The sequence below is a fragment of the Klebsiella sp. RC2 genome (assembly GCF_014192815.1).
In the GTDB taxonomy this organism is placed as follows: Bacteria; Pseudomonadota; Gammaproteobacteria; order Enterobacterales; family Enterobacteriaceae; genus Klebsiella; species Klebsiella variicola.
This window is the reverse complement of sequence record NZ_JACHYL010000006.1, coordinates 288357-343902: the sequence shown is the minus strand read 5'-3', so window position 1 is coordinate 343902 and position 55546 is coordinate 288357. Positions and strand designations below refer to the sequence as shown.

The following is a 55546-nucleotide window of genomic DNA, read 5'->3' as shown; positions in this document are numbered from 1 at the left end:
CTGGGGCGCTGGATAGCAGCGGAATATTATCCGGATGTTAAGACAGAAGAGCTGTCGGATGAGCAGAAGTCGACGATAAGCGCGCTGAGTACGCTGGCGGCGGGACTGATGGGTGGGCTTAGCGGAGGCAGCAGCGCGGATGCGGTGGCGGGGGCGCAGGCCGGGAAGAACGCGGTGGAGAATAACTTACTGAGCGGCAGTGAAGATGCGCAGGCGGCATGGTTGCGCCAGCACGGCATCGATATGGTGAGTTGTTCCGATAACCCAGGCGGGTCGGCATGTCAGAAAGCGATAAATGAGCGTAATGCGGTAGGACTTGCGCTGGCATCGGGTAGTGTGGCCCTGTTACCAGGTGGTGCTCAGGCAATGTGGGGACTGGGAGCAAGTGCAAATGCCGGTATCAGTTATCTGGCAGATGGCACGATAGATCCGGCAAATGCGACTATTGCTGGCTGGGTAAACGTGCTCAGTATGGGGAATGGTCTGGCAGGTACGGTAGGCTGGAATGCCGCAGGTGGTGCGCTGGGCAACTGGATAGATGACAAAGATCCACTGTCTGGTGCGCTTATCAATGGTGCCGGTTCGGGTATTGGCTATGGCATTGGTAAAGGACTCTCATGGGGTGTTAATGCCGGGGCAAACTGGTGGAAAGGAGGCTGGGATCCGAAGTTTAACGCTGAATTGAGGCAGTTTACTGAAATTAAGGGGGATTTTGGTATTTCGAAGGAAATGACTCCGAGCCGCGTTCCTGGGGCTTTTGGTGATTTTGGTGGTTCATTCTTCTCGGAAATAACAGGTAAAGGTATAGAGAAGCGCGCGGATTCTATGGGGGAGAGAAAAAATGATTAATGTTCTCTTTTTTATCTTCTCTGTGGTGGCGGGGATTCTCATGGCCGAACTGGCTTATGTGTCCTTACTTATTGTTGATTATGTCATACAGGGTAGCTTCAGTTTTTCTTCCTCTGAAGCTCTGCATAATCTGAAAGTAGGTTTTGGTGGTGGCTGCATTATTGGTGCAGGGATCGTTTTATGTCGTCTTTTTAAGATTAAAGGATTTTAGTGGAGAATAATGCGCTGAGTCTGCAACCGTTTCTGGTCTTTCCAATTATGCTACGAGTGATAAAAATGGGGAGGAAGAGAAATGATGAAAGTACCAACATGGCAATTAGTATTGTTATTTTTTTATTCCTGTACAGCTGTTCCCGCCACTATGTTCATGCTGAGTCTGGTATTTCAGTGGATCCTTGTACCTGGATTTGATGTTGATTTCTTTGGCTATGAACAAGTGTATGTTGCTCTCAAAATGGCAGTTATAGGTTTTTTTGTCGGGATATGTCTATGGCTTTCCTATTACTTGTCTTATAGAAAGCGAATGTTAAATAAGTAAGCTGTTGTTGAGAATAACCTGATGGGTGGGAACGAATGGGGCCAGGGTGAGAAAGCCAGAGAGCATGGCGCAGATGTTCTCTCATGCGCAGATAACCCGTCTGGTGAAGCCTGCCAGCGAGGAATTGCTGAGAATAAAGCTTATGCAGGTGCGTTGGCTTCAGCGGGGCTAATCTATCTGCCGGGAGGAATGCAGATTACTGGCGCGATAGGCGGAACGGCAAATGCAGGTATTCAGTATGCGATTAATGGAACGGTTAATCCAACTGATGTATTAATCGCGACTTATGTTGGAGCATTTACTGCAAATACGGGAGTCTGGGGAACTGTGGGCTGGAATGCGGCAGGTGGTGCAACATCCAGCTATCTGAACGGTGATGATCCATTTAAAGGTGGCGTAATAAGTGGTGCCGCTTCGGGTATCGGTTATGGAATAGGTAAAGTTGCCAAAATTTCATTAGATAAATGGGTTAATCCTGCATGGAAAAATTACGAGTGGGTTAATTTGGGGATGGGAATAAGTAAGCGATTACCTTTGGATCCTCGTCCTGCCGTGATAGGGAATATTATTGCTTCTGGTTCAACTGAGAGCATTGGCCAAGGCAGTTCTAAAGCGGCCAGAACTCTAAGAGAAGGGGATAAATGATGCGTAGCCTCCTCAATTTGATTGCTACAATATTTCTTGTTATAGCGGTGACTACCATTGGGATTTTTATTGTTCGTAGTCTATTCAGTATTATTGAAATGAGAGATGTTAATATCCCACTCTTTGATATATTGAAGGTTAGCGTTAAGGCAGGTACAGCAGGAGGATTAGTTGGGGGGGTAGGAATATATTTTATCCATTATTTTTCTAAAAAAATCTGGACTAATAGTACCAGTTTAAACGTTCTCGGTTCTCGTGCTGGGAGCGTTTTATCAGTTCTTATAAAGAATAAATTTTTCGGAGCGAGTGCAGGGACAAATCTCTGAGTAATTGGCTATTGGATGGGTAAATATCTTATCAAAACCCCGTAAAATAAAGCTCTCAATCCTATATGGAAGAACTATGAGTGGATTGATATGGGGATGGGGGTAAGTAAACCAATGCAGTTGAGCTCATTACCCGGTATATCTGGTAACAGTGGTGCAGCGTTAGCTACTGAGATGGGAAGTCAGGGCGGCTCTAAACTCATTGATATATTGAACGAGGATTAATGTGAATATATACAATGAATTAAAAGTTTTTTCCATGATCGTAGGCCTCCACACATTGGTTATCTCTTTGTGTGCACTAGTTTTACAGTTTGTATTTATAGCCTATGTTTTTTTCTTGACAGGGACATGGGATGTTAATTTTATGCGAGCGCTATTATTTATTAAAGCTGGTGCCTTCGGTGGGTTTATTGCAGGTTTTGGTGTTTGGTTAATGTATTACTTTATTCCCAAGTTTAGGTAATACAGATCACTCTTCCCCAAAATTCTCCTGCGTATTTGCTCTGAGGTATGAAGATTAGCAGTTCAGACATAGCATAAGCGAGCCCGGCCATCGCGGCGGGATCGTTTTATCAGACCTTATCCACAGCCCGTTCCTGAAGGAACCCTCGTCATCTGCGATATGGCGAGTCAGCAGCAGGACGTGACGGGGTTAAGCCGGGATGCGGCGCATGCGAACCAGACGCTGAGTCCGATATTTGATCAGGAGAAAGAGCAAAACCGTCTGGCGACGGCGCAGAAGACAGGTGAAATCGGGCGCCAGGTGAGTGATGTGCTGGTGACGCAGGGCAAGCTGAACGCGCAGGCGGCGCAGAGCGACCCGGCGGCACGGGCAGCGGCGCGGGCGAAGCTGGTAGCGGGAGGGAATGGCAGTCCGAGCGAGGAGCAAATCAGCGCGCAGGTGAGCCGGACGGCGACGGCGGACTACGATACGGGCGGAAAGTACCAGAAGGTGGCGCAGGCGGTAACGGCGGCGATGCAGGGTCTGGCGGGGGGCAACCTGGCGCAGGCGGCGAGTGGCGCAGTGAGTCCGTATGTGGCGGAAATCATTCACAGCCAGACGACGGACAGCGCGACGGGTAAGGTGAATGTGGAAGCCAATGCGATGGCACACGCGGTGTGGGGAGCGATAGCGGCGGCATCGGGAAATAACAGCGCGCTGGCGGGAGCGGCAGGCGCAGTGAGTGGCGAGCTGCTGGGGCGCTGGATAGTCCGATATTTGATAAGGAGAAAGAGCAGAACCGGCTGGCGACAGCGCAGAAGACAGGTGAAATCGGGCGCCAGGTGAGTGATGTGCTGGTGACGCAGGGCAAGCTGAACGCGCAGGCGGCGCAGAGCGACCCGGCGGCGCGGGCAGCGGCGCGGGCGAAGCTGGTAGCGGGAGGGAATGGCAGTCCGAGCGAGGAGCAAATCAGCGCGCAGGTGAGCCGGACGGCGACGGCGGACTACGATACGGGCGGAAAGTACCAGAAGGTGGCGCAGGCGGTAACGGCGGCGATGCAGGGTCTGGCGGGGGGCAACCTGGCGCAGGCGGCGAGTGGCGCAGTGAGTCCGTATGTGGCGGAAATCATTCACAGGCAGACGCCAGACTGCGATACAGACTGTAAAGGAAAACTTGCTGAAGATGTGGCAGAAGGGAATGCAGTAGTATCAGCCCATCTGGCAGATACTGTTGGGTTAGGCATATTGCCTAAGGGGGCTTTGGTAACAGCTGCCATCAGTGGCGGAGCCAATACTGCAATACAATATGCCACGACTAGTGAAGTGAATTACATAGATGCGTTGATAGCGACTTGGGTTGGAGCAGCAACCTCAAAAACTGGTTGGTTAGGAACTGTGGGATGGAATGCGGCAGGTGGTGCAATATCCAGCTATCTGAAAGGGGATAATCCTTTTACAGGTGGCTTAAGTAATGGTTTGGCCTCTGGAGTGGGTTATGGTGCAGGAAAACTCATTGAGCTGCCTATGGATAAAATTTACAACCCGATGAAGCCATGGAAAGACTGGATCTGGACAGATGTCGGGATGGGAATATCCAAACCGCTGCCGATTAATCCAGTACCTGGTATTGCTGGTAATGCCTCGGGTAGTGCGGTGACAGAGATCCTCAATGATCAAGCGGGTAAAACAGGTGTGAAATTCCAAAAAGGGAACCAAAAATGAATAGAAAATCTTGGTTCTTTATTTTTTTCTATCTATTTTTTGCTTGCAATGTAGCAATGATCGTATTGTTTTTAATTATATACGTGCTCATTAGAGGTTACCTCTTATTGGTTTACCACATCCCATTTGAGCTGATTTGGAGTGATACATGGAAGTATACAAAAGCTGCATGTTTCACAGGGGCGTTGATAGCTACTGGTTGTTGGTGGATTTATTACCAGGGCTACAAGAAAAATCGTAATAGGTAGCGGGAGGGAATCCCCATCCGAGCGAGGAGCAAATCAGCGCGCAGGTGAGCCGGACGGCGACGACGGACTACGATACGGGCGGAAAGTACCAGAAGGCGGCGCTGACACAGTTTGCCCAGCAGGAACGCTAACGCGAATCTATGTAGCCCCTCCCCGTTATCCGGGGAGAGGCAGGCGAGGCCATTACACCGCCACTTCCATTTCCATCATCACCGGGTGGAAACGGCGTTTAAAGTAAATCAGGCCGTGCCCTTGCGGGCTCAGGGTAATATTGCGGATCTCCACCAGATACACCAGGTGGGTGCCGATGGTTTGCACCTGGCTAATTTCGCCTTCGAGGCTGGCCAGCGAGCCCTTCAGCACCGGCTGCCCGAGCGCGCCCTGCTGCCAGCCGCTGAGGGCGAACCGCTCTTCCATCGTCACCCCGGTCATCCCGGCGAAATGACGGGCCATGATTTCCTGTTCGTGGTTCAGCACGTTGATGCACAACTTGCCGTTACCCTGAAACACCGGGTTCATCGCACTGTTGGCGTTGATACACACCATCACCGATGGCGGCGTATCCGTCACCGAGCAAACCGCCGTGGCGGTAATGCCGCAGCGGCCGGCTTCACCTGCGGTGGTGACAACGTTCACCGCCGCCGACAGGCTAGCCATGGCATCGCGAAAACGCAGGCGTTGTTCATCTAATTGCATTATGACCTCCCGCTGTGAATTACTTCAGCAGCTTATCCAACATGTTGATATCAGCGTTATTGTGCAGATGCGGCACCGTCCAGCCGTTCTGGTCGTACTCGGACAGGCAGCGGTCGACCATCGCCATCATCTTGTCCATATTGCCGGAGCTTTGCGCCTGGCGCAGACACTGCAGGCGGATTTCATCCTGGCTACCGGAGTAGTTGATCTCATACAGTTCATGACGGCCGCCGAATTCGCTGCCGATCGCGTCCCACATCAGTTTGAGGATCTTGATACGTTCAACGTGATCCATACCGTTGGAGCCGCGCACGTACTTCGCCAGATACTGGTCGATCTGCGGGTTGTTCAGATCGCGGGCGCTGGACGGCAGATAAATCAGGCCGCTGGTGACGTTGCGCTCGATGATGTTCTTGATCTTGGCGTAGGCCATCGGGGCCATCACGCGATAGGTCTGCAGCGCGGCGTGATCCGGCAGCCATGCGCCATTGACCCACGGCGTCGCTTCCGAGCACATGGAATCGCTAAGCGCCCAGAACATGTTGCGCCAAGCGACTACTTCGCCGAGGTCGGCCTGTACGCCGCGGAACTCGAGGGTGCCGGTACATTCCAGAGAGCGTTTCAGCAGGGCGGTGATAAAGTCCAGTTTTACCGCCAGGCGTACGCAGGCCTGCAGGGGATACATGCGGGCGAAACCGCCCTCCATGGTCCAGCGGCGGCAGCGGTCAAAGTCGCGGTAAATCAGCACGTTCTCCCAGGGGATCAGCACTTTATCCATTACCAGAATCGCGTCGTTCTCGTCGAAACGGCTGGAAAGCGGATAGTCGTACGGGGAGCCGGTCGCACCGGCGACCATCTCATAGGAGGCGCGGGAGATAAGCTTGACGCCTTCGGCATCCATCGGCGCGACGAACATCAGCGCGAAGTCCGGGTTCTCGCCCATCACCTGTGCGGAGCCGAAGCCGATCATGTTGTAGTGGGTCAGCGCTGAGTTGGTGGCGACCACTTTCGCGCCGCTGACGATGATCCCGGCATCGGTCTCTTTTTCCAGCTTGATGTAGACATCCTTCACTTCATCAGCCGGCTTGTGGCGGTCGATCGGCGGGTTGACGATCGCGTGGTTAAAGTACAGGCCGGTTTCCTGAATGCGGGTGTACCAGTTGCGGGCGTTCTGCTCGAACTGGCCGTAAAACGCCGGGTTGGCGCCCAGCGCGCAGCCGAAGGCGGCTTTGTAGTCCGGGGTGCGGCCCATCCAGCCGTAGCTTAAGCGCGACCACTCGGCGATGGCGTCGCGCTGCTGGCGCAGGTCGTCGGCGCTTTTCGCCACGCGGAAGAATTTATGGGTGTAGCCGCCGCTGCCGGTATCGGTGCCCCAGCACAGGGAATCCTGCATCTCCGGTTTGTGCAGCGCATCGTACAGCTGAGCGACAGAAGCCGCGGCGTTACGGAAGGCCGGGTGGGTGGTGACATCCTTCACGCGCTCGCCGTAGATATAAATTTCGCGGCCATCCTGCAGGCTTTTTAAATACTCTTCGCCAGTTAACGGGCGTTTCGCGTCGGCGCGGAAATCTTCAGGTTTCATAGGGGCCTCTTCAGTATTTATCGGAAAAATAATGTTAAATATATGTTTTGTTTTTGTTGTTTAATTGAAGCGGTTATTGCGCTTGCCGTGAAGGGACGTTTGCGACAACGGCGGGTACTTTTCAGGCGGGATTAAATTTTGTGATCTCGGCAGCTTTTGGCGGGTGGCGCGGCGCTGACCCGCCCTGTGGTCTGTAGCCCAGGCAAGCGCAGCGCCGCCGGGGTATTACGACACAGGTACTTTTTGCGCCCGGTAGCTGCTGGGCGAGCAGCCGACCTGGCGGCTAAAAAAGCGCGCAAAATAGGCAGGGTCTTTAAACCCCAGCTGCCAGGCAATCTCATTGACCGCGCTATCGGAAAACAGCAGCAGCCGCTTCGCCTCGCGCAGCTGGCGGTCGAATATCAGCCGCTTCGGCGAACGGTTGGCGAAGCGGCGGCAGATATCGGTCAGCCGCGATTCGGTCAGATGCAGCTCCCTGGCGTAATCCGGTACCGTCCAGTGCTGATGGTAGTGGCTGTCGATCATCTGGTTAAAGCGCTGGAATAGCTTCAGCTCGCCGCGCATCCCGCTGGCGGCATGATCGTCGAGCCTGGCGTTGCGCAGCAGCAGGGTAAATACCGCCTGCGCCAGCAGCGCCAGGGTGTGTTCCCGCCCGGGCAACTGGGCGGTAGATTCCCGACGAATCAGCTGCCAGTAGTGGGCCAGCGCCGCCAGCTCGTCGGGTTTATCTGCCAGCGACAGACAGATCCCCGGCAGGCCGAAGGTCTCCCGCGTGCCGGGATAAAGCACCTCCAGCAGCGGCCAGATGAGTTCTTCGTGCACCGTCAACACGTGACCATCGCTATCGGACTCGGTAATAAACGCGTGCGGCACCGAGGGCGGCGTTAACACAAACAGCGGCGCCTGCACCGAATAGCGATGGTCATCAAGCTGCAGCTCAATCTGCCCGGTATCAAGGTAGTGCATCTGGAAATAACGGTCGTGACGATGCGCCTGCATGTCGCGGCCAAAAAAGGCCGCCATGCGGGAAAACGACTGGTAGTGCACCTCTTCGGTGCCCAGACTCTCGTCGTAATCTTTATTGATGTCGATGTTGGCGATTGGGCTTTGGCACATAGCGGCTCCTTACGGTGTCGCGCGAGGGCGCGAGCCCTTCATCGGAATCGCCCAGATGATCACCGCGCCAATCACCAGCAGTGCGGCGACGAACCACAGCCCGCTGCTGAAGCTGCCGGTAATATCCTTCAGCCAGCCGATCATAAAGGGACTGAGCGCCGATCCGATATTGCCGGTGGCGTTGATCACCGCAATGCCGATTGCGCGGGCACGCAGACTGATGGACTGATCCGGCGTGGTCCAGAAGATGGCCATAGCGCTAAACGATCCGGTGGAGGCCATCACGATCCCGAGCAGCTGGATCAGGTTATGATCGGTGGCTGACGCCAGCAGCCAGCCCGCAGCGGCGAACAGGAACGGCAGGGCAGTGTGATGCTTCCGCTCCTGGTATTTATCGGAGTGGCGGCTCCAGTAGATCATCCCGAGAATGGTACAAATTTGCGGGATCGCCGCCAGCAGACCGATGGTGATATTGCTGCTGCTTTCGTTAAAGCTTTTGAGGATCTGCGGCGTCCAGATGCTGATCGCGCTGAGCGTATTGGTCAGGCAGAAGTAGGCGAGGGTATACATCAACACGATCGGGGTGAACACTTCCCGCCACAGGCTGCGCTGCTGCATGGCGTGATGGCTGATGGCCCCTTCCGGCTGCACCAGAGTCAGGCGATCGTTATCCATCATCTCCTGCAGACATTTTTTGTCCTCCGCCGTCAGCCACCTGGCCTTCGACGGAGAATCATCCAGCCAGAACCAGACCATAATGCCGAGCAGCACCGACGGGAAGCCTTCCAGCAGGAACAGCCACTGCCAGCCGTGCAGGTTCAGCAGACCGTCGAGGGACAAGATATAGCCGGAGACGATCGACCCCAGCGCGGTGGTCACCGGCATCGCAATCATAAACAACGCGTTAGCGCGGGCGCGGAAAAATGCCGGGAACCAGTAGGTCAGGTACAGCAGGATACCCGGCAGGAAACCGGCCTCGGTGATCCCCACCAGCATGCGCAGAACATAGAGACTTTTTGGTCCGGTGGCGAACATGGTGGCGGTAGAGGCGATGCCCCACAGCACCATGATGGTAGCGATCCAGCGTCGTGCGCCGACGATGCTGAGCATCACGTTGCTGGGAATGCCAAAAATGACGTAAGTGGCGTAAAACAGGGTGGTGGCCAGGCCAAACATGGTGGCGTTGAGGCCCAGATCCTGCCCCATGGTTAATCCAGCAAAGCCGATATTGATCCGGTCTAAAAACGAAAAGATAAACAGGACGAATAAAAACACGATCAGACGGCGGAAGAGCTTGTTGATAACCGACTGCTGCTGCGCCGTCAGCTGTTTGTGCTGATTCGTCGGATCGAACTTTTCCGGGATGGCAGGTGATGTATCGCTCATTATTATTTTCCTCTAATGGGAATTTTGTAGGGTACTGCGGGTTGCCCGGTAGTGCTGCGCTTACCGGACCTGCGATTCGCTGCTGCTCCGGGCCGGATGAGCGTAGCGCCACCCGGCGTTAGTAGACGCCTGACGAACCCAGGTCGGTTTTTTCCGCGCCAAACCGCGCCGCCAGCGCTTCTGCGCCGCGGGCCAGCAGGGTGGTATCGACGCCGACGGCGACGAACAGCGCGCCCAGTTCGAGATAGCGTTTCGCCAGCTGTTCATTGGCCATCAGGATCCCCGGCGCCTTTCCGGCCTGGCGGATTTGCTGGATGGCATCTTCAATGGCGGCCTGCACTTCCGGGTGTTGTGGGTTGCCGCCGTGGCCCATATCGGCGCTGAGATCCGCCGGGCCGATAAACACGCCGTCCACCCCGTCGACATCGAGGATCTGCGGCAAATTTTTCAGCGCTTCGCGGGTCTCAATCTGTACCAGTACGCACATGGCGTCATTGGCCCGGTGGATATAATCCGGAATGCGATTCCAGCGTGAGGCGCGGGCCAGCGCGCTGCCGACTCCGCGGATGCCGGCAGGCGGGTAGCGGGTGGCGCTTACCGCCAGCCGCGCTTCTTCGGCATTCTGCACCATCGGCACCAGCAGAGTTTGCGCGCCGACGTCCAGCAGCTGTTTGATCTGCACCGGATCGTTCCACGACGGACGCACTACCGGCTGGCTGGGGTAGGGCGCAATGGCCTGCAACTGGGTCAGCACCGTTTGTACGTTGTTGGGCGCGTGTTCGCCGTCGATCAGCAGCCAGTCGAAGCCCGCGCCGGCCAGCAGTTCGGCGCTGTAGCTGCTGCACAGCCCAAGCCACAGGCCGATTTGCGGACGGCCGGCCTTGAGCGCCTCTTTAAATGCGTTGTTCATGTTGCTCTCCTCAAACAAAGCGGCAGCTGATGGCGCCCATGTTGCCGTAGTCGACGTGGAAGGTATCGCCCTTGCGCGCCGGGACCGGGCGGGTGAAGGAGCCGCCGAGGATAATTTGCCCGGCTTCGAGCTGGACATCGTACGGCGCCAGTTTGTTGGCCAGCCAGGCCACGCCGTTGGCCGGATGATTGAGTACGCCCGCGGCGACGCCGGTCTCTTCAATCACGCCGTTGCGATACAGCAGGGCGGAGATCCAGCGCAGGTCGAGCTCATCCGGTTTAATCGGCCGGCCGCCGAGGATCACCCCGGCGTTGGCGGCGTTATCGGAGATGGTGTCGAACACTTTGCGCGGACGCTGGGTTTCCGGGTCGATGTTGTGGCAGCGCGCATCGATGAGCTCCAGCGCCGGGATAACGTAGTCGGTGGCGTTGTAGACATCAAACAGCGTACAGTTCGGGCCGCGCAGCGGTTTGGCCAGCACGAAGGCCAGCTCGACTTCAATACGCGGAACGATAAAGCGGTCGGTGGGAATATCGCTGCCGTCGTGGAAGAACATATCGTCGAGCAGCGCGCCGTAGTCCGGCTCGCTGATCTGCGAGCTGGCCTGCATCGCTTTAGAGGTCAGGCCGATCTTGTGGCCTTTGAGCACGCGGCCTTCGGCGATCTTCATCTCGACCCACTCGCGCTGGACGGCGTAGGCGTCCTCAATGGTGATCGACGGATAATCCAGCGAGATCGCGCGGATCTGTTCACGCTGTTTTTCGGCCTGGTTCAGCCGCTGGGCAATCAGGGTGCGGGTCTGTTTATCGAGCATAGTGATTCCTGTGGCATTGTATTGCCGGATGGCGCTTCGCTTATCCGGCCTACAAATTCATGGCCGTTGTAGGCCCGGTAAGCGCAGCGCCACCGGGCAATTTGCACATTATTTAAATAACGCGTGCACGTTGTTCTGTTTGTAGTTCAGCGTCGGGTCGAGCTCTTCCATGGCGAACGACAGCGCCAGATAGCGGCTCTCCATTAGCGCAGCAAAATGGGCTTTGATCAGCGCGAACAGCATATCTCCCACGTCCTGACGGCTCTCCAGACTGCGCCCGGCGCCGATTTTCAGGGTCATATGCACGAAGGCGTAATCCTGCTTGCCGTCGGCCATCTGCCAGGTATCCAGCCAGTGGGCGCGGCTGCGAATACCGCCGATCGGGAAGATACCGGTGGCGGCCAGCGCCTCGTTGACTTTGGCGAACAGGCCCGGTAAATCGGCCTGTTCACGGATATTGTCGGTACACTCGGCGATAAAATGCGGCATGGGGCCTCCTTACGCCTGCGCCGGCAGCGGGAACACGGCGTTAACCTGGCCGGTACCGGAGCTGGCGAATAGCTCGGTGATAAACTCCACCTTGCCGTCGTATTTATCCCAACCCAGCAGACCGAGCAGCATCACCGTGTCGTGCATGTTGCCTTCGCCGTAGCAGTAGTCGGCGTACTCCGGCAGCATGGTGCAGAACTCTTTGAATTTGCCCTCCCGCCACAGTTTCACCACGCGCTCATCCATCTGATGATCAAACTCGCGGGTGTAGCTGTTCATGCCCTCTTCGGCGCGCTGGTCATCGATAAAGCGGTGCGACAGCGAACCGCTGGCCAGCACCGCTACGGTGCCGTCATATTTCTCAATGGCTTTGAGGATGGCCTCGCCCAGCCTGCGGCTGTCGGCAAAGTCGTGAACGGTACAAAACGCGGAAATGGACACCACCTTGAAGTGCTTATCGCTGTTCATGTAGCGCATCGGCACCAGGGTGCCGTACTCCAGCTTCAGGCTCGGAATATTGTGTGCTTTGGCGCGTACGCCGAGCTTTACGGCCTCGTCGGCGATAAGCTGGCCCAGCTCCGGGTTGCCGTCGTAGTCGTAGGTCATGTCGCGAATAAAATGCGGCAGTTCGTTACTGGTGTAGACGCCCTGAAAATGGTCGGCGCAGTTGATGTGATAGGCGCTGTTGACCAGCCAGTGGGTGTCGAACACGATGATGGTATCGACGCCCATTTCACGGCAGCGCTTGCCAATTTCTTTATGCCCGTCGATCGCGCCCTGGCGGCAGCCGTGGTTTTTCCCCGGCAGCTCAGACAGATACATCGACGGCACGTGAGTGATTTTTGCTGCTAACGCTAACTTACCCATATCAGACTCCCCATTTCGGGATCGGATGGTCGCCCATCGAGATGCAGACGTTTTTCATTTCGGCGAACACTTCAAAGCTGTACTCGCCGCCTTCGCGGCCGGTGCCGGAGGCCTTCACGCCGCCGAACGGCTGACGCAGGTCGCGCACGTTCTGGGTGTTGACGAACACCATCCCGGCTTCAATACCGCGCGCCAGACGCAGCACTTTGCTGACGTCCTGGGTCCAGATATACGACGCCAGGCCGTATTCCACATCGTTCGCCAGGCGCAGCCCTTCCGCTTCGTCTTTGAACGGCAGCAGGCAGGCGACCGGGCCAAAAATCTCTTCCTGGGCGACGCGCATGCGGTTGTCGACATCCGCCAGTACCGTCGGGCGCAGGAAGTTGCCGGCTTTCAGATGCGCCGGCAGGTCGGACGGTTTATCCGCGCCGCCGGCCAGCAGGGTGGCGCCCTCTTCGATGCCGAGGCGAATGTAGCCGGACACTTTCTCCCAGTGCTGCTTGCTAATCAGCGCGCCGACCTGGGTATTCGGATCGGTCGGATCGCCCACGCGCAGGCGGTTGGCGCGCTCGGCGAAGCGCTTGACGAACTCCGGATAAATACTCTGCTGAATGAAAATGCGCGAACCGGCGGTGCAGCGTTCGCCGTTGATCGAGAAGATGGTGAACAGCGCGGCGTCGAGCGCGCGCTCAATATCGGCGTCTTCAAAAATCAGCACCGGCGATTTTCCGCCGAGCTCCATAGAGTACTTTTTCAGACCGGCGTTCTTCATGATGTTGCGGCCGGTGGCGGTGCCGCCGGTGAAGGAGACGGCGCGCACATCATGATGGCGCACCAGCGCGTCGCCGGCGGTGGCGCCATAGCCCTGCACCACGTTGAGCACGCCAGCCGGGATCCCGGCTTCCAGCGCCAGCTCGCCCAGACGATCGGCGGTCAGCGGCGACAGCTCGGACATTTTCAGCACCGCGGTATTCCCCAGCGCCAGGCACGGCGCCACCTTCCAGGTGGCGGTCATAAACGGTACGTTCCACGGCGACACCAGCGCGCACACACCAACCGGCTGCACGAGGGTATAGTTAAGCATCTTGTCGTCGACCGGATAGGTCTTGCCGTTCATCTGCTGGCACACTTCGGCGAAAAATTCGAAGTTATGCGACGCCCGCGGGATCAGCACGTTTTTGGTCTGGTGGATAGGCAGGCCGGTATCGGCGGTTTCCATCGCCGCGATCTCCGGGACGTTCTGATCGATCAGATCCCCCAGGCGGCGCATCAGGCGCGCGCGCTCTTTCATCGGCAGGTTAGCCCACTTCGGAAAGGCCTCTTTCGCCGCCGCTACCGCCTGGTGAACCTCGGCTTCGCCGCCAGAGGCGACTTCAGCCAGTACCTCGCCGGTGGCCGGGTTGGTGGTATGAAAATAGTCTGCGCCGGCAACGTTTTTACCGTTGATCCAATGGTTAATCTTTTTCATGACAGTGTCTCCTCATACGCTTGCTGGCTGATGATATGGTTGACCAGGCGGCCCACGCCCTCGACTTCAACGATCACCTCGTCGCCCGGCACCACATCGGATAGCCCTTTCGGCGTGCCGGTGGCGATCATGTCGCCCGGTTGCAGGGTCATAAATTCGCTTAAATAAGCGATGAGGAACGGGATGCTGAAGATCAGATCGGCGGTGGTGCCCTGCTGGCGCAGTTCGCCGTTGACCCAGGTGCGCAGGGCCAGATTATGCGGATCCGGGATCGCCTCTTTGGCGACGATCCACGGGCCAATCGGCGTCAGGGTATCGCGGCTTTTGACCCGCAGGTTCGGGCGGTAGTAGTTTTCCAGGTAGTCGCGGATCGCGTAGTCGTTGCACACGGTATAGCCAGCGACATAGTCCATGGCCTCGGCTTCGCTGACGCGGCGCGCGGTTTTCCCGATCACCACCACCAGTTCGGCTTCGTAGTGCATGTATTCGACGTTATCCGGGCGTACCGACTGTTGCTGGTGGCCAATAAAGGTGTTCGGCGCTTTGATGAACACCAAAGGCTCGGTTGGCGGCTTAAATTCCAGCTCGCTGGCGTGGTCGGCGTAGTTCAGCCCCAGCGCGAACAGCGTGCCGTCGGCGGGCGGCAACCAGCGGAATTCGCCTTCTTTCAATACCGTGCCATCGTTCAGGCGCACCTGGTCGCGTTCATCGACCAGCACGTCGCGTACCTGTCCCTGCCATTCAATGCGTGCCTGTTTCATGCCAGCTCTCCTTCTGCGACAACCGGGTTTTCCAGCGCCGGGAATCCGTCGGCGAGAATACGTACGCGGTCGCCGGGGCGCAGCGTGACGCGAGAGTGGGGCGTGCCGATAAGGATCGCGTCGCCGGGATTGAGGGTGGCGAACTCGCTTAAGGCGCTCAGCAGCTGCGCGGCGTTACGCTGCAGATCGCCGGTATGCCAGCTATCCGCCTCGCGGCCGTTGATTTCGGTGATGATGGTCAGGTTATCGACGTTACGCACCGCCGACAGCGCGCCGACGGGGCAGAAGCCATCGCGGCATTTCGCCTTGATCGCCGGGCGATAAAAACTCTCTTCCGGCAGACTCACATCGTTAGCCAGCGCGTAGCCGGCGATATAGTTCGCTGCCTCTGCCGCCGCCACTTTACGCGCGGTTTTGCCGACAATCAGCGCCACCGTCGCGCCGCTTTGTACGGTCTCGCCCTGCGGATAGGGGATCGCCTCGCCGTCGCCAATCACGGTATTGCGCGGCTTGATAAACCAGACCGCGGTTTTCGGCGGCGTCTTGTAGGGGGCCTGTTGAAACGCTTCGCGCCAGGCGTCGAGCTGGCTGCGATGATTGAGCGCAACGGCGAAGATGGTACCTTTCATTCACCACTCCTCTGGTACTGATTTCGGATTTAAATGCATTTCATTAATATGTTAATGATCATCTTTTATGCTTTGCGGCCAGGTTTAGCAACTGGAAGTGAATGTTTTGTGATCTGATTAACACAATATTTACACATCAATAACTTATTGGTTTTTAATCAATGAGTTGACTGTTTTTCAGGAAGAGGCTGGTACTTTTCAGGTGCAGAAACCGGTTGTACATGGCAGGATTAAAGCTAATTATTAAGTTGTTAATAAGTTTTGGATGAGGCTGTAGAGGGGATACTATGCATGATTCATTAACCATTGCCTTGTTGCAGGCGCGTGAGGCGGCGATGGCCTACTTTCGGCCGATCGTCAAACGGCACAATCTCACCGAACAGCAGTGGCGGATCGTGCGAATTCTCGCCGAACGTCCGTCGATGGATTTTCACGATCTGGCCTTTCGCGCCTGCATCCTGCGCCCCAGCCTGACCGGGATTTTGACGCGCATGGAGCGGGATGGGCTGGTGCTGCGCTTAAAGCCGGTTAACGATCAGCGCAAGCTGTACGTCTCGCTGACGCCTGCCGGAACCGCGCTGTATGAAAGCGCTCAGGCCGAGGTGGAAGAAACCTATCGTCTGCTGGAGGCCCAGTTCACCACGGAAAAGCTGCAGCAACTGACCTCGCTGCTGGAGGAGTTTATTGCGCTTGGCGTCCCTGCCGGGCGCGGTGATGAAGAAGAGTAGCGGTTACGGCTCGGCGCTCGGCCGGGCGAGGGCAATAAGCGTTTCCGCGCGGGCGGGGGCCAGCGGTTCTCTTGGCTGCGGCAGCGGCCAGCCGTACAACCAGCGGGCGCTGGCGGCGCAGGTACGCCCCTGACAGGCGCCCATTCCGCAGCGCTGGGTCAGTTTGGCCTGCAGCCAGCCTCCGGCGGCCGCCACATCGCCGCAGCGTACATCCTCGCAGCGGCACAGCAGGCTCTCCGGCGTTGCGGCGTCTTTCAAGGATTCCGTCAGCCGGAAGGTACGGTTGATTGCTTCGGCGAAACGCTGCCAGCGGGCGCGGCGGGTAAATAACGCCTGCGCTTGCTGGCTGGCCCCGGCGGCGGCATACCCGGCGATTTCGCCCTCCGCCAGCGCCAGCTCGCTACCGCCGAAACCGGTGCACTCGCCGGCGGCATAGATATCCGTGACGCTGGTCTGCTGCCAGCGGTTAACCTGGATCGCCTCCTGTGCCGTGGCGCAGCCAAACAGCAGCCCCGTCTCGATATTGGGTATCAGCCCGTAGCCGATAGCCAGCCGATCGCAGGCGATAGTTCGCTCGACGCCGCGCTGGCGAAGCGTAACGGCTTCCAGCCGCGTTGCGCCGTGAGCGCGGATCGCCTGCGCGCCGCTCAGATAGCCTTTCGGGGCCAGCGTCGCTAACTGGCGCAGCTTCTGCGGCCAGCGCCACAGCCCGCTGGCGAAGCGCAGTAGCGCCGGGAGCGGCGCTTGCTCAATGATATTCGTCACGTCGCCTCCGGCCTTGTTCACCGTATCCGCCACCGCCAGCAGTAGCGGACCGCTGCCGGCAATCACCACCTTTTCTCCTTTCAGCGACAGGCCCTGTTTGATTTGCGCCTGCAGGCCGCCCGCGCCGGTCACGCCGGGTAAGGTCCAGCCGGGAAAGGGCAGCGACAGCTCGCGCGCGCCGCAGCAGAGGATCAGTTTCTGCCAGCAAACCACGCCGCCGCCGTCGGCGGTTTCAAACAGCACGCTGTGCGCGGAGGGGCGGGCAATCAGCCGCGCGCCGTTCACTACCCGGATGGCGGCAGATGCGGCGATGGCGTCGCGGTAGCGCCGGGCCAGGGCGGGCTGCGTCGCCTGCGGACCGGCCCGCCAGATTTGCCCGCCAGGGGCGGGATTATCGTCGAGAATAATCACCTGTTTATCGCAGGCGGCGGCGGAGAGCGCGGCCGCCATGCCGGCGGGGCCGGCGCCGAGGATTAAAATGTCACAGCGCAGCGTGTTCATCGTGGCTTCTTTCTATTTGCATACCGGCCCGGCACAGGGTCTGGCAGGCCAGCACCCGTAGGCCATTGACGGTGACCCGGCACTCCTGGCAGACGCCCATGCCGCAAAACGGCGCGCGGAGATCGCCGTTAACCGCCTGGCGGGTGGTGGGGTCGCCGGTCAACGCCAGCGCCGCCGCCACGCTAATGCCTTCCGGCACCGTCAGCGCTTCGCCATCAATGGTGATAGTGAGCGTGGCCTTCATGCAATCGCCTCCTGTTGACACAAACGGGCCGGGAGCCAGGCGTCGGGCGCCACTGGGCAGCGTTCATCGAGGATCTGCGCCGCCAGCAGTTCAGCTGTGGCCGGAGCGGTGGTGACGCCCAGCCCTTCATGGCCCAGCGCCAGCCATAAACCACGGCGGGTGGGGTGCGGGCCGATCAGCGGGTTGCCATCCTGCGAGGCGGCGCGCAGGCCGCTCCAGCAGCGGATGATATTCAACGTCGCCAGCGCCGGCACGAAATGGCGGGCGCGATCGAGCATCTGCGCCAGCAAGGGCAGATCCAACTCGCGCTCACGGTTATCAAACTGACGCGAAGAGCCAATCAGCAGCTGGCCGGTTGGCCGCGGCTGAAGGTTAAACGCCACCGAGGTGCCGCCGCCATGGGCGCTGGCGCCGTAACCCAGCTCAACCAGCTGGTGATGCACCCGCGGCCGGTAGCGATCGGTAATCGCCAGTTGGCCTTTTTTCGGTCGCAGCCAGTTTTCCGCTAACAGCGCGTTGGCTTCAAGTCCGCAGGCCACCACGATGGCCCGCGCCTGTAGCCGTTTGCCGCTGGCGAGCAGCACCTGCGGTTCGGTAATCGCCTGCGCGCTGTCGTGCAGGCAGGTAAGATGGTCTCCGGCATCGGCCATCAGCCAGCGGGCGACGTTTGGCGCGTAAAGGATGCCATCGCCTGGCACCCACAGGCCGCCCGCCAGCCCGCCGCGCAGTAGCGGTTCGCGCCCGGCGATCTGCTGCGGGGTCTGGCGTTCGCTGGGCACCTGATAGCTGGCCAGCCGCCGCAGTTTTTCGCCCGCGACGGCCATCTCTTCTTCGCTTTCCGCCAGCCACAGCGTGCCGCAGCCGCGCCAGGCGCAATTGTCGGGCATCCGTGGCGTGATAGCGCGCCAGCGTTCCAGCGACCATGCCGATAATGCAAGCTCGGCGGGGTCGTCATCCATGCACACCAGATGGCCCATACCTGCCGCCGTGGCGCCGGGCTGACCGTCGTCGATAAGCGTCACGCTCTGCCCCCGCTTCGCCAGCTGCCACGCGCAGGCGGCGCCGATGATCCCGGCGCCGATCACGATGACATCACACTGCTTCACGGCGCGATCCCCCAGCAGAAGGGATCGTCAGGGTTGAGGATCAACTGGTTGTCTCCACACACCCAGGCTTCGCCGCGGATCGTTGGGATGATGCCTTCCGCGGTGCGCTGGTAGCTGGCGGTAAACTGGCTGCCGATGATGCTGGCCTGACGCCAGATTTCCCCCGGCTGCAGCTTGCCATCCTGCGCCAGGCAGGCCAGCTTGGCGCTGGTGCCGGTACCGCACGGCGAGCGATCCCAGGCCTTTCCCGGACAGAGTACGAAGTTGCGGCTGTCGGCGGTATCGTCATCGGCGAAGAGTTCGATATGGTCGATAACGCCGCCGTCGTCGCCGCGGATCCCCGCGGCTTCCAGCCCCTCGCGCACTGCCCAGGCGTAGGCGGTGAGCTGTGGAATATGTTCGGGGGTAATGGCGAACGGGTGGTCGTTAATCAGGAAAAACCAGTTGCCGCCCCAGGCAATATCGCCGATGACGGGACCATGCGCGGTCTCAACGCGGATCTGTTTTTTCCAGCGGCGGGCCGGGACGTTTTGCACCGATACGCTGCCATCGTCGTGCAACGTAGCGCTTACGTCGCCGACCGGTGTTTCAATCAGATGTACGCCGGGCTGGATACGCCCAAGCCAGGCCAGCGAGGCGATAAGCCCGATTGTGCCGTGGCCGCACATATTCAGAAAACCGGCATTGTTGAAGAAAATCACGCCAGCGGTAGCCGCCGCCGAGACCGGTTTGCACAGCAGCGCGCCGACCAGTACGTCATTACCGCGCGGTTCGAGAATGGCCGCCTGACGCCAATGGTCAAAGTCGCGGGCGAAGCGGTCGCGGCGCTTCGCCATGCTGCCGCCGCCGAGGTCGGGGAATCCGTCAACGATCAGGCGGGTCGGTTCGCCGCCGGTATGTGAATCAATAGCTCTCAACGTAACAGGGGGGCGTGGCGCGGTCATCAGGCTCTCCGGAAGTTAACAACATGTTTCATCATGCTGGCGCAACCTTTCCCGGCCTGCTTGAGCGCTTTCGTCAGAGAAAATGACGAAATCTGCACAGTCATGAGCGCGGTATATTTCTATTTCACATAGTTATTTCTTATTAATCATTTGCTTAATGCTGTGGTAAACCGAAAGTGACCATTGCGCCAGTGGCTAAATCAGGGGAAGGCGTAAAGCGGATCCAGGATCGCAAAACCGAGGGATGCTGCTTGAGGTGTTAACGGAAAGTGAATAAATATCCTTCGGTCACTTACCATGAGGAGGCCTTATGATCGGTGTTTCTGATGCGGCGCCGCCGCGCGCGGTTAACCAACCTGAGCTGGCCGTCGATGAGCTGAGCCAGATCTGCGAAGGGCTGGCGCGCCAGCGGCCGGAAAATATGCCAGCGCTGCTGAATGCGCTGGCGCTGATTGCGCCCCTGCTCAATGCCATTCCTAATGTGGTCTTTTTTATCAAAGATCGTCAGGCGCGCTATCTGCTGGCGAACCTGACGCTGGCCCGCCGCTGTGGTTTCAAAAGCGTCTCCTCGCTGCTGGGCAAAACCTCCGCCGATGTCTTTCCTTCCGCGCTGGGTCAGGGTTATACCGAACAGGATCTGCGGGTGTTGCGCGAAGGTGTGACCCTGCGCGATCAGCTGGAAATGCATCTCTACAATGGCCGCGAGCGCGGCTGGTGCCTGACGCAGAAACTGGCGCTGCGCGATGTCCGCGGGCAGGTGATCGGCATGGCCGGGATCTCGCACGATCTGCAGGAGGCTCATGCCCGCCATCCGGCGTGGCAGCGGCTGGCGATCGTCGACGATCATATCCGCCGCCATTATCACCGGCCGATCGCCATGGAAGAGTTAACCGCCTTAAGCGGGATGTCGATTGCGCAGATCGAACGCTACTGCAAACGGATCTTTCATCTCACTCCGCGGCAGATGATCCACAAAGTGCGGCTGGAAAAAGCGACCGAACTGCTGGCTGGCGATACGCCGATTACCGATATCGCCCTGCAGTGCGGGTATACCGATCACAGCGCCTTTAGCCGCCAGTTCAAGGCGATGACCGGCTCGACGCCGCGCGATTTTCGCCTCACGCTGCTCGGATAAACGCTGGCTCACACTTTTGCCGACTGTGCTAATTTCGTCATCGTATTGAGGGAAAACCGACAAGCCGCCGGTTCCGCGACACGTCAATCTGTCAGTGAATATTCACCATTCATTCACTTCGACTTAACAAAATGACGACAAGGAACCGAGCATGAGCAAAAAAGCGATTCACTGGAGCGGCGTATTCCCGGCGGTCAGCACGCAGTTTCGTAGCGATTACTCCCTCGATTTAGACGCCACTCACGCGGTGATGAAAAACCTGGTGAAAGATGGCGTTTCCGGGCTGGTGGTATGCGGCAGCGTGGGTGAAAACACCTCGCTGAGCACCGATGAAAAACTACAGATTATCGAGGTGGCGAAGGATGCCGCCGGCGGCAAAATTCCGGTCATCGCCGGGGTGGCCGAGTTCACCACCGCCTTCGCCCAGAAAATGGCGAAAGAGGCGGAGCGCGTCGGCGTCGACGGGATCATGGTGATGCCGGCGCTGGTCTACTCCTCAAAACCGCATGAAACCGCGGCCCACTTCCGCAGCGTGGCGAGCGCTACCGACCTGCCGATTATGGTCTACAACAACCCGCCGATTTACAAAAACGACGTGACGCCGGACATTCTCGCCACCCTGACTGACTGCGACAACATCGTCTGCTTTAAAGACTCCTCCGGCGATACCCGCCGCTTTATCGACCTGCGTAACACCGTTGGCGACCGCTTCGTGCTGTTTGCCGGGCTGGATGACGTGGTGGTGGAAAGCATCGCCGTCGGCGCGGAAGGCTGGATCTCCGGAATGTCCAACGCCTTCCCGCGCGAAGGGGAAACGTTATTCCGTCTCGCCCGCCAGCAGCGTTACGAAGAGGCGATGGCGCTGTACCGCTGGTTCATGCCGCTGCTGCATCTCGATGCGCGTCCGGATCTGGTGCAGTGCATCAAGCTGTGTGAAGAGTTGCTGGGCCGCGGTAGCGCCATTACCCGTCCGCCGCGTCTGGCGCTGGAAGGCGAAACGCGCCAGCAGGTGGTGGCGATCGTTGAACAGGCGCTGGCCACTCGTCCGACGCTGCCGGATGTCGGCCTCTGAGCACAGGAGTCACTATGAATGCATCTCAGACCATGGCGGGACGGCAGTTTATCGCCGGACGCCGTATTGCCAGCGGTGAGGCGACGCTATTGAGCCTGCGGGCGGTGGACGGCGAAGCCACCGGCCACCGCTTTTATCCGGCTTCCCGTGAGGAAGCCGCACTGGCCGCAGAAGCCGCGCAGGAGGCCTTTGCCGTCTATTCACAAACCACGCCGCAGCAGCGGGCGCACTTTCTCTGCGCGATTGCCGATGAACTGGACGCGCTGGGCGAGCCGTTTTTTGCTATCGCCGGGCAGGAGACCGCGCTGCCGCTGGCGCGGCTACAGGGAGAGCGGGCGCGCACCAGCGGCCAGTTGCGGATGTTTGCTGACGTGATCCTGCGCGGTGATACCTTCGCCGCCCGTATTGATACCGCCTTAGCCGACCGTCAGCCGCTGCCGCGCCCGGACCTGCGCCAGTATCAGCAGGCGTTAGGGCCGGTGGCGGTGTTTGGCGCCAGCAACTTTCCGTTGGCCTTTTCTACCGCTGGCGGCGATACCGCCTCGGCGCTGGCGGCTGGCTGCCCGGTGGTGGTGAAGGCCCATCCGGGCCATATGGCCACCGCCGAGCTGACCGCCGAGGCGATCGTCAGGGCGGTGGTACGGTGCGGTTTACCCGGCGGCGTATTCAATATGATTTTCGGGACCGATATCGGCGCCGAATTGGTCCGTCATCCGGCGATTCAGGCCGTTGGCTTTACCGGTTCGTTGGCCGGCGGTAAGGCGCTGTATCAGCTGGCGCAGCAGCGACCGCAGCCAATTCCGCTGTTTGCTGAAATGTCGGCGATTAACCCATTGATTATTCTGCCGCAGGCGCTGCAGACGCGGGCCGAGGCGCTGGCAAACGAGCTGGTGGCGTCATTCACCCTCGGCGGTGGCCAGTTCTGTACCCGTCCGGGGCTGATTCTGGCGCTGCGCGGCGCCGGGCTGGAACGCTTTAAGTCGGCGCTGTGCGCGGCGGTAGCGGGCTCCACGCCGCAGGTGTTGCTCAATGCGCCGACCCTTCAGCACTACCGTCAGGGCGTGGCGGCGCTTGCGGCGCACCCGCGTATCGAGAAGTTGGCGAGCGGCATCGCCGCCGGCGCCGGGCAGGCGCAGACCCTGCTGTGGCAGGCTCAGGTCGAAGATCTGCTGGCGCAGGATACGCTGCTGCAGACCGAAGTTTTCGGCCCGTTATCGCTACTGGTGGAAGTGGACGACGTGGCCCAGCTGCAGGCGGTGGTGAAAGCGCTGCAGGGTCAGCTCACCGCGACGCTGCATGCCGAGGCGGATGATGGCCCGCTGGCGGCGAGTCTTCTACCGCTGCTTTGTGAGAAGGCCGGACGGGTGCTGTTTAACGGTTATCCCACCGGCGTGGAAGTGTGCGATGCGATGGTCCACGGCGGCCCGTGGCCGGCGACCACCGACGCACGCGGGACCTCGGTCGGCAGCCGGGCGATTGAGCGTTTTCTGCGCCCGGTCTGTCTGCAGAACGCGCCGGCTGCCCTGTTACCGCCGGCGCTGCAGGATGCGAACCCTTTGAACCTGCTGCGCCTGGTCAACGGCCAGTGGACCCGGGAAGCGATTTCCTCCTCTCATTGACGCAAGGGCATCACCATGACCATTCACACTACGCATAACAGTCAAACCCGCGTTGCTGAGTCGGGTAAGTTTAAAAAACAGCTGACCCTGACCGATCTCACCTTTATCGGCCTGGGGGCGATATTCGGCTCCGGATGGTTATTCGCCGCCAGCCACGTGGCCTCCATCGCCGGTCCGGCCGGGATCGCCTCGTGGGTGATCGGCGGCTTTGCAGTATTGCTGCTGGGGATTGTCTACTGCGAGCTGGGGGCGGCGCTGCCGCGCGCCGGCGGCATTATTCGCTACCCGGTCTTTTCCCACGGTGAGCTGATGGGCTATCTGCTGGGGTTCATCACCCTGATCGCTTTCTCCAGCCTGATCTCGATTGAAATTGTCGCCGCCCGGCAATATGCCGCCGCCTGGTTTCCGGCGCTGACCCAGCCGGGTTCCAGTTCGCCGACGCTGCTGGGGTGGGTGGTGCAGTTCCTGCTGCTCTGTTTCTTCTTTGCGCTTAACTACTACAGCGTTAAGACCTTCGCCCGATCGAACAACTTCATCAGCGTGCTCAAGTTTTTGGTGCCGCTGCTGGTGGTGGTGACGCTGTTCGCCTTCTTTAAACCGGAGAACCTGCACGCGCAGGGGATTGCGCCATTCGGCATGTCCGGGGTGGAAGCGGCGATCAGCGCGGGCGGAATTATCTTCGCTTATCTGGGACTGACGCCGATTATCTCGGTGGCCAGCGAAGTACAAAAGCCGCAGCGGACTATCCCTATTGCGTTGATTTTATCAGTGGTGCTGTCGACGATTATCTACGTGCTGCTGCAACTGGCGTTCCTTGGCAGCATCCCCACCGAAATGCTGAACGGCGGTTGGGCCGAGGTGAGCAAACAGTTCTCGCTGCCGTATCGCGATATTGCCATTACCCTCGGCATGGGCTGGCTGGCCTTTATGGTGATAAGCGATGCGATCATCTCCCCGAGCGGCACCGGCAATATCTATATGAACGCGACGCCGCGGGTGATCTACGGCTGGGCGAAGGCGGGTACTTTCTTTAAAGCCTTTACCCATATCGATAAAGCGTCCGGGATTCCGCGTCCGGCGCTGTGGCTGACCTTCGGGCTTTCAATCTTCTGGACGCTGCCGTTCCCCTCCTGGGAACAGCTGATTAGCGTGGTGTCGGCGGCCCTGGTGCTGAGCTACGCCATCGCTCCGGTGACCGCTGCCGGGCTGCGCCGCAACGCGCCGGATCTGCCGCGGCCGTTCCGCGTGCGCGCCTTCGGCATCATCGGCCCGGTATCGTTTATGATCTCGGCGCTGATTGTCTACTGGTCCGGCTGGAATACGCTCTCGTGGCTGCTGGGGCTGCAAATCGTGATGTTTGTCGTCTACGTGATGTGCAAAGGTAAGGTGCCGGAACATACCGTGAGCCTGGCGCAGCAGGTGAAGTCTTCGCTGTGGCTGATCGTGTTTTATGCGTTGATTATCCTCTTTTCCTGGCTGGGCAGCTTCGGCGGGCTTAATGTTATCGGTCACCCCTGGGATACGGTGCTGGTGGCGGCGATGTCGTTGGGGATTTACTACTGGGGCGCGCGCAGCTGCCTGCCGCAGGCTAACTTTAGCGGAGACGAAGAAGAGTAAAGGAGAACAGTATGGAGTCGGTAACTCTATCGTTACCTGAAGCTTATGACCTGGCGCTGGAGGTACTCAGCGCCAATGGATTTAGCGCCGACCACGCGGCGGCGATTGCCCGCAATGTGACCGCCGGGGAACGCGATGGCTGCGCTTCCCACGGCCTGTGGCGGCTGTTGGGCATTGTCGATACCCTGCGCAAAGGTAAGGTATCGCCCGATGCCGAGCCGCAGATCCATGACCAGGCGCCGGCGATTGCGCGGGCGGACGCCGGGGGCGCTTTTTCACTGCTGGCCTACGAGCGCGCGCTGCCGCTGCTGCTGGAGAAGGCGCGGCAAAACGGCATTGCGGCGCTGGCGATTAACCGCTGCGTCCATTTTTCCGCGCTGTTTGCCGATATTGAGCCGTTGACCGAGGCAGGGCTGGTGGGGCTGGCCTGCACGCCAAGCCACGCCTGGGTCGCCCCGGCGGGCGGCACGCGTCCGCTGTTCGGCACCAACCCTATTGCCTTTGGCTGGCCGCGGCGGGATAAGCCGCCGTTTATTGTTGATATGGCGACCAGCGCCGCGGCGCGCGGTGAGATCCAGCTGTATCAGCGTGCTGGCAAAGCGCTACCGGAAGGCTGGGGAATCGACAGTCAGGGACAGCCAACGACCGATGCCGCGGAGGTGCTGAACGGCGCGATGTTAACCTTTGGCGGGCATAAGGGCTCGGCGCTGGCGGCAATGGTTGAGCTGCTGGCCGGGCCACTTATCGGCGATATGACCAGCGCCGAATCGCTGGCGTGGGATAACGGCGCGGGTGGGCTCCCCTACGGCGGCGAGCTTATCCTGGCGCTGGATCCGCAGCGCTTTCTCGGCGCGCAGGCACAAGAGCAGCTGGCGCGCGCCGAAACGCTGTTCAATGCGATGCAGGATCAGGGGGCGCGGCTGCCGGGCGAGCGGCGTTTCGCCTGCCGTCAGCAGAGTGAGCAGCAGGGGGTTACCATCAGCCGTTCATTGCATGATGAGATTTGCGCCTTGCGGCCATAGTAAAGCGCGGAGCGCGGCGGGCCGACCATCAGAGCGACAGGCGCATGGCGCAGCGCGACTCGGGCGGCAGGCCGTGCCGGGTCTCCTGTTCCCTTTTTGCCGCCAGTCCGGCAGGCAGGGTCAGCTCATCGAGCATGGTGAATCCCAGACGGGTATAAAACGGCGCATTCCACGGCACCTCGCGGAAGGTGGTGAGGGTTACCGCCGGATAGCCCATCTGCTGTGCGCCCTCAATAACCTGCTTCAGCAGCATCCGGCCGATGCCCTGATGCTGCCAGTTCTGATGGACGGCGACTTCGACGATAAATAACGCATCGTCGAGCGGTTCGGTCAGAATAAAGCCAATCGGCTGCCCGGCGGCTTCCGCCAGCAGGCTATGCTCTGTTTCCAGATAATCATGATGACGCGCAACGCTAATCACCTCACTGTCCGCCAGCCAGGCGAGAGAGGGGATCTGGCGAAATGCCTGGGCGGCAGAACGTTCAATGGCGGGCAGAAGGGCGATATCGCTCTCCTGAGTCAGGCGTAATACGGCACCGGCAGTTATAGTGTTAGTTTTCATCACCTCAGCATAGCAGCCTTCGGGAGAAAAGTATGGAGCTGACCGCCGTTCCCGCCACGCAGTTCAGCAGCGTGCAGTTAACGGATATTCTCAACGCCTGTTTTGAAGCCTATCTGGTGCCTGTTACCCAGTCGGTGGCGGGATTTGCACAGCGTTTTAGCGCCGAAGGAATGAGCCTGATCGATTCCCGCGTCTGGCTGGCCGGAGATGAACCGGCGGCGATCGCGATTGTCGCCCGCCGGGGAAGTGCCGCTCGCCTGGCGGCCTTTGCCCTGCGCCCGGCCTGGCGCGGCAAAGGCCTGGGCCGGGAACTGATGCAAGATCTGCTAATGCTCCTGCAACAACAGGGGGTTGAGACGGTATCTCTGGAGGTGATCCGCGATAACCATGCGGCCGTCGCGCTATATCAGACGCTGGGCTTTACGCGGCGCTATGGGCTCTGCGGCTACCTGAGCACAGCGCCTCTGGCTGCGACATCGAAGGTGTTACAGCTTTATCCCACCCTGGCCCTGCTACGGCGCGTCATTGACGAGAGTAACAGTCAGCTCCCCTGGCTGCTGGATCCGCTCACCTTCGCCACCCTGCCATGTCAGGTCGTGACGCTGGAACAGCGCGCCTTCGCGGTTCTAACGACGGCGGGCTCACGGCCTGTACTGCAATTTTTGTGGGTGGAGCCCGCCGCCCGCCGTCAGGGGCTGGCGCGTGAGCTGCTGGTGACGCTGGCGCAGCAGTTCCCGGGTGTGGGGACTTCGGTGACGGTCCCGGAAACGTTTACACCGCTGTTTGCCGCGGCGGGATATGCGCCGCTATCGCTGCAGCAGTATGAAATGACGATGGATCTGGCCGACGCGAAGTCGGCTTAGCCGGGAGTGTGCGCTGGACCGCAAAAAACAGCACGGGCCGTCGATAAGCCTCTCTTTTGCCGCATCATATCCCTTCGTAATGGCAATGATGGGGGATGCGATGCGTAAAACGGAACTGTTGGCTTTTCTGCAAAATCAGACCGATTTTTTTGATCCGGATAACCTGAGCGAGGTCTTCACCGCTGGCTACCTGGCCCGGCGTTTTGCGATGCAAAGAAATACCGCCAGCCACTATCTGAATCAGTTGGTGGCCCAGGATGTGCTGGTGAAGATCAATACTCGACCAGTCTATTTCCTGCATAAAGCCGCCTTCTGCCAGCAGTTTTTCCCTCTTTCCCGCAGCGAGTACGCCAGCATGGCGGAACTGCTCGCAGAGAGCGACCGGCAGCCGGAGCAGGCGGATCATTTCTCATTGCTGACCGGCCATGACGGTAGCCTGCGCAAGCCTATCGAACAGATGAAAACCGCGCTGTTTTATCCCAACGGTGGGCTTCCGCTGCTGATCGTTGGCGACAGCGGAACTGGCAAGAGCTATATGGCGGAGCTGATGCATGAGTTTGCTATCGCCCAGGGGCTGCTGCCGCCCGATGCGCCTTTTGTCAGCTTTAACTGCGCCCAGTATGCCAGCAACCCGGAGCTGTTGGCCGCCAACCTGTTTGGTTACGTCAAAGGCGCGTTTACCGGCGCGCAGAGCGATAAAGCCGGGGCGTTTGAAGCGGCAAACGGCGGCGTGCTGTTTCTCGACGAAGTCCACCGCCTGGATGCGCAGGGGCAGGAGAAGCTGTTCACATGGCTGGACCGTAAGGAGATCTATCGGGTGGGGGAAACGGCGCAGGGGATGCCGATTTCGCTGAGGCTGGTGTTTGCCACCACCGAAGATATTCACAGCACGTTTCTGACCACCTTTATTCGTCGTATCCCGATCCTCGTTAGCCTGCCTGATTTACAGACCCGCAGCCGCCACGAAAAAGACGCGCTCACGCTGCAGTTTTTCTGGCAGGAGGCGCGCACGTTGGCTACCCGGCTGCAGCTGACGCCCCGGCTGCTACAGGTGCTGACGCACTATGTTTATCGCGGTAACGTCGGTGAGCTGAAGAATGTGGTGAAATACACCGTGGCGTCGGCCTGGGCCAGGTGTCCGGGCAGCGAGATGCTTACCGTGACGCTGCACGATCTGCCGGAAAATATCATGGCTGCGACGCCAGCGCTCAGTGAAGCGATGGGCCAGCAGGAGCCGCTGCTTATCGAGCCGCAGACCAGCCTGGTCTGGCTGCTGCGCGCGCGCGACCCGATTCAGGGGCTGATTTATGATACTCAGTGCCGCGTTCTCGCGCTGTATGAGGCGGTGCAGAGTAAAAAAACGCTCTGGGATGAGGCGCAAAAAAGCATGGGCGAGGAGATTGAAACCCTCTTCGATCGGCTGATTTTCGATAATCACGATGCCAATAGTTCGCATATGCTGCTACTGATAACGCATCAGGTGCGGGAGGAGTTTTATCGCCTTGAAAAGCGCTTCAATATCCAGTTTAACGGCAACTGTATCTACGCTTTAAGCCACTACCTGATACATCGTTCCCGGCAGGGGCCGTCCACGATGAGCAACGAGAAAAGCCGCCTGCTGGAGGATTTTCTGGCGCAGAAATATCCGCTGCTGTATCGCTTTTGCGAAGAGATCCTCGCTGCGCTGGCGCTGAAGCTGGACATTGAACCCCGGCGCATTGACCTGCTGCTGCTGGTGCTGTGGTTACATAAAAATGGCGCCATCAGCCAGCAGCAGGTGACCCGGGCAATTATCCTCGCCCACGGTTACGCCACCGCCAGCAGCATCGCCAACGTGGCGAACCGGTTGCTGAAAAGCCAGCTGTTTGAGTCATTCGATATGCCGCTCGACGTGACGCCGGAGGCTATTGCTAACCAGGTGATGGCCTATATTGAGAGCCACGCTCTGGCGTCAGGGTTGATCATTCTGGTCGATATGGGATCGCTGAACGCCATTCATCGCCATTTTAATCGTCGGCTGAGTACGCCGATGGCGATAATTAATAACGTCTCGACCGGGATGGCGATGTACGTTGGGGAGCGTATTTTGCAGGGCGTTATGCTGGAAGATATCGTCCGCGACATCGGCGATGACCTTGCGGTTGAGCACCAGCTCTATTACCCGCAAACCGATAAACCGCGGGCGATTCTTACGACCTGCGCGACCGGTCTGGGCGCGGCAGCGAATCTGTCGGCGCTGTTAAAAGCCAGCATTCCTGAAGCGCTGGGGATCGATATTGTGGCCTGTGATGTGGAAACGCTCGCCGATCCCGCGCGGCGGCAACCGATGCTCAGCCGCTATGAGGTGTTGGCGATCGTCGGTACCCTGGATCCGCAGCTTGCCGATCTGCCGTGGATCTCGCTGGATTCGCTGATTTCCGGCCAGGGCAGCCGCCCGCTGATGCGTATCTTCGGCGAGCTGACCTCCTCTGAACAAGTCAGCGAGATCAATAACCTGATCCTGAAAAATTTCTCGCTGCGCCGGGTGATCGAGTCGGTGACGATCCTCGATACCGCAAAGGTCATCAATCAGGTCGAGCAGTTTTTACTGCGCTATGAGCATCTGGCCGGCTGCGACGTGCCCAACGATCGCAAGGTGGCGCTGTATGTGCATATCAGCTGTCTGATAGAGCGCCTGATCCGCAACGCGTCGCCATCCCATTATTCCGGAAGGCAGTGTCCGCAGAGCGAGCTGGCGACGCTCCGCGAGGCTTTTAGTGTCATAGAGAGCGGGTATAGTGTCAAAATCCCCGTCGTCGAGCTCTGCTACATTCATGATATCCTTACGCGGGAAACGGAATTTATTCAGGAAGATCAAGAGTTTTAGTTCCCTCAGTCCGTTCGTCTTTGCGCTAACCAGCGCGCCACTGTTTCTGGCACGCCGGTTGCAATTAAGAAAGCAGTGGAATGCGCTTTCGAGGTAAGGATGAAACGACACTATATTTTTGCCAGCCATGGCACCTTTGCTAACGGTTTGCTGAACTCCGTGGAGCTAATCCTCGGTAAACAGCCGGATATTCATACCCTGTGCGCCTATGTAGAAGAGGAGTCCGATCTCACGCAGCAGGTGGAGGCGCTACTGGCGCGTTTCCCGGCACAGGATGAGCTGATAGTGATTACGGATATTTTCGCCGGTAGTGTGAATAACGAGTTTGTGCGTTTTTTATCACGCCCACACTTCCATTTATTATCCGGTTTAAATCTGCCGTTAATTATTGACTTGCTGATTTCCGCAGCGGAAGAGAATACTGAAAAATTAATTACCGAAGCATTAACCAGCGCCAAAGAGAGCATTCAGTACTGCAATCAAACGATTGCCAGTGCGATGACTATGGATAAAGACTTCTGAAATGAGGAAGCATGATGATTACGTTATTAAGGGTAGACCATCGATTACTTCACGGCCAGGTGGCCTTTTCCTGGACCCAATATGTCGGCGCCGATTGCATTTTGATCGCCAACGACAGTGTCCCTGAAGATGAACTGCGGAAAACCACCATTAAGCTTGCCAAACCGCCCTCGGTAAAACTGGTGATTAAAAATATCAATGATGCTATTGAGGCGATAAAAAGTGGGGTGACCGATAAATATAATTTATTTATTGTCGTGGAATCGGTCAATGACGCCTGGCGTATTGCCTGCGCTATCGGGGAAATAAAAAGCATAAATCTCGGCGGAATTAAGGCTAAAGAGGGCAGTAAAAATATCTCTAAGGCGATTAATTTACTGCCGACAGAAATAGAGCAGCTACAACAACTGGTGGGGAAGGGCGTCGAGGTGGAGATTCGCCAGGTCCCGAACGATCGCAAACAGCTTTTTACGGAATGCGTGTAATTCCGGAGGACAGATTATGGTAGAGGCTCTCTTACTGGGTCTGGTGGCGTTTATCGCGCAATCGGAATATGCCTTAGGGACGTCGCTGATTTCCCGGCCTATCGTCACCGGGCTGCTGACCGGACTGGTGCTGGGGGATGTACAGACCGGCGTCATTATGGGCGCGACGCTGGAGCTGGCGTTTATCGGCTCTTTCTCCGTTGGTGCCTCGATCCCGCCCGACGTGGTGACGGGCGGTATTCTCGGCGTGGCGTTCGCCATCACCTCCGGCGCGGGCACGGAAACGGCGCTGTTGCTCGGCCTGCCTATCGCCACCCTGACCCTGATCCTGAAAAACGTTTATCTGGGGATGTTTATCCCGATGCTCAGCCAGAAGGCGGACGGGTATGCGGAACGGGCGGATACGCGGGGCATTGAGCGGATGCATCTGATTGCCGGCTTCGGGCTGTCGCTGATGCTGGCCACGGTGGTGACCGTTTCATTCCTGGTGGGCAGCAACGCGGTGAAATCCCTGCTCGATACCATCCCGGAATTTATCAAACACGGGCTCAGCGTCGCCACCGGCATGATCCCGGCGCTCGGCTTCGCGATGCTTGCCAGGTTGCTGATTAACAAGAAAGTTGCGCCGTACTTTTTCCTCGGCTTTGTGCTAATGGCTTATTTGAAAATCCCGGTGACCGGCATCGCCATTCTCGGCGCCATCGTGGCGGTGGTCATGGTTAACGTCACCGCGTTGAATTCACCTCGTACGACGACAGAACAAGGAGTCAGCGATGACGACGAAGACGATTTCTGAAGAGACCCTGCAACCGCAGGAGCAGGAAGAAACCCGGATTACGCCACGAGATTTACGCCGGGTGTTCTGGCGCTCCTTCCAGATGGAGTTCTCGTGGAACTATGAGCGGCAGATGAATCTCGCCTTTGTTTACGCGCTGATTCCGGTGCTGAAAAAGCTCTATCCGCGCAAAGAGGAGCTAGCCAGGGCGCTGAAACGTCATCTGGTGTTTTTCAATACCACGCCGCATATCGTCACCCTGCTGCTGGGGATCACCACGGCGATGGAGGAGAAAAACAGCCAGCAGAAAAACATGGATGCCACTGCGATTGATAACGTCAAAGCCTCGCTGATGGGGCCGCTGGCCGGGCTGGGGGACTCTTTCTTCTGGGGGACGCTGCGCCTGATCGCCACCGGGATCGGCACCAGCCTGGCGCTGAAGGGCAACATCCTCGGGCCGATCCTGTTTCTGCTGGTGTTTAACGTGCCGCACATTCTGGTGCGCTGGTGCTTTACCCGCTGGGGCTACGTGCTGGGAACCGGGGTCCTGCAGCGGATCCAGAAGAGCGGAATGATGGAGAGCCTGACCTACGGAGCGTCGATTATCGGCCTGATGGTGGTCGGGGCGATGACCGCCTCAATGATCGATATCACCATCCCTCTCTCCTTTGGTGCCGGAGAAGCCAAAACTCAGGTGCAGGACATTATCAATGACATTCTGCCCTGCATGCTGCCGCTGGTGAGTTTTGGCATCGTCTACTGGCTGCTGGGACGGAAAGTTAAACCGCTCTCAATTATTGGCGGCATGGCGCTGGTAGGCATTCTGGGTTCGTGGATCGGATTGTTTTAACGGGAGTGAGCTATGCGACCAACAATGATGACCTATATCCGTGAAGAGCCGGCCTGCCTGGCGCAGATCCTGCGTGGCTACCGGCAAAAGCTGGCGGCGATTGAGACCTTTTCCCGCCAGCACCCGGTACGCCGAATTTTGCTGCTGGCGACCGGATCGTCGCTGAATGCCGCGCTGTGCGCGCGCTATTTCTTTGAACAACGCTTCGGTGTGCTGGTTGACATTAAAGAGCCGTACAACTTTACCCATTACGAAGCGATCGACCCGCATACCGATCTGGTGGTGGCGATTTCACAGAGCGGGAAAAGCGCGTCAACGCTGGAGGCGATGCGTAAGGTACAGGCCTTAGGATTGCCGGTATTTGCCCTGACCTCCGACCCGCAAAGCCCGATAGCCCGCGCTTGCGATGGCGTTCTGGATATCAATACCGGGATCGAGAGCGTAGGGTTTGTGACCCGTGGTTTTAGCGCGACGGTGCTGAATCTGTTGCTGATAGCGCTGATCATTGCTCGTCAGCAGGGGAAAGTCAGCGAGGTCGAGGAGCAGCACTATCTCGCTGAATTCCAGCGGCTGCTTGCGGCGATCCCGGATGTTATCGCCCGCACCTCGCGCTTTATCGACCGGTATAGCGAAACGCTGCGGAGCGGGGAGCGCTTTGTCGCCACCGGCTACGGTGCGCTGGTTGGCGTGGCGAAGGAATTTGAAACCAAATTTACTGAAACGGTGCGCGTGCCTTCCAGCGGCTTTGAGCTGGAAGCCTATATGCACGGTCCCTATCTGGAAGCCAACGCCCGCCATGTGATGCTGTTTATTGAAGATGCGCCGGATGCGCGAACCCGGGCGCTGCGGGACTATATGGCGCCGTCCATTGCCCGGGCTTTTACGCTAACGCTGAGCGATGCCGAGGATGCGCAGACGCTGGCGCTAAACTGTCCGTGCGAGCATCACCTGGCGCCGCTGTTGCTGATTGTTCCCGTCCAGATGCTGGCCTGGCATACCGCCGGACTGAAAGGCATCGATCTGGCTAAACGTATTTTTGACGATTTTGACCGCGTATTAAAAAGTAAAATCTGAATATTCAGGAGAAAACTATGTTGGGTTTTAATCAGGACGAGTACCTGACCAGTGCTCGCGAGATCATCGCTGCGCGTAAACAGGCTGAAACCGTGGCCGATGATATTTATGACAGCGGCTGCAGCGCATTATTTTTTGCCTCGGTAGGCGGTTCTCTGGCACCGATGATGGCCATTAATGAGTTTGCCAAAGAATTAACCAGTGTGCCGGTATATCTTGAGCAGGCGGCCGAATTAATTCATCGCGGACATAAAAAATTAAATAAAGATGCAGTTGTCGTTACGTTATCTAAATCCGGTGATACCAAAGAGTCGGTGGCTATTGCCGAGTGGTGCAAGGCGCAGGGGATCCGCGTGGTGGCTATTACCCGTCATGCCGACTCGCCATTGGCCGCCGCCGCCAGCTGGCATATTCCGATGTGCCACAAGAACGGTGTGGAATATGAATATATGCTGCTGTACTGGTTATTCTTCCGCGTTATTTATCGTCACGGCGAGTTTGAAAATTATGCGCGATTTGCCAGTCAGCTCGAATTACTGCCGGAAAATCTCCTGCAGGCCAAACGCCAGTTCGATCTCCAGGCGGATAGCATTGCCGCACAATACCACGACTGCGACTATATGATGTGGATTGGCGGCGCGGAAATGTGGGGCGAGGTCTACCTGTTCTCAATGTGTATTCTCGAAGAGATGCAGTGGAAGCGGACGAAATCCGTGAGCTCGGCTGAATTTTTCCACGGCACCCTGGAGCTGCTGGAAAAAGAGGTCCCGCTGTTTCTGGTGAAAGGTGAGGGGAAATGCCGGGCGCTGGACGAGCGCGTCGAACGCTTTGCCGAAAAGATAACTGACCATCTGGTGGTAATCGACCCGCGCGACTATCCGCTGAACGGCATTGATGACGCGTTCCGCTGGATTATGGCGCCGTGCGTGGTGTCCACCCTGCTGGTGGATCGGCTGGCGGCCCACTTTGAACACCATACCGGCCACGACCTCAATATCCGCCGTTACTACCGTCAGTTTGATTACTAAGCCATATTGATGGCGGCCAGCCGGGCTGGCCGCCATGCTATTCTCCGAGGCGCTTCCCAGAAAATTATCGTCAAATCCATTCGGGTAAAAACCGGTGGTAGAGTCCGGCTTTCCTTCTCTTTCAGGCAAGCGGATGGCCATGAAAAAACGGATGACCTCGACGCCGCACGATGCGGTCTTTAAACGATTTCTTCGCCACCCGGAGACGGCGAATGATTTCCTCGCCCTCTACCTTCCCGAAGCGATCCGCCAGCAGTGCGATTTCGCTACCCTGAGACTGCAATCGGCGAGCTTTATCGATGAGGATCTGCGCGCCTGGTATTCGGACGTCCTCTGGTCGGTGCAAACTACCTGCGGTGCGGGGTATGTTTATGTGGTGATAGAGCATCAGAGCTCACCGGATAACCATATGGCGTTTCGCCTGATGCGCTATGCGATTGCCGCAATGCAGCGCCATCTGGATGCCGGGCACAAAACGCTGCCGTTGGTGGTGCCGATGCTTTTTTATCACGGTGTGACCAGTCCATACCCCTTTTCCCTCAACTGGCTGGATGAATTTGCCGACCCGCAAATGGCGAAGACGCTGTATGGCTGTTCGTTTCCGTTGATCGACGTTACGGTGATGCCGGACGATGACATCGTGCAGCATCGGCGAGTCGCCTTGCTGGAGCTGATGCAAAAACATATTCGCCAGCGCGATCTCAGCGGCATAACGGAGTCGTTGGCGGCCGTTGTGATGCTGGGATACACTAACCGTCGGCAGTTGAGAATGCTGTTTCACTATATGCTGCAGTACGGTAATACGGCCGAGCCGGGCGTGTTTCTCCGCCGGCTGGCCCGCCGTCTGCCACAGTATGAGGAGACACTGATGTCTATCGCGCAAAAGCTTAAGCAGGAAGGTCGGCAAGAAGGTCGACTAGAAGGCCGGGAAGAAGGGCACCAGGAGGGCTTACAGGAAGGAAGCCGCCGTGAGGCGCTGCGCATTGCCGGCAGTATGTTACAAAATGGCCTCGACAAAGAGATGGTACAGAAAATCACCGGACTGTCGGCTGATGAACTACAGCCGCTGTAGGGTTAACGCTCTGCCACGGCAACCGTTGCCCGGCGCGGAAACCCGCCGGGCAGGATGGTTTTAGCCTTCGCTTTTCACCACTTTGATCTCCACCATGCCGATCCCCAGCTGACGTGGGGAGTGACCAAGGATATTGCCCTCGTTGGTGGACTGCGGGTCCGGCGGAGTGATGGTCAGGGTGTTGCTGCGCGACGGGTTGTCGAAATGCAGCGTCGTAGTGGTCACATCATTGGCCAGCGTAAGCACTTGCTCACTTTCACCTACCCGCACCGGGATCGGCTTATTGGCGTTTGGGCCGTAAGCTTTGGCGGTGATCACCAGATCAAATTTTTCCGGTAGTGGCTCTTTATATTCAATCTTCACGTCGTTGCCCAGCTGGGCATTGGACCACCGACCCCAGGACTCGGGACGCGAAATGCCGCTGAACTGCTTGACCTCTTCCGGGGCGCCGGCGACGTTAAACACGAAGCTGTCGGCCTTGTAGCGAATATCGTTGTCGACGACTTTTAGCGTATCGACGTTCCCCTTATAGCGCTCCATATCGATAAGGGTATCCCTGAAAGCGGTTTTGCCTTGCCACTGCGGCTTATCGACGTGCTGAACCTTTTGCTCACCGCCCAGCTGCCCCTGCGAGACGCACCAGTCGGTAGAAAGCGCGAGTTCAGGCGCCCACAGCTGCCCCATTTTATAGCAGCGATCGACCCAGACGAAATTATCCCGCGGCGCGAAATCGGCCAGCTGGAAGCGCAGCGGCGCAGAGTATTCGCTCTCCGGCAGCGGTTCAACGCGCTGGTTTGATACCCTGAGCAGTAGCGGCAGACGGAAATGGCTGCCGGAGAAGGCGATCATGTTCTTCTGCGAATCGATGGTGAAGTTTTTCATCTCTTTCGGGAAGTTCCACAGGCGGATCACGTCCGGTTTCCAGGCCAGGACCTTCTCTTTCATATTCATGAAAATACCGGAGAGCGACTGGCCGGAGAGGCTGCTGCGCCCGAGGCCGATATAGTTATCGCCGCCGAGAATATCGAGCACCGTCGCGCCGTTATCCATGGTATTGCGTTTCACCGCCAGGGTCTCCTGCTGCGGTTTATCGCCGCGCAGGACGAAGAACAGATTGCTGCGATCGTGCTTGTTGAGGTAATCCCAGGCGCTGTTTTTCATGGCCAGGTGATCGGAAGAGACCACGATGACCGTGTTTTTGAAATAGGGTGAGGCTTTAATCTTCTCTATCAGCGCGGCGATATGTTCCTGGCTGCAGCTAACGGCGCTGAAGGAGAGGTTTTTCTTACCGTCTACGTCATAGCGTTTACGCTCACAGGTGCGCGAGATAAAGCCGTCGGGGTGGTGGGTATCCACCGTCAGGGCGAACAGCGAGAAGCGTTTACCGGAGCGCGACAGCTCTTCGAATTTTTTCCACGTCTCATCGAGCACGGTGTCGTCATAGAAGCCCCAGTCGTTGCGATAGGCGGGATCCGCTACCGTAGTTTTGAGCTCTTCCGCCCCGTACAGGTGATCGAAGCCGTGGGATTTGAGAAACACGTCTTTGCCGGCAAAGCGCAGGTTGGCTCCCTGCACAAAATAGTTTTCATAGCCGGAGTTTTTCAGGATATCGCCAAGGCAGATATTCTGGGGAAAGAAGCTGGAGACCGAGGCCGAGGCGTTGCCTTCAAACGGCGCGAACAGCGGAATGCCGCACTGCGAGGCGACCATACCGGCGATGGTGTAATCCGTCCCCGGGAGCTGCATGGTATTGCTGAAATCGAGGCCCTGATCTTTTATTTTACCGAGCTCAGGGGTGAGGTTAGGAAAGGCGTCGTTATCAAAATAGGTACGCTCGAGGCTTTCGCCATAGATATAGACCAGGTTCAGCTGTGGATTGTCGATACGCTTCGACGGCTCTTTGTAGTATGCGGCAAAGTCCGGGTCACCTTCCCGTGACTGCGATTTCACCAGCTCGCTGATCTGATGGAAGGCTGGGCTGGCATCCACTGAGGCCAGCGCCAGCAGCAGCGCCGCCAGGCTGTAACCGACGTGATGAGGATGATGCCGACGGCGGCGCAGCACCCAGCCCAGCGCGCCAAAGACGGCAACCAGCGCGACGCCCACCCCGACGCCCGGCAGAATGTATTTGCCGATCCCGGCGCCAGTCAGGCTGTTGGTCAGGGTATAGAGCACCGCGTCGTTGATGCCGTCGCCTGTAAAGTAGTCGCTGGCGTAGAGGGTGATGTTCAGCACCACGAACAGACCTAACACCGTGAGCGTGGCGGCAAACCACCAGGTGTTACGACCCGCTTTCCAGGCATACAGCACCACCGAAGCTAAAAATAAGGCGATGGATAACAACTCTGACACAGCTCATCCTCATTAGCGCCAGTTGTCGGCTGGCAGAATAGATTACTTTTCACGCCACACTGTAATTGCAGCGCCATCTTGCTGCAATTCTAGCGTCATGAAACTGTGCAGTTATTCAGAATTGGTTTAGATGTTGCCTTTTTTGATCGGTGTCGCATCGGGTGTGGCGGGGAAGCGGAGAGGGAAAAAGGGTAAAAAAACCGTTTCAGGCCGCGCTGCCGTCGCGAAGGCAACAAACGCGGCATGAGCAGTACGTATCAGGAGAGGAAGTTAACGCCCTGTTTTAAGACCAGATCGCAGGCTTTGGTTTTCACCTGTTTCGCCAGCGAGCTGTTGCCAAGCGTATTCAGGTCCAGCTGCTGGCCGTTATTACTGTTGAGCAAGCCCTGCAGGCCATCGAGATAGTTGGTGTCTTGTTTCTGTTTTTCCGGCGTGCTGAGTCCCAGTTTATCCAGCACCTGGTTTTTGACGTTATCGGCGCTGGTCACGGAGGCCAGTTTCTGTTGCGCGCAATATGACAGGATCCCGGCCGCATTATTCATGCTGCTGGCGGTCAGAGACTGGCTGCTGCCGCTGAGCAGGCTGGTTAGCGAGGAGACGGACATGCCGCCGCTGCCAGCCTGGGTGCTGCTGCCGCTAAGCTGGCTGGCGGCGCTGTTAAGAGAATCCTGCCAGGAGGCAGCGTGAGCGCCGGCGAGGGTAAATGCACTGGCGGCAAGAGCGGCAAGTAAGCCATTTTTAAACGATTTCATAGACGGACTCATAAGCGTGACTGAATAATCGCTTTAGTATAACGCCGTCATCGTCCGGAAATCTCTTAATACTCCTTGCCAGTGACGCGGTGCCGGTAACTTTCCCAGTTGAAGATAACCCACAGGCTGTTCCCCAGCCGCATACGGTCCATTACCCGCTCGCCGAGCAGCTTGTTCATCTCTTCCATATTACTGTTGGTGAGCATCCCGGTAGGCCGTTTGGATGAAGAACGACGGTCAACTATCTGATTGATAATGACTTTCTCATAGCGAGACTCCGTCTGCATACCAATTTCATCAATCACTAACAGGTCGACTTTGCTGAGGTCGCTCAGTAACTGCTCTTCGCTCGTTTCCCGGTTGCCAAAGGTATCTTTCATCGCCGACATAATATCGGCCACGGTGATGATTAAGACCGACTTCCCGCGCAGCAGCAGCTCGTTGCAGATGGCTGCCGCCAGGTGATTTTTACCGGTCCCCGGTTTACCGGAGAAGATAAAGCTGGCGATATTGCCATCGAACTCTTCCACATACTGACGTGCGCGGGCGAGGGCGTTCATCTGTCCTTCGCACTCGACGCGGTAGTTATCAAAGGAACAGTTCTGATGCAGCGGGCGGATCCCTGAGCGGTTGAAGGTGCGCTGCATTTTCATCGCGCGATTCTCCCGCTCCAGCGCTTCGGAACGCAGCCGGCCTTGCTCTTTTTGCCAGGCCAGCAGTTCTTCGCCGGTTTTAAACGCCGGTTCGATATGGGCCGGCATCATTTTCTGCAGACGCTTCATCAGGTCGCCCACGTTTTTCATGCTCATCCTCGGAAACCTCGCGGAATATGACTGTCGGGTTCGCTCACGCTGTTCACATCGCGCTTCGGCTGTCCGCCGTTGCTGGCGCGGCTGATTTGCACGCTACGTGCCAGCTTCTGCTGCCACTGCACGTGGTGAAACACTTTACCTTCCGCCTGCCAGTAAGCGACGAAGGCAGCCAGCTCTTCCGGCGTGACTGGCTGGCTCAGGGCAATGCCCCACAGCGCGGCCAGGCGCTGAAAATCGGCGTCCGGCTGCCAGTCGGCGTACATAGCAAATTTGCCCATTGGCACCGCAACTGGCGCCGCGGCGGGCTCCTCGAAAAACTGCGGGTCAAGGGCGATGTCGCTGCCGGGGCGCGCCAGTCTGGCTTCCAGCTCCAGCAGTTGCGCCAGCCGCGCTGGCGTCAGCGCATAGAATGCCGGCGCGTTATTGGCAAAAACGGCAACGGTGCCGTCAGTTGATTTCGCCAGCAGCGCCGCGTGCTGCTGGAGGAACTCTTCCAGGCCGCTAAAATGGGAGGTTAAAATTCGCGAAGACATAACTCTATCTCAACTCTGAACTGCAAAGAGTGGGGTGATCTGCACATAGTAGCACAGAGCCTATCGCGGAAGGAGCGTCGCGGCTGTACCGCGACGCCGGGATCAGACGCGAGGGCGCTTACGATACAGCCACAGACCGGGTATCGACAGGCCAATAGAAAGGGCGCCCACAATAGACGACGCCTTTAAAAAATTGCTCAGCAGCAAAATCATCATCTCTTCAGAATAGCCAAAATGGCTGATCTTTACCGCGGAGATCATCGCGGTATAGGCCGAGATGCCGGGAAACATCGGGATCACGGCGGCGACGGTAAAAATCTTCGGATGCGCCAGATACCAGCGTGACCACTGAATGCCGATGCTGCCCACCAGCAGCGCGGCGAGAAAGGTGGCCCATTCAATGTTAAAACCGGCGCTCATCATGACCATGCGCGAGCCGTGACCGATCGCCCCCAGCAGCGCGCACCAGCGCAAGGCGCGCTGGGGGACATTAAAGACCATGGCAAAACCAACGGCAGGGATTGCCGCCAGCAGCATGTCTTCCGCCAGTGCGAAAATAAACGAGATTATGCCCATCCGCGCAGCCCCCATACGGTCATCGCCATCACCACGCCAATGCAGGTGGCAAGGGTTAACAGGCTGGCGATCGCCCAGCGGGCGAGCCCCGTATTAATATGCCCTTTAAACATATCGGCGACGGCGTTGATCAAAGGAAAACCCGGAACCAGCAGCAGGACGCTGGCGGCCATGGCAATGGTCGGCGTACTGGCAAAGGCCGGGAGGCGCAGCAGCAGCCCGGAGATGGTTGTGGCGACAAAGGCGGTGATGCAGAAGTTGATCTGCGGATGCATGGACCGGTGGGTCAGCACCTGGCGAATGTACATGGCTACCGTACTGGCGCAGAAGCTGACCAGCGCACCGTCCCAGCCGCCGTTATTCAGTTTGCAGAAACAGGCGCAGGAGAGCCCCACCATGATGACCAGCAGCCAGCGCGGATAACGCAAGGGAACGATCTGCGAAAAGCGCTTCTCGACATCGCGATAGTCGAGCAGCTTATGTTCGGCGAGGATCACAATGTGCTGCACTTCCGTTACCACATGCATATTGATGCCGCGGTCGACATTTTTACGCGTTGAGGTGAGACATTCGCCATCTTTAATGGTGGTCAGCACGATGGCATTAGACGAGATGGCGCTTTCGACGCTGTCCATTCCCAGCGCCCGTCCGAGGCGGGTGGATAGCTCTTCCACCAGCGCACTTTCGGCGCCGTGCTGTAACAAAAAAAGACCACACTGGATGCACAATCGTGTGATTGCCCGCTGCTGTGACCGATCAACCTGCATAATTCCTCTGCTGTCCGCGACGTCTGGTTATCTGTCGATACTTTAACCTGAAGCGCCGTAGCGGCTGAGGGGGGCGGGATCAAATAATATGCAAAAATGTCCCGGCTGGCGGGGCGGCAGAATTTGAAGCATCCCACACTTTTGCCAGTTTGGTGAAAAGTGCAATTTTTGCCGCCATTCATCCCTTCTTTTTCCCGTCTGACTTATCAAAAATGCAGGAAAGTACTTTTATTAAACAAAAAATATACAAATAATTAACCCTGCAAGAGTGAGACAACCCTATGAAAACACAGGTCGCGATTATTGGCGCAGGTCCCTCCGGGCTGCTGCTGGGGCAGTTGTTGCACAACGCCGGGATCCATACCGTGATCCTCGAGCGTCAAACGCCACAGTATGTGCTGGGGCGCATCCGCGCGGGAATTCTGGAAAGCGGCACCGTCGATCTGCTACGCGAAGCGGGCGTGGCGCAGCGGATGGATGCCGAAGGCCTGGTGCATCATGGGGTGGAGTTTCTGTTTGATGGCCAGCGGGTACCCGTCGCACTGAGCGAGCTGACTGACGGCAAGAGTGTGATGGTTTATGGCCAGACGGAAGTGACCCGCGATCTGATGGCGGCCCGGGCCGCCAGCGGCGCGCCGATCGTCTATGGCGTGAGCGAGGTGGCTATTCATGACGCGAAAAGCGACCGACCGACGGTCACCTACCTCAGCGAAGGTGAAACCTGCCGCCTGGAGTGCGACTTTATCGCCGGTTGCGACGGTTTTCACGGGGTGTCACGGCAAAGCATTCCCGCTGACATTCTCAAAACCTACGAGAGCGTGTGGCCGTTTGGTTGGTTAGGCCTGCTGGCGGATACGCCGCCGGTCAATCCGGAGCTGATTTATGCACACCATCAGCGGGGGTTTGTATTGTGTAGTCAGCGCTCACTTACGCGCAGCCGCTATTATCTACAGGTTCCGCTGAGCGATAAGGTTGAAGCCTGGTCGGACGAACGTTTCTGGCAGGAGCTGAAAAGCCGCTTGCCGGAGGACCTGGCATCCAGGTTAGTGACTGGTCACTCACTTGAGAAGAGCATTGCCCCGCTGCGCAGTTTCGTGGTGGAGCCGATGCAGTATGGGCGGCTGTTTCTGGTAGGAGATGCGGCGCATATCGTTCCGCCAACCGGCGCCAAAGGGTTAAACCTGGCGGCATCGGATGTTAACTACCTGTGGCGGATCCTGCGTGAATACTATCATCGTGGCCGCAGCGATCTGCTGGCGACCTACTCGCAACTGGCGCTGGATCGGGTGTGGAAAGGGGAACGCTTTAGCTGGTTTATGACTCGCCTGCTGCATGATTTCCCGGACCAGAATGCGTTCGACGCCAAAATGCAGGCCGCCGACCGCCGCTACTACCTTGGCTCCCGCGCCGGGCTGACCACCATCGCGGAAAACTACGTGGGCTTGCCCATGGAACGCGTTACCTGACTAAAGAGGAGTGATTATGCCGCCCATACAAGCCGTCCCCGTATTTAAGCTGTATGGCGAAGAGCGCGGCTGGCCAACGCCGGACCTGCTGCACTGCGAGTCGATTTTGCAGCGTAGCAGTCTGTACGAGTGGCATATTCGCGTTCATCAGCATGCGGAAATGGTCCAGCTCCTCTACCTGCATCAGGGCCGGGCGGAGATCGAAATTGAAGGCGCCACCGCGGTGATGACGGCGTCCTGCATCCAGGTGGTTCCCGCCCTTTGTATTCATGGGTTTCATTTTTCACCCGGGACACAAGGGTATGTGCTCTCCCTGGCGCTGCCGCTGCTGAGCCGGTTTGAAAACCAGTTCGGCCGGCCGCTGGATGTGCTTAGCGTACCGCAGTGCGTGCCGGTAGGCCGTTCCCGGGGGCATATGCATACGCTATTTTCGGCGCTTCGCGAGGAATATTGCGAAGAGCATGATGCCCGGGAGATGATGTTGTACTCGTTGCTGGGGACGCTGCTGGTCTGGCTGAACCGGCAGTGCCGCCCCGCACCGCCCACGGAAGATAAAGCGGAGCGGAAGCGCAGTATGATGCGCCACTTTTCCCGACTTATTGAGAGCCACTATCGGCAGCATCTCCCGCTGGCGGAGTATGCGAAGCTAATTGGGTTGTCGGTCACGCACTTAAATTATTTATGCCGCGAGTTCTATGGCTGTAGCGCGCTGGGGGTATTGCATCAACGCCTGATGCTGGAAGCGCGACGCAATCTGCAGTACACCCGCATGACGGTAACACAACTCTCTGATTACTTAGGGTTTAGTGATGCTGCCTATTTTTCTCGCTTTTTCCGCCGCTATAGCGGGATGTCGCCTAAAGCATTTAGAGAAACAATCAAAGATAATGCTTTATAACTCACGTGCCTGAAATTACTTTTGCTAAATAATAGTTTTATCTTTTCTAATTTATTAGCGCAGGAGCGTCTGTGCTAATATTAATCGCAAGTATACACAGCAATAATATTTACACGGTATGACCACGGTTCGGTCGTTACGTATACCGTGTACGCAGGCCATGAATATACTTTTTATATTCATTCAGAGAATGATAAGGCGATGATGTTAAGCGCCGATTGTTTGCCGGCAGGCGAAGGAACTTCGACAGGAAGCGGAGGTGTTATGTTACCAGGACAAGGTAAGTTTGGTGTTGTTATTAGTAAAATTCCCGTCATGCAGTCAGGGTTAAAGGTTATCTTCAATGAAAATCTCCCTGATTACGAACTCAGTTTTTGTCGTTCTCATGATGAGCTCACCCTTTTGCAACTGCGGCGGGCAGTGCTGGTCGTCGCGGATATCTCCGGCGAGATTGCGCATCCCCGTGCCGTCTGCGAACGGTATTACTCTCTGATGACGCAGTATCGTGATATTCACTGGGTTTTTATGGTCAGTGACAGCCTCTATCCATTGGCCGTTGAGCTTTTAATTCGCCCTGAAAGTTCGCTGATCTCGGAGAGTGAGCCGGTTAACCGGTTGATTGAGGTGATTTGCGCCGGCAGTCGTGCCGCTGAGCAAATTAGCCGGACGTTGTTCACCGGAGACGAGGATAGCGATTTCGCAAGCTACCACTCTGCGGCGATGCTGACCCTTTCGGAACGCAAGGTTTTGCGTCTTCTGGCAAAGGGATGGGGAATCAATCAGATCGCTGCGCTGTTGAAAAAGAGCAATAAAACCATCAGTGCGCAGAAAAATAGCGCAATGCGACGCTTATCACTGCGAAGCAATGCTGAAATGTATGCCTGGATCAACAGCGTGCAGGGAATGCAAGAGCTGAATATCAATTCAGCTTACGGGGAGCAAATGGAATGGAAAAAAATAGCACAACCCGCCATGTCGCCATCGTAGAAAAATGTGTGATGACGGAAATGGCCTGGCGCTATATCTTTAGTCGTGAAGATAATAGCCGATATCATATTCATCTGTTTAAAAATGTCAGTATGCTCAGGGCGGCGGAAACATCGTTTTCCTGGTCGGCCATTATCTTTTCTCTTTCGGGAAGCCGTTCTTCACGAGCTGAGAGTCTGCTTTTTGTTCATGAAATGGCGCGGTGTCGGCCGGAAGTCCAGGCAATTATTCTGGCTAATAATGAAAGTGAAATGCATCTGATCGGCCATCTTATGCCGGCCTGTCTGCACGGCATACTGAATAAATCCGCGCCGCGACGCGGGTTACAGGAGCGTTTGTTACAGTTGCTGGACAATCATCACCTCAGCGGCAGCGAACAATTTTGCGACAGAGAGGCGTGCAACGATCCGCTAAGTCCAACGGAGCACGCCATCCTTCGGTATATGTCGTGGGGATATTCGCTTTCTGATATTGCGATACAGCTGAACCGGAACATTAAAACTATCCGCGCGCATAAATTTAACGCCATGACCAAGCTCGGGGTTCGCTCAGACATCGGTTTATTAAACGCGGCGGATATCTTGCTGCATTTACCGATGAGCGGCGCGAACAACGCCGTTAAACAGGTGGCGTAACGCGGCTATAAACACACGTCTACCCATGTCGCATCGGTGAGCTGCGCCAATCGTTCTGGTTCAATACGAACGGCGCTGTGAATGGCTCCCGCTGCGGGTAGCACCTCCTGATAGTGCCTGAGCGAGACGTCGCAATAGACGGCCAGCGGGTTTTCCAGACCAAAAGGGCACACGCCGCCTACCGGATGACCGGTCCAGGTCACCACCTCATCGCTGCTTAACATTCTGGCTTTCGCACCAAAGGTCTCTTTCAGCTTTTTGTTATCCAGCCGCGCATCGCCCCTGGCGACGATCAGTACAATCTTATCCTTGATCTTGAGCGACAGCGTTTTGGCGATTTGTCCAGGCTCAACGTTGTGTGCGGCAGCGGCGAGCGCGACGGTGGCGGTACTCTGATTTAACTCAATAATTTCGATATCGGGGGCGTGTTCGGCAAAAAACTGCCGTACAGACTGCAGACTCATTGGATTCTCCTGATTTAAGCCTGGTTAAATCTGTCACAAGCCTGGCGGAGTGTAAATAACAGCGCGGACAATCCAGATTCTTTCTATTTTGTCGATCTCCTTCACATTCACCGTAACCGGTTACTGTAACCGGTTGCGGTTGTGCGCGTAGAGATGAATACTGGAACAGTCACTTCTCACTTTATTTATAACATAAGAGCCGTGTATGAATCGTTGCGTCATGAGCAGTATAGCCGGTAATCCATCAGCGGCCTGCTGCATCAAAAAGCGGTCATCGTAACGGCAGGGTAATCGTTGTTGGGCCAGTATCAATAGCCTGTCAGGAGGGCTACTATGTCTGCTAACCATGCTGCGTTTAATTTGATATTTCGCTTTGTAGAAAATTACATAAGCCCCATAGCAGGGCGGATCTCATCGCAGCGTCACGTCATGGCTATCCGTGACGGTTTTATCTCAGCGATGCCATTTATGATCGTCGGATCGTTCCTGCTGGTGTTTGCTTATCCACCTTTCTCACCGGATACCACCTGGGGTTTTGCCCGCGCCTGGCTGGATCTGGCAAAAGAGTTTGAGGGGCGTATTCTGACCCCCTTTGATATGACGATGGGGATCATGTCGATCTACATCTGCGCGGCGATCTCCTATAACCTCGGTAAGCACTACGAGAAATCCAATCAGCTCGATCCCTTTATGTGCGCAATGCTGTCGATCATGGCCTTTTTGCTGATTGCCGCGCCGAAGACCAATGGCACGCTGCCGGTGGATAGCCTCGGGGGGACCGGGATCTTTACCGCGATTCTGGTGGCGATCTATTGCGTGGAAATGATGCGTTTTTTGAAAGCGCACAACATTGGGATCCGCTTGCCGGACCAGGTTCCGCCGATGATCAAAAACTCCTTTGATCTGTTGATCCCGGTGCTGGTGGTCGTGCTGACGCTGTATCCGCTGAGTCTGTTTATCCAGCACCATTTTGACATGCTGATCCCGCAGGCCATTATGGCCATCTTCAAACCGCTCGTTTCGGCAGCCGACTCTCTGCCGGCAATTCTGCTGGCGGTGCTTATTGGCCACCTGTTGTGGTTCGCCGGGATCCACGGTGCCGCGATTGTGTCCGGGATGCTGCAGATGTTCTGGCTGACCAACCTCGGTATGAACCAGCAGGCGCTGGCCCAGGGGGTGCCTCTGCCGCATATCTTCATGGAGGCGTTCTGGACATTCTTCATAGTGGTTGGTGGTTCCGGGGCGACCATGGGGCTGGTGTTCTGTTATCTGCGTAGCCGCTCAGCGCATTTGCGCTCCATTGGCCGTCTGAGCGTGGTGCCAAGCCTGTTTAACATTAACGAGCCGGTTATCTTTGGGACGCCTATCGTCATGAATCCGGTGTTCTTTATTCCGTTCCTGCTGGCGCCAATGGTGAACGCGGTGCTGGCTTGGGCAGCAATGAAGCTGGATCTGATTGGCCGCGTTATCTCGGTGGTACCGTGGACGGCGCCAGCACCGATTGGCGGCGCCTGGGCGCTGGGCTGGGATTTTCGGGCGGCGGTTCTGGTGATCGTTCTGGCCTGCGTGTCGGCGATTATCTACTTCCCGTTCTTTAAGGTGTATGAGAAACAGCTGCTTGCTCAGGAAGCGGAAGAGGCCGAGCGAGCAGAGCAGGAGAGTCAACAGACCGCATAAATAGCAACGGGCGGCAAGGGCCGCCCGTTAATTTTGAGGTAGGGGGCGTTATTTCAGCGTGCAGTCGCCGCACTGTTGGACATCCGGCAGGCGATAGCGCTGGCAGCAGGTGCGTCGGACTAACAGCCCTTCACGCAGCACCACCGTTCGCCACAGCGGGTTATCCTGACCATCGGCGAGCTGTTTTTCAAAAAAACAGTGTTGACGCAGAGCGGCGACCTGCTCATCGCCCAGCAGCGTGCGCATTTCACCTAAATACCAGTTGATCAGATAGCCGGTATTACTCCAGATAAGTTTGCCATTGATCTCGCCCGTCGCTTCCAGCGCCTCAACAACCGGCTGCAGGGTACGAATCACCAGGGCATCTATCCGCGCCTGCGGTGGAAGCGCTGCTATCCTGGCATCGTTATGCACATCAATCCAGAAGCAGGCAGCCCGACCGCTCTCGTGAAATTCGACATGGAAATGTTCTGGCGCCAGGCTGAGTCCCTGCGGTTCATTAAGCAGCGCCAGCATCAGCGGCGGCACCAGCAGGCCGATATACCACTGGGCCCAGAGCGAGAGCAGGGGCTTCTGTTCACGCGGCTGCGTGGGCTGATGACGATAGATATGATCGGACCAGGTGGCCAGCAGGGTGCGTAACGCGATGGGTTGCGACCACTCGGCGAGCGTTAACGCATGCGGCGGGGCAGGCTCATCAAGACGCAGGAAATCCAGCAGATGAGGGCGCAGGGCAGTGATTTTTGCCCGAAGACTCTCCGCCAGCGCGCGTTCAGCCGTCGGGAAGGGAGCCCGCCAGATGAGTTCGTCGCTAAGAGAAAGGGAGCGCCAGGCCATTTGATTTCCAGATACAAATCTAAATGATAATGATTCCTGATATTAGTTGTTTGCAGGCGGCATGGCAAGGAGTTTGTCGGCGCCGCGATACCGCGGCGCGCGAAGGAAAAGCTAACTGGCAAGAATAATATTGCGTCCTTTATTTTTGGCCTCATACAGTGCGCCATCGGCTCGTGCCAGCGCTTGCTCAATGTTGTCATCAATGAGCGGCGTCAGGCCAATGCTGATGGTCACGTTGGTGGCGACACTTTCATTAAACATATGCGGGATCTTCAGATCATAGACCCGCTGGCGAATGCGTTCGGCAGCCTGCCAGGCGGTTTCCTCGCTGCTGTTGGTCAGCAGGACCATAAACTCTTCCCCACCAAAACGAGCGACAATATCGCGTGAGCGCACGGCGTTGCGGATCGCGGCAGAGACGCGAATCAGCGCCTGGTCGCCCATCATATGGCCATAGTGGTCGTTATAGGCTTTAAAGTGATCGATATCGAGGAGCAGCACAAAGTGGTTGTCGCCGTCCAGCGCCAGCAGGGTGTCGAGGCGGTTCTGTAGCCCGCGGCGATTATACAAACCGGTCAGGGGATCCAGCATACTGAGATCGTTGAGCGTGTTGCGTTCCTGCATCAGCTTATCCATTAATCCTTGCGTGAAGGCATCGTTGCGCTTCTGGATAATATTTTGCAGGGTAATACCGGCAATAGGCAGCACAAAACAGTAGGTCATGCGCAACCATTGTTCCCCCTCTGACATTATCAGGCAGATAAGGAAAGTCGGTAAAGAGTGAAGGGTAAAGGCAGTGATATTATTGGAAAAAGCGATGGTGCCGATAAACAGAATGCTTAATAGGGCGATTACCAGATAGTTAAAATGCGGCGGTGTCAATAGCATCGCTTTTGCCACCACGTGCCATGCCCAGAGCATGCCAAATAACAACGAGATAGCCGGAATATTTATTTTCGCTTGCGGCCATTTCCAGTGCCAGAGCAGCAACAGCCCGCTGCAGGCCACGATCAGGGCGCAGGGCAGCGTAAAACGAACTACCGTAAATAGTGGGCTGACCAGCGACAGAGAGGAGGAAATGAAATTAAGCAGTAAAAAAAGCCGTAAGGAATATTGATATTTTTGTGCGTAGTGTGCTCGCCAGGTTTGTGCAGTCATATCGGAAGAATCATTATTAGTCGTTAAATTTCAAAATGATGAAAGCCAAAAATGAAGAGTCTGATAACAATGTGCAAAAAAAGGTTATTTGCAAAATAAGCAAAATATTTAATATATATCGATAATCCGCTTAATTTATCACCTTCATGAATGTATGTCATTACCGCGAACGTAAAGAAAAAGACGCAGAGCACATCGCAAATGACAAATGATAAATGTTATCATATGATATTGGTTATCATTATCGTTTTGAGAGGTGAAACCATGTTGCAGCGGGCATTAGGGAGTGGTTGGGGTGTGGTGGTTCCCGGCGTGCTGATTGCCGCTCTCGGGTATGCCGGAGTCTCGGCCGATGTGTGGCGGGCGCTGGTCACGGTGGGCATGCTGATGTCCGCAGCGATGATATGGCATCGTCAACTGCGCCATTTTATCCTGCTGCCATCTTGCGTTGCATTGATTGGTGGAATAATGCTGATGATTCTGGATTTTAAACTAGGGGGATAATGCCGGAAGAGAAAAGAATATTGGTGCGAGGGGGGGGACTTGAACCCCCACGTCCGTAAGGACACTAACACCTGAAGCTAGCGCGTCTACCAATTCCGCCACCTTCGCACAGTATTCATTCTTTAGGATATTGCCTCGTTGGTGCGAGGGGGGGGACTTGAACCCCCACGTCCGTAAGGACACTAACACCTGAAGCTAGCGCGTCTACCAATTCCGCCACCTTCGCCCAGTGCGAGCAATATCTTTGTGGATTATGGTGCGAGGGGGGGGACTTGAACCCCCACGTCCGTAAGGACACTAACACCTGAAGCTAGCGCGTCTACCAATTCCGCCACCTTCGCATACCATCGACACTATGAAAGTATCGTTACCACGGAGGCGCATTCTAGTGGTTTTCGGCGGCACGTCAATAGTTAATTATGCAGGTTGTATCGATTGCTGCAAAAATGGTCGGGTTTGCCGCGAAGAAGAGCCAGCGGCACCGCAAGTGGGCCGCTGGCGCCAGAAGACGATTATTTTTTCGCCTGGCGGGTCATGATGGTGCGATAGACCTTAAACCGTCCTGTTTGGGCGATCACTTCATGGAAGCCAAATGTCTCATCCAGTACCTGGGGATACGGCAGGAAGGCGTTGGCGACAATGCGCAATTCGCCGCCGCTGTTCAGATGGCGAACCGCGCCGCGGATCAGCGCCTGGGCCGCTTCGAGGCTGGTCTGCAGCCCATCATGGAATGGTGGGTTGGAGATGATCATGTCGAAGCGACCATTGACCTCCGAAAAGACGTTGCTGGCAAACACATCGCCTGCAAAACCATTAGCGGCAAGCGTCGCGCGGCTGGCTTCGACCGCCGGGGCGCTGACGTCGCACAGGGTCAGACGCACCTTCGGCGAATGGCTGGCCAGCACTGCGGCCAGCACGCCCGCGCCGCAGCCGACATCCAGCACTTTCCCTTTGGTATGCGGCTCGAGAGTGGACAGCAGCAGCTGACTGCCGACGTCCAGACCGTCGCGACTAAACACGCCAGGCAGCGTTTTAATCGTCAGATTATCCAGCGCATACTCGCCCCAGAATGCGTCGGCGTCGAAGGTCGGCTGCTTTTCCAGACGACCATGGTAGAGGCCACAGCGACGGGCGCTGTCGATTTTATTCAGCGGGGCATATTCGGCCAGCATTTGCTCTGCGCTGCGAACGCCGCTACGGTTTTCCCCGACGACGAAAATATCGATTCCCACCGGCAGCAGAGAGAGCAGGTTCATCAGCTGGAACTGCGCCTCGGGTTTGTTCTTCGGCCAGTAGTAGATCAGGGTGTCGCAATCGGCGACGTCGGCGGCCTCGGCCACTAAGCTAAAACGGACGTTGTCACCCATCTGACGGTTCAGCACCTGCCAGTGGTGGAACTGTTGGGTATGAGCGCGGCTGGCCGCGGTATCCAGACGCGCAGGCAGGTCATCCTGCAGGTCACCGGCAAACAGAACGCGGGCGGACTCGAAATCATCACTGTGGCGCAGCAAGACTTCACTTGCCGGGGTAAAAGCGGACATGAAACACTCCTTCATTAAGACTGGCGCCGATTATAGTAGTTTGTTGGCGCAGATACGACGGATTTGCTATATTGCGCGCTTGTTTACCAGGAGTGTTTCGCTATGACATCCCGACGAGACTGGCAATTACAGCAGCTGGGCATTACCCAGTGGTCGCTGCGCCGACCGGGGGCGTTGCAGGGCGAAATCGCTATCTCGCTTCCTGAACATATTCGTCTGGTGATGGTGGCAGAAACCCCGCCGTCGCTGACAGAGCCGCTGATTGGCGACATATTACGCGCGCTGGCCGTGACGCCAGATCAGGTCCTGCAGCTTACCCCCGAGCGGGTGGCGATGCTGCCGCAGGACAGCCGTTGCAACAGCTGGCGGTTGGGCACAGAGGCGTCGCTGCCGCTGGCGGGCGCCCAGGTGTCCACCCCCGCTTTTGATGAACTTCAGACCAGCGCGCCCGCTCGCAGGGCGCTCTGGCAACAAATCTGCGCACATGAACACGATTTCTACCCTCAGCACGGCTGATTTATCCAACGCCTGGAAAATCGAAAAACGCGCCCACGCTTTTCCGTGGAGCGAACAGACCTTCGCCAGCAATCAGGGTGAACGTTATCTGAATTACCAACTGGCAGTGGATGGGGAAATGGCGGCCTTTGCCATTACTCAGATTGTCCTTGATGAAGCGACGCTGTTTAACATCGCCGTCGACCCCGCATACCAGCGCCGTGGCCTGGGACGGGAACTGCTGGAACATGTTATCGATGAAGTTGAAAAACGCGGCGTCGTCACGCTGTGGCTGGAGGTGCGCGCTTCCAACGCAGCCGCCATTGCGCTCTATGAAAGCGTAGGCTTTAACGAAGCGACCATCCGCCGCAACTACTATCCGACGGTCGACGGGCGCGAAGACGCCATCATTATGGCTCTGCCAATCAGTATGTAAGACAAGGTGATACGATGAAATGGGACTGGATTTTCTTTGATGCCGATGAAACGTTGTTTTCGTTTGATTCTTTCAGCGGCTTACAGCGGATGTTTCTCGACTACAGCGTGACATTTACCGCCGAAGATTTTCAGGACTATCAGGCCGTGAATAAGCCGCTGTGGGTGGATTATCAAAACGGCGTCATCACCTCGCTGCAGCTGCAGCACCAGCGCTTTGACAGCTGGGCGGAACGTTTGAATGTTAAGCCGGGTGAGCTCAACGACGCGTTTATGAATGCGATGGCGGAAATCTGTGCCCCGCTGCCGGGGGCGGTCTCGCTGCTCAACGCGCTGCAGGGCAAGGTCAGGATGGGCATCATCACCAACGGTTTTACCTCGCTGCAGCAGACTCGTCTGGAACGCACAGGTTTACGCGATCACTTTGATTTACTGATTATTTCTGAAGAAGTCGGCGTCGCCAAGCCGGATGCGCGCATCTTCGATTACGCGCTGGCGCAGGCGGGTAATCCACCGCGCTCGCGAGTACTGATGGTCGGTGATACCGCTGAGTCGGATATCCGCGGCGGCGTAAATGCCGGCCTGGCGACCTGCTGGCTGAATGCGCACCAGCAAACGCTGCCGGTAGACCTGCAGCCCGACTGGACGGTGACCTCGTTAAGCGAACTGGAGCAGCTCCTGTGTAAACACTGATTGCCTCCCCCCCATTGATGGGTAAAATAGCCGCAATTTTTCGTATTCCACATGCGCAGCCCGTTGCTGCGTTTACTTAGAAGATTAATTATGACGTTGTCTCCTTATCTGCAAGAGGTGGCCAAACGCCGCACTTTTGCCATTATTTCTCACCCGGATGCCGGTAAGACCACCATCACCGAAAAGGTGCTGCTGTTCGGACAGGCTATTCAGACCGCCGGTACCGTAAAAGGCCGTGGCTCCAGCCAGCATGCAAAGTCCGACTGGATGGAGATGGAAAAGCAGCGTGGGATCTCAATCACCACCTCGGTGATGCAGTTCCCGTATCACGACTGCCTGGTGAACCTGCTGGATACGCCGGGGCACGAAGACTTCTCCGAAGATACCTACCGTACTCTGACGGCGGTTGACTGCTGTCTGATGGTGATCGACGCGGCGAAAGGCGTTGAAGACCGGACCCGTAAGCTGATGGAAGTTACCCGTCTGCGCGACACGCCGATCCTCACCTTTATGAACAAACTCGACCGTGATATCCGCGATCCGATGGAGTTGCTGGATGAAGTTGAGAATGAGCTGAAAATCGGCTGCGCGCCGATTACCTGGCCTATCGGCTGCGGCAAGCTGTTCAAAGGCGTTTATCATCTCTACAAAGATGAAACCTACCTGTATCAGACCGGTAAAGGCCACACCATTCAGGAAGTGCGCATCGTGAAGGGGCTCAACAACCCGGAACTCGACGCAGCGGTGGGGGAAGACCTGGCGCAGCAGTTGCGCGACGAGCTGGAGCTGGTGCAGGGCGCGTCAAACGAGTTCGATAAAGATCTGTTCCTGGCGGGCGAAATCACCCCGGTGTTCTTCGGGACCGCGTTAGGTAACTTCGGCGTTGACCATATGCTGGATGGCCTGGTGGAGTGGGCGCCGGCGCCGATGCCGCGTAACACCGACACGCGTGAAGTCACCGCCACGGAAGAGAAATTTACCGGCTTCGTGTTTAAAATTCAGGCCAACATGGACCCGAAACACCGCGACCGTGTGGCTTTCATGCGCGTGGTGTCCGGCAAATATGAAAAAGGCATGAAGCTGCGTCAGGTGCGTATCGGTAAAGACGTCGTGATTTCCGACGCGCTGACCTTTATGGCCGGCGACCGTTCTCACGTTGAAGAAGCGTATCCGGGCGATATCATCGGCCTGCATAACCACGGCACCATTCAGATTGGCGATACCTTCACCCAGGGCGAGATGATGAAGTTCACCGGTATTCCGAACTTCGCACCGGAACTGTTCCGTCGTATTCGCCTGAAGGATCCGCTGAAGCAGAAACAGCTGCTGAAAGGGCTGGTTCAGCTCTCTGAAGAGGGCGCGGTACAGGTCTTCCGTCCGATCGCCAATAACGACCTGATCGTCGGCGCTGTTGGTGTGCTGCAGTTTGACGTGGTGGTAGCGCGTCTGAAAAGCGAATACAACGTGGAAGCGATTTACGAATCAGTCAACGTGGCCACCGCGCGCTGGGTTGAATCCACGGATGTGAAGAAATTCGAAGAGTTCAAACGTAAAAACGAAGTTCAGCTGGCGCTGGATGGCGGCGATAATCTGACCTATATCGCCCCGACAATGGTCAACCTGA

The 55546-nt window shown here is 57.1% G+C and carries 58 protein-coding genes, 3 tRNA genes and 2 pseudogenes (2 of these 63 only partly in view); 32 read left to right on the top strand and 31 right to left on the bottom strand.

All coding sequences use genetic code 11. From position 1 onward, the window contains the following. The 7 genes and pseudogenes from FHW76_RS19830 to FHW76_RS26695 all read left to right on the top strand — a co-directional run. Positions 1-849, top strand: partial view of a hemagglutinin repeat-containing protein gene (locus tag FHW76_RS19830; protein ID WP_409338965.1) — the final stretch only. Its footprint begins 6744 nt before the window's first position; the window shows 849 of its 7593 coding nt (coding positions 6745-7593); its start codon lies off the left edge, out of view; the stop codon is at positions 847-849. Continuing rightward, positions 842-1060, top strand: coding sequence for a hypothetical protein (locus tag FHW76_RS19825; RefSeq protein ID WP_012969007.1), 219 nt, complete (start codon positions 842-844; stop codon positions 1058-1060). Before FHW76_RS19830 ends, FHW76_RS19825 begins: the two co-directional genes overlap by 8 nt. A gap of 81 nt (positions 1061-1141) precedes the next feature. After that, positions 1142-1387, top strand: a complete 246-nt coding sequence (locus tag FHW76_RS19820; protein WP_012969006.1) for a hypothetical protein — start codon at positions 1142-1144, stop codon at positions 1385-1387. Positions 1388-1408: 21 nt separating this feature from the next. Further along, complete coding sequence (locus FHW76_RS19815) at positions 1409-2032, top strand: hypothetical protein (protein WP_072001809.1); 624 nt, start codon at positions 1409-1411, stop codon at positions 2030-2032. Further along, complete coding sequence (locus FHW76_RS19810) at positions 2029-2358, top strand: hypothetical protein (protein ID WP_049017800.1); 330 nt, start codon at positions 2029-2031, stop codon at positions 2356-2358. The genes FHW76_RS19815 and FHW76_RS19810 overlap by 4 nt, the downstream gene beginning before the upstream one ends. 625 nt (positions 2359-2983) lie before the next feature. Further along, the gene (locus FHW76_RS19805) at positions 2984-3649 is read left to right on the top strand and encodes a hypothetical protein (RefSeq protein WP_064324150.1); all 666 of its coding nucleotides are present in this window, start codon (positions 2984-2986) and stop codon (positions 3647-3649) included. Beyond that, positions 3571-4017: pseudogene (locus FHW76_RS26695) on the top strand (filamentous hemagglutinin); the annotation flags it as partial. The gene FHW76_RS19805 and the pseudogene FHW76_RS26695, both read left to right, overlap by 79 nt. Before the next feature lie 938 nt (positions 4018-4955). Here the strand turns inward: FHW76_RS26695 and FHW76_RS19790 are convergent. From FHW76_RS19790 to FHW76_RS19735, 12 genes and pseudogenes are all read right to left on the bottom strand, one after another. Next, positions 4956-5468 (bottom strand): 4-hydroxyphenylacetate 3-monooxygenase reductase subunit, encoded by a 513-nt coding sequence (locus FHW76_RS19790; RefSeq protein WP_002887467.1) that lies wholly within the window; start codon positions 5466-5468, stop codon positions 4956-4958. Positions 5469-5487: 19 nt separating this feature from the next. Continuing rightward, complete coding sequence (hpaB, locus tag FHW76_RS19785; RefSeq protein WP_002887473.1) at positions 5488-7050, bottom strand: 4-hydroxyphenylacetate 3-monooxygenase, oxygenase component; 1563 nt, start codon at positions 7048-7050, stop codon at positions 5488-5490. Between the two features lie 225 nt (positions 7051-7275). Beyond that, entirely contained in the window at positions 7276-8166 is an 891-nt protein-coding gene (gene hpaA / locus FHW76_RS19780; protein ID WP_109956198.1) for a 4-hydroxyphenylacetate catabolism regulatory protein HpaA, read from the bottom strand. 9 nt (positions 8167-8175) lie between these two features. Further along, positions 8176-9552: a 4-hydroxyphenylacetate permease gene (gene hpaX / locus FHW76_RS19775; protein ID WP_049139537.1), complete on the bottom strand. Its 1377-nt coding sequence runs from the start codon at positions 9550-9552 to the stop codon at positions 8176-8178. Positions 9553-9670: 118 nt separating this feature from the next. Beyond that, a complete protein-coding gene (hpaI, locus tag FHW76_RS19770) occupies positions 9671-10462 on the bottom strand; it encodes a 4-hydroxy-2-oxoheptanedioate aldolase (RefSeq protein WP_012969004.1) in 792 nt (263 codons plus the stop codon). 10 nt (positions 10463-10472) lie between these two features. After that, positions 10473-11276: a 2-oxo-hept-4-ene-1,7-dioate hydratase gene (hpaH, locus tag FHW76_RS19765; protein WP_002887487.1), complete on the bottom strand. Its 804-nt coding sequence runs from the start codon at positions 11274-11276 to the stop codon at positions 10473-10475. A 108-nt stretch (positions 11277-11384) separates the two neighbouring features. Beyond that, positions 11385-11765: a 5-carboxymethyl-2-hydroxymuconate Delta-isomerase gene (locus FHW76_RS19760; RefSeq protein WP_008807573.1), complete on the bottom strand. Its 381-nt coding sequence runs from the start codon at positions 11763-11765 to the stop codon at positions 11385-11387. A gap of 9 nt (positions 11766-11774) precedes the next feature. Next, complete coding sequence (gene hpaD, locus FHW76_RS19755; protein ID WP_002887492.1) at positions 11775-12632, bottom strand: 3,4-dihydroxyphenylacetate 2,3-dioxygenase; 858 nt, start codon at positions 12630-12632, stop codon at positions 11775-11777. Between the two features lies 1 nt (position 12633). Next, the gene (hpaE, locus tag FHW76_RS19750) at positions 12634-14100 is read right to left on the bottom strand and encodes a 5-carboxymethyl-2-hydroxymuconate semialdehyde dehydrogenase (RefSeq protein ID WP_023297017.1); all 1467 of its coding nucleotides are present in this window, start codon (positions 14098-14100) and stop codon (positions 12634-12636) included. Beyond that, the gene (locus FHW76_RS19745) at positions 14097-14861 is read right to left on the bottom strand and encodes a fumarylacetoacetate hydrolase family protein (RefSeq protein WP_008807571.1); all 765 of its coding nucleotides are present in this window, start codon (positions 14859-14861) and stop codon (positions 14097-14099) included. Before FHW76_RS19745 ends, hpaE begins: the two co-directional genes overlap by 4 nt. Further along, positions 14858-15490: a fumarylacetoacetate hydrolase family protein gene (locus FHW76_RS19740; RefSeq protein WP_012969003.1), complete on the bottom strand. Its 633-nt coding sequence runs from the start codon at positions 15488-15490 to the stop codon at positions 14858-14860. Before FHW76_RS19740 ends, FHW76_RS19745 begins: the two co-directional genes overlap by 4 nt. Positions 15491-15548: 58 nt before the next feature. Then, positions 15549-15713, bottom strand: a pseudogene (locus tag FHW76_RS19735) (hypothetical protein). Between the two features lie 64 nt (positions 15714-15777). On the opposite strand from FHW76_RS19735, the gene hpaR reads away from it, so the two are divergent. Further along, complete coding sequence (gene hpaR / locus FHW76_RS19730; protein WP_002887503.1) at positions 15778-16218, top strand: homoprotocatechuate degradation operon regulator HpaR; 441 nt, start codon at positions 15778-15780, stop codon at positions 16216-16218. A 3-nt stretch (positions 16219-16221) separates the two neighbouring features. Here the strand turns inward: hpaR and FHW76_RS19725 are convergent, their stop codons facing one another. Genes FHW76_RS19725 through FHW76_RS19710 form a run of 4 tightly spaced genes read right to left on the bottom strand, consistent with a single transcriptional unit; the run spans position 16222 to position 19778 of the window. Beyond that, on the bottom strand, positions 16222-17484 hold the full coding sequence (locus FHW76_RS19725) for an FAD/NAD(P)-binding oxidoreductase (RefSeq protein WP_050887437.1): 1263 nt from the start codon (positions 17482-17484) through the stop codon (positions 16222-16224). Beyond that, positions 17465-17728, bottom strand: coding sequence for a (2Fe-2S)-binding protein (locus FHW76_RS19720; protein WP_110221201.1), 264 nt, complete (start codon positions 17726-17728; stop codon positions 17465-17467). The genes FHW76_RS19725 and FHW76_RS19720 overlap by 20 nt, the downstream gene beginning before the upstream one ends. Then, positions 17725-18834, bottom strand: a complete 1110-nt coding sequence (locus tag FHW76_RS19715; RefSeq protein WP_110221200.1) for an FAD-binding oxidoreductase — start codon at positions 18832-18834, stop codon at positions 17725-17727. The genes FHW76_RS19720 and FHW76_RS19715 overlap by 4 nt, the downstream gene beginning before the upstream one ends. After that, positions 18831-19778 (bottom strand): 4-hydroxyproline epimerase, encoded by a 948-nt coding sequence (locus tag FHW76_RS19710; protein ID WP_023297019.1) that lies wholly within the window; start codon positions 19776-19778, stop codon positions 18831-18833. Before FHW76_RS19710 ends, FHW76_RS19715 begins: the two co-directional genes overlap by 4 nt. Before the next feature lie 310 nt (positions 19779-20088). Between FHW76_RS19710 and FHW76_RS19705 the strand changes: the two genes are divergently transcribed. The 5 genes from FHW76_RS19705 (at position 20089) to FHW76_RS19685 (ending at position 26243) form a co-directional block, all read left to right on the top strand. Then, on the top strand, positions 20089-20913 hold the full coding sequence (locus FHW76_RS19705) for a helix-turn-helix domain-containing protein (protein ID WP_008807566.1): 825 nt from the start codon (positions 20089-20091) through the stop codon (positions 20911-20913). Between the two features lie 151 nt (positions 20914-21064). Further along, positions 21065-21985: a dihydrodipicolinate synthase family protein gene (locus FHW76_RS19700; RefSeq protein ID WP_008807565.1), complete on the top strand. Its 921-nt coding sequence runs from the start codon at positions 21065-21067 to the stop codon at positions 21983-21985. A 14-nt stretch (positions 21986-21999) separates the two neighbouring features. Next, positions 22000-23604 carry an aldehyde dehydrogenase (NADP(+)) gene (locus FHW76_RS19695; protein WP_183476906.1) on the top strand — a complete coding sequence of 535 codons (1605 nt, stop codon included), beginning with the start codon at positions 22000-22002 and terminating at the stop codon, positions 23602-23604. Between the two features lie 15 nt (positions 23605-23619). Further along, positions 23620-25221, top strand: coding sequence for an APC family permease (locus tag FHW76_RS19690; protein WP_012542949.1), 1602 nt, complete (start codon positions 23620-23622; stop codon positions 25219-25221). Between the two features lie 11 nt (positions 25222-25232). After that, positions 25233-26243: an Ldh family oxidoreductase gene (locus FHW76_RS19685; RefSeq protein WP_023322033.1), complete on the top strand. Its 1011-nt coding sequence runs from the start codon at positions 25233-25235 to the stop codon at positions 26241-26243. Between the two features lie 28 nt (positions 26244-26271). Here FHW76_RS19685 and FHW76_RS19680 read toward each other — a convergent pair whose 3' ends face one another. Next, complete coding sequence (locus FHW76_RS19680; protein ID WP_023297021.1) at positions 26272-26805, bottom strand: GNAT family N-acetyltransferase; 534 nt, start codon at positions 26803-26805, stop codon at positions 26272-26274. Between the two features lie 32 nt (positions 26806-26837). Between FHW76_RS19680 and FHW76_RS19675 the strand changes: the two genes are divergently transcribed. The 9 genes from FHW76_RS19675 to FHW76_RS19635 all read left to right on the top strand — a co-directional run bounded on the left by FHW76_RS19675 (position 26838) and on the right by FHW76_RS19635 (position 36340). Then, positions 26838-27668 (top strand): GNAT family N-acetyltransferase, encoded by an 831-nt coding sequence (locus tag FHW76_RS19675; RefSeq protein ID WP_060876620.1) that lies wholly within the window; start codon positions 26838-26840, stop codon positions 27666-27668. 100 nt (positions 27669-27768) lie between these two features. Beyond that, a complete protein-coding gene (locus FHW76_RS19670; RefSeq protein ID WP_110221198.1) occupies positions 27769-30534 on the top strand; it encodes a sigma 54-interacting transcriptional regulator in 2766 nt (921 codons plus the stop codon). A gap of 99 nt (positions 30535-30633) precedes the next feature. After that, positions 30634-31056: a PTS sugar transporter subunit IIA gene (locus FHW76_RS19665; protein ID WP_012542942.1), complete on the top strand. Its 423-nt coding sequence runs from the start codon at positions 30634-30636 to the stop codon at positions 31054-31056. Between the two features lie 14 nt (positions 31057-31070). Beyond that, positions 31071-31541, top strand: a complete 471-nt coding sequence (locus FHW76_RS19660; protein WP_012542941.1) for a PTS sugar transporter subunit IIB — start codon at positions 31071-31073, stop codon at positions 31539-31541. A 16-nt stretch (positions 31542-31557) separates the two neighbouring features. Further along, positions 31558-32337 carry a PTS mannose/fructose/sorbose/N-acetylgalactosamine transporter subunit IIC gene (locus tag FHW76_RS19655; RefSeq protein ID WP_008807552.1) on the top strand — a complete coding sequence of 260 codons (780 nt, stop codon included), beginning with the start codon at positions 31558-31560 and terminating at the stop codon, positions 32335-32337. Beyond that, on the top strand, positions 32315-33166 hold the full coding sequence (locus FHW76_RS19650) for a PTS system mannose/fructose/sorbose family transporter subunit IID (RefSeq protein WP_012542940.1): 852 nt from the start codon (positions 32315-32317) through the stop codon (positions 33164-33166). The genes FHW76_RS19655 and FHW76_RS19650 overlap by 23 nt, the downstream gene beginning before the upstream one ends. A gap of 12 nt (positions 33167-33178) precedes the next feature. Next, the gene (locus FHW76_RS19645) at positions 33179-34240 is read left to right on the top strand and encodes an SIS domain-containing protein (protein WP_183476904.1); all 1062 of its coding nucleotides are present in this window, start codon (positions 33179-33181) and stop codon (positions 34238-34240) included. Between the two features lie 17 nt (positions 34241-34257). Further along, the gene (locus FHW76_RS19640; RefSeq protein ID WP_008807549.1) at positions 34258-35268 is read left to right on the top strand and encodes an SIS domain-containing protein; all 1011 of its coding nucleotides are present in this window, start codon (positions 34258-34260) and stop codon (positions 35266-35268) included. 133 nt (positions 35269-35401) lie between these two features. Next, on the top strand, positions 35402-36340 hold the full coding sequence (locus FHW76_RS19635; protein WP_165451823.1) for an Rpn family recombination-promoting nuclease/putative transposase: 939 nt from the start codon (positions 35402-35404) through the stop codon (positions 36338-36340). A gap of 60 nt (positions 36341-36400) precedes the next feature. Here the strand turns inward: FHW76_RS19635 and opgB are convergent, their stop codons facing one another. From opgB to FHW76_RS19605, 6 genes are all read right to left on the bottom strand, one after another. Continuing rightward, positions 36401-38692, bottom strand: a complete 2292-nt coding sequence (gene opgB / locus FHW76_RS19630) for a phosphatidylglycerol--membrane-oligosaccharide glycerophosphotransferase (RefSeq protein WP_032701158.1) — start codon at positions 38690-38692, stop codon at positions 36401-36403. Positions 38693-38949: 257 nt separating this feature from the next. Then, positions 38950-39444, bottom strand: coding sequence for a DUF2501 domain-containing protein (locus tag FHW76_RS19625; RefSeq protein WP_023297029.1), 495 nt, complete (start codon positions 39442-39444; stop codon positions 38950-38952). A 65-nt stretch (positions 39445-39509) separates the two neighbouring features. Beyond that, positions 39510-40247, bottom strand: coding sequence for a DNA replication protein DnaC (dnaC, locus tag FHW76_RS19620; protein ID WP_008807545.1), 738 nt, complete (start codon positions 40245-40247; stop codon positions 39510-39512). Positions 40248-40249: 2 nt separating this feature from the next. Next, positions 40250-40789, bottom strand: a complete 540-nt coding sequence (gene dnaT, locus FHW76_RS19615) for a primosomal protein DnaT (protein ID WP_012968990.1) — start codon at positions 40787-40789, stop codon at positions 40250-40252. Positions 40790-40891: 102 nt separating this feature from the next. Further along, positions 40892-41365: a threonine/serine exporter gene (locus tag FHW76_RS19610; RefSeq protein WP_012542936.1), complete on the bottom strand. Its 474-nt coding sequence runs from the start codon at positions 41363-41365 to the stop codon at positions 40892-40894. Further along, a complete protein-coding gene (locus FHW76_RS19605) occupies positions 41356-42132 on the bottom strand; it encodes a threonine/serine exporter ThrE family protein (RefSeq protein WP_032731593.1) in 777 nt (258 codons plus the stop codon). Before FHW76_RS19605 ends, FHW76_RS19610 begins: the two co-directional genes overlap by 10 nt. Positions 42133-42413: 281 nt before the next feature. Between FHW76_RS19605 and pobA the strand changes: the two genes are divergently transcribed. From pobA to bglJ, 4 genes are all read left to right on the top strand, one after another. Further along, the gene (pobA, locus tag FHW76_RS19600) at positions 42414-43598 is read left to right on the top strand and encodes a 4-hydroxybenzoate 3-monooxygenase (RefSeq protein ID WP_022065581.1); all 1185 of its coding nucleotides are present in this window, start codon (positions 42414-42416) and stop codon (positions 43596-43598) included. A 16-nt stretch (positions 43599-43614) separates the two neighbouring features. After that, a complete protein-coding gene (locus FHW76_RS19595; RefSeq protein ID WP_023339552.1) occupies positions 43615-44496 on the top strand; it encodes a helix-turn-helix domain-containing protein in 882 nt (293 codons plus the stop codon). 264 nt (positions 44497-44760) lie between these two features. Beyond that, a complete protein-coding gene (locus tag FHW76_RS19590) occupies positions 44761-45483 on the top strand; it encodes a LuxR C-terminal-related transcriptional regulator (protein ID WP_008807539.1) in 723 nt (240 codons plus the stop codon). Then, positions 45444-46118 (top strand): DNA-binding transcriptional activator BglJ, encoded by a 675-nt coding sequence (gene bglJ / locus FHW76_RS19585; protein WP_022065583.1) that lies wholly within the window; start codon positions 45444-45446, stop codon positions 46116-46118. Before FHW76_RS19590 ends, bglJ begins: the two co-directional genes overlap by 40 nt. 5 nt (positions 46119-46123) lie before the next feature. Here the strand turns inward: bglJ and FHW76_RS19580 are convergent, their stop codons facing one another. After that, positions 46124-46582, bottom strand: a complete 459-nt coding sequence (locus FHW76_RS19580; protein WP_008807537.1) for a YbaK/EbsC family protein — start codon at positions 46580-46582, stop codon at positions 46124-46126. Positions 46583-46915: 333 nt separating this feature from the next. On the opposite strand from FHW76_RS19580, the gene FHW76_RS19575 reads away from it, so the two are divergent. Continuing rightward, a complete protein-coding gene (locus FHW76_RS19575; RefSeq protein ID WP_012968989.1) occupies positions 46916-48259 on the top strand; it encodes a PTS cellobiose transporter subunit IIC in 1344 nt (447 codons plus the stop codon). A gap of 48 nt (positions 48260-48307) precedes the next feature. Here FHW76_RS19575 and fhuF read toward each other — a convergent pair whose 3' ends face one another. From fhuF to FHW76_RS19560, 3 genes are all read right to left on the bottom strand, one after another. Next, positions 48308-49096 (bottom strand): siderophore-iron reductase FhuF, encoded by a 789-nt coding sequence (gene fhuF, locus FHW76_RS19570; protein ID WP_032731594.1) that lies wholly within the window; start codon positions 49094-49096, stop codon positions 48308-48310. Positions 49097-49207: 111 nt separating this feature from the next. Then, on the bottom strand, positions 49208-50254 hold the full coding sequence (locus FHW76_RS19565; RefSeq protein ID WP_008807534.1) for a GGDEF domain-containing protein: 1047 nt from the start codon (positions 50252-50254) through the stop codon (positions 49208-49210). 23 nt (positions 50255-50277) lie between these two features. Further along, positions 50278-50448, bottom strand: coding sequence for a hypothetical protein (locus tag FHW76_RS19560; protein WP_012542929.1), 171 nt, complete (start codon positions 50446-50448; stop codon positions 50278-50280). A gap of 70 nt (positions 50449-50518) precedes the next feature. Here FHW76_RS19560 and FHW76_RS19555 point away from each other — a divergent pair, with 70 nt between their 5' ends. After that, positions 50519-50758, top strand: coding sequence for a DUF1435 domain-containing protein (locus tag FHW76_RS19555; RefSeq protein WP_012542928.1), 240 nt, complete (start codon positions 50519-50521; stop codon positions 50756-50758). 21 nt (positions 50759-50779) lie between these two features. On the opposite strand, the gene FHW76_RS19550 is transcribed toward FHW76_RS19555, so the two are convergent. The 4 genes from FHW76_RS19550 to rsmC all read right to left on the bottom strand — a co-directional run bounded on the left by FHW76_RS19550 (position 50780) and on the right by rsmC (position 52299). Further along, positions 50780-50866: transfer RNA gene (locus FHW76_RS19550), tRNA-Leu, on the bottom strand. A gap of 31 nt (positions 50867-50897) precedes the next feature. Then, positions 50898-50984, bottom strand: a tRNA-Leu gene (locus FHW76_RS19545). A 28-nt stretch (positions 50985-51012) separates the two neighbouring features. Next, a tRNA-Leu gene (locus FHW76_RS19540) sits at positions 51013-51099 on the bottom strand. Positions 51100-51270: 171 nt separating this feature from the next. After that, entirely contained in the window at positions 51271-52299 is a 1029-nt protein-coding gene (rsmC, locus tag FHW76_RS19535; protein ID WP_008807532.1) for a 16S rRNA (guanine(1207)-N(2))-methyltransferase RsmC, read from the bottom strand. A 102-nt stretch (positions 52300-52401) separates the two neighbouring features. On the opposite strand from rsmC, the gene FHW76_RS19530 reads away from it, so the two are divergent. The 4 genes from FHW76_RS19530 to prfC form a co-directional block, all read left to right on the top strand. After that, complete coding sequence (locus tag FHW76_RS19530) at positions 52402-52815, top strand: DNA polymerase III subunit psi (RefSeq protein ID WP_004146046.1); 414 nt, start codon at positions 52402-52404, stop codon at positions 52813-52815. Next, a complete protein-coding gene (rimI, locus tag FHW76_RS19525; protein WP_016160260.1) occupies positions 52784-53230 on the top strand; it encodes a ribosomal protein S18-alanine N-acetyltransferase in 447 nt (148 codons plus the stop codon). Before FHW76_RS19530 ends, rimI begins: the two co-directional genes overlap by 32 nt. 14 nt (positions 53231-53244) lie before the next feature. Continuing rightward, entirely contained in the window at positions 53245-53922 is a 678-nt protein-coding gene (gene yjjG / locus FHW76_RS19520) for a pyrimidine 5'-nucleotidase (protein WP_008807530.1), read from the top strand. 90 nt (positions 53923-54012) lie between these two features. Further along, positions 54013-55546, top strand: partial view of a peptide chain release factor 3 gene (gene prfC / locus FHW76_RS19515; RefSeq protein ID WP_008807529.1) — the 5' portion only. It continues 56 nt past the right edge of the window; only the first 1534 of its 1590 coding nucleotides appear in the window; it begins with the start codon at positions 54013-54015; its stop codon lies off the right edge, out of view.

Excerpts from the sequence above, each read along its gene's own strand:
- FHW76_RS19825 (WP_012969007.1), top strand. The coding sequence starts at position 842 with ATGATTAATGTTCTCTTTTTTATCTTCTCTGTGGTGGCGGGGATTCTC.
- FHW76_RS19820 (WP_012969006.1), top strand. The coding sequence starts at position 1,142 with ATGATGAAAGTACCAACATGGCAATTAGTATTGTTATTTTTTTATTCC.
- FHW76_RS19815 (WP_072001809.1), top strand. The coding sequence starts at position 1,409 with ATGGGTGGGAACGAATGGGGCCAGGGTGAGAAAGCCAGAGAGCATGGC.
- FHW76_RS19810 (WP_049017800.1), top strand. The coding sequence starts at position 2,029 with ATGATGCGTAGCCTCCTCAATTTGATTGCTACAATATTTCTTGTTATA.
- FHW76_RS19805 (WP_064324150.1), top strand. The coding sequence starts at position 2,984 with ATGGCGAGTCAGCAGCAGGACGTGACGGGGTTAAGCCGGGATGCGGCG.
- FHW76_RS19790 (WP_002887467.1), bottom strand. The coding sequence starts at position 5,468 with ATGCAATTAGATGAACAACGCCTGCGTTTTCGCGATGCCATGGCTAGC.
- hpaB (WP_002887473.1), bottom strand. The coding sequence starts at position 7,050 with ATGAAACCTGAAGATTTCCGCGCCGACGCGAAACGCCCGTTAACTGGC.
- hpaA (WP_109956198.1), bottom strand. The coding sequence starts at position 8,166 with ATGTGCCAAAGCCCAATCGCCAACATCGACATCAATAAAGATTACGAC.
- hpaX (WP_049139537.1), bottom strand. The coding sequence starts at position 9,552 with ATGAGCGATACATCACCTGCCATCCCGGAAAAGTTCGATCCGACGAAT.
- hpaI (WP_012969004.1), bottom strand. The coding sequence starts at position 10,462 with ATGAACAACGCATTTAAAGAGGCGCTCAAGGCCGGCCGTCCGCAAATC.
- hpaH (WP_002887487.1), bottom strand. The coding sequence starts at position 11,276 with ATGCTCGATAAACAGACCCGCACCCTGATTGCCCAGCGGCTGAACCAG.
- FHW76_RS19760 (WP_008807573.1), bottom strand. The coding sequence starts at position 11,765 with ATGCCGCATTTTATCGCCGAGTGTACCGACAATATCCGTGAACAGGCC.
- hpaD (WP_002887492.1), bottom strand. The coding sequence starts at position 12,632 with ATGGGTAAGTTAGCGTTAGCAGCAAAAATCACTCACGTGCCGTCGATG.
- hpaE (WP_023297017.1), bottom strand. The coding sequence starts at position 14,100 with ATGAAAAAGATTAACCATTGGATCAACGGTAAAAACGTTGCCGGCGCA.
- FHW76_RS19745 (WP_008807571.1), bottom strand. The coding sequence starts at position 14,861 with ATGAAACAGGCACGCATTGAATGGCAGGGACAGGTACGCGACGTGCTG.
- FHW76_RS19740 (WP_012969003.1), bottom strand. The coding sequence starts at position 15,490 with ATGAAAGGTACCATCTTCGCCGTTGCGCTCAATCATCGCAGCCAGCTC.
- hpaR (WP_002887503.1), top strand. The coding sequence starts at position 15,778 with ATGCATGATTCATTAACCATTGCCTTGTTGCAGGCGCGTGAGGCGGCG.
- FHW76_RS19725 (WP_050887437.1), bottom strand. The coding sequence starts at position 17,484 with ATGAACACGCTGCGCTGTGACATTTTAATCCTCGGCGCCGGCCCCGCC.
- FHW76_RS19720 (WP_110221201.1), bottom strand. The coding sequence starts at position 17,728 with ATGAAGGCCACGCTCACTATCACCATTGATGGCGAAGCGCTGACGGTG.
- FHW76_RS19710 (WP_023297019.1), bottom strand. The coding sequence starts at position 19,778 with ATGACCGCGCCACGCCCCCCTGTTACGTTGAGAGCTATTGATTCACAT.
- FHW76_RS19705 (WP_008807566.1), top strand. The coding sequence starts at position 20,089 with ATGATCGGTGTTTCTGATGCGGCGCCGCCGCGCGCGGTTAACCAACCT.
- FHW76_RS19700 (WP_008807565.1), top strand. The coding sequence starts at position 21,065 with ATGAGCAAAAAAGCGATTCACTGGAGCGGCGTATTCCCGGCGGTCAGC.
- FHW76_RS19695 (WP_183476906.1), top strand. The coding sequence starts at position 22,000 with ATGAATGCATCTCAGACCATGGCGGGACGGCAGTTTATCGCCGGACGC.
- FHW76_RS19690 (WP_012542949.1), top strand. The coding sequence starts at position 23,620 with ATGACCATTCACACTACGCATAACAGTCAAACCCGCGTTGCTGAGTCG.
- FHW76_RS19685 (WP_023322033.1), top strand. The coding sequence starts at position 25,233 with ATGGAGTCGGTAACTCTATCGTTACCTGAAGCTTATGACCTGGCGCTG.
- FHW76_RS19680 (WP_023297021.1), bottom strand. The coding sequence starts at position 26,805 with ATGAAAACTAACACTATAACTGCCGGTGCCGTATTACGCCTGACTCAG.
- FHW76_RS19675 (WP_060876620.1), top strand. The coding sequence starts at position 26,838 with ATGGAGCTGACCGCCGTTCCCGCCACGCAGTTCAGCAGCGTGCAGTTA.
- FHW76_RS19670 (WP_110221198.1), top strand. The coding sequence starts at position 27,769 with ATGCGTAAAACGGAACTGTTGGCTTTTCTGCAAAATCAGACCGATTTT.
- FHW76_RS19665 (WP_012542942.1), top strand. The coding sequence starts at position 30,634 with ATGAAACGACACTATATTTTTGCCAGCCATGGCACCTTTGCTAACGGT.
- FHW76_RS19660 (WP_012542941.1), top strand. The coding sequence starts at position 31,071 with ATGATTACGTTATTAAGGGTAGACCATCGATTACTTCACGGCCAGGTG.
- FHW76_RS19655 (WP_008807552.1), top strand. The coding sequence starts at position 31,558 with ATGGTAGAGGCTCTCTTACTGGGTCTGGTGGCGTTTATCGCGCAATCG.
- FHW76_RS19650 (WP_012542940.1), top strand. The coding sequence starts at position 32,315 with ATGACGACGAAGACGATTTCTGAAGAGACCCTGCAACCGCAGGAGCAG.
- FHW76_RS19645 (WP_183476904.1), top strand. The coding sequence starts at position 33,179 with ATGCGACCAACAATGATGACCTATATCCGTGAAGAGCCGGCCTGCCTG.
- FHW76_RS19640 (WP_008807549.1), top strand. The coding sequence starts at position 34,258 with ATGTTGGGTTTTAATCAGGACGAGTACCTGACCAGTGCTCGCGAGATC.
- FHW76_RS19635 (WP_165451823.1), top strand. The coding sequence starts at position 35,402 with ATGGCCATGAAAAAACGGATGACCTCGACGCCGCACGATGCGGTCTTT.
- FHW76_RS19625 (WP_023297029.1), bottom strand. The coding sequence starts at position 39,444 with ATGAAATCGTTTAAAAATGGCTTACTTGCCGCTCTTGCCGCCAGTGCA.
- dnaC (WP_008807545.1), bottom strand. The coding sequence starts at position 40,247 with ATGAAAAACGTGGGCGACCTGATGAAGCGTCTGCAGAAAATGATGCCG.
- dnaT (WP_012968990.1), bottom strand. The coding sequence starts at position 40,789 with ATGTCTTCGCGAATTTTAACCTCCCATTTTAGCGGCCTGGAAGAGTTC.
- FHW76_RS19610 (WP_012542936.1), bottom strand. The coding sequence starts at position 41,365 with ATGGGCATAATCTCGTTTATTTTCGCACTGGCGGAAGACATGCTGCTG.
- FHW76_RS19605 (WP_032731593.1), bottom strand. The coding sequence starts at position 42,132 with ATGCAGGTTGATCGGTCACAGCAGCGGGCAATCACACGATTGTGCATC.
- pobA (WP_022065581.1), top strand. The coding sequence starts at position 42,414 with ATGAAAACACAGGTCGCGATTATTGGCGCAGGTCCCTCCGGGCTGCTG.
- FHW76_RS19595 (WP_023339552.1), top strand. The coding sequence starts at position 43,615 with ATGCCGCCCATACAAGCCGTCCCCGTATTTAAGCTGTATGGCGAAGAG.
- FHW76_RS19590 (WP_008807539.1), top strand. The coding sequence starts at position 44,761 with ATGTTACCAGGACAAGGTAAGTTTGGTGTTGTTATTAGTAAAATTCCC.
- bglJ (WP_022065583.1), top strand. The coding sequence starts at position 45,444 with ATGGAAAAAAATAGCACAACCCGCCATGTCGCCATCGTAGAAAAATGT.
- FHW76_RS19580 (WP_008807537.1), bottom strand. The coding sequence starts at position 46,582 with ATGAGTCTGCAGTCTGTACGGCAGTTTTTTGCCGAACACGCCCCCGAT.
- FHW76_RS19575 (WP_012968989.1), top strand. The coding sequence starts at position 46,916 with ATGTCTGCTAACCATGCTGCGTTTAATTTGATATTTCGCTTTGTAGAA.
- fhuF (WP_032731594.1), bottom strand. The coding sequence starts at position 49,096 with ATGGCCTGGCGCTCCCTTTCTCTTAGCGACGAACTCATCTGGCGGGCT.
- FHW76_RS19565 (WP_008807534.1), bottom strand. The coding sequence starts at position 50,254 with ATGACTGCACAAACCTGGCGAGCACACTACGCACAAAAATATCAATAT.
- FHW76_RS19555 (WP_012542928.1), top strand. The coding sequence starts at position 50,519 with ATGTTGCAGCGGGCATTAGGGAGTGGTTGGGGTGTGGTGGTTCCCGGC.
- rsmC (WP_008807532.1), bottom strand. The coding sequence starts at position 52,299 with ATGTCCGCTTTTACCCCGGCAAGTGAAGTCTTGCTGCGCCACAGTGAT.
- FHW76_RS19530 (WP_004146046.1), top strand. The coding sequence starts at position 52,402 with ATGACATCCCGACGAGACTGGCAATTACAGCAGCTGGGCATTACCCAG.
- rimI (WP_016160260.1), top strand. The coding sequence starts at position 52,784 with ATGAACACGATTTCTACCCTCAGCACGGCTGATTTATCCAACGCCTGG.
- yjjG (WP_008807530.1), top strand. The coding sequence starts at position 53,245 with ATGAAATGGGACTGGATTTTCTTTGATGCCGATGAAACGTTGTTTTCG.